This window comes from Streptomyces sp. NPDC006326, from assembly GCF_040612915.1.
Classification (GTDB): domain Bacteria; phylum Actinomycetota; class Actinomycetes; order Streptomycetales; family Streptomycetaceae; genus Streptomyces.
Map to the genome: position 1 here is coordinate 1 of NZ_JBEXRC010000019.1, position 57671 is coordinate 57671.

Consider the following 57671-nt stretch of genomic DNA (forward strand, 5'->3'; position numbering starts at 1 on the left):
AACCCTCCAGATCACCGCCACCGCCACCGACACCACCCCCACCACCGCCACCACCACCTTCCCCCTCACCCTCACCTGGTTCTGAGACGAGACCGGCCCGGAACGGACTTGTACCACCGCACTCGCAGGCCGCACTGTTGGCCGAGATTCCTCCATACGGTCAGGAGAGTTGGCTTGTCACCGGACACGGCACACACGAACCCGCACGTCATAGACCCCGCCGGCGGCTGCCCGCACGCGCTCAACGCCCGGCTGCGGGCCCAGGGCGCCGTCGCGGAGGTGGTGCTCCCCGGCGGGGTGCCGGGCGCGGTCGTCCTCGGACACGAGGCGCTCAAGGAGTTCCTGTCCCACCCCGACGTGGCCAAGGACGCCCGGCACTTCCCGGCCCTGCACGACGGCACCATCCCCATGGACTGGCCCCTGCGCGTCTTCGCGAACGCCCAGGGCATGCACACCGCCGACGGCGCCGACCACCGCAGGCTGCGCTCCCTCGTCGGCAACGCGTTCACCGCCCGGCAGGTCGAACGGCTGCGCCCGCGCATCGAGGAACTGACCGCCGATCTCCTCGACGACCTCGGCCGGGCGGCGGCCGGGGCCCCGGACGGCGTCGCCGACCTGCGCACGCACTTCGCGCTCCCGCTCCCGATGAGCGTGATCTGCGAGCTGCTCGGAGTGGACCCCGAGCACCGGGAACGGCTGCACCACCTGTCCCACACCGTGATCATCGCCACCGACACCACCCCCGCCGAGGCGATGGCCGCCGTACGCGAGCTCGTCGAGCTGATGGGCACCATCGCCGCACGCCGCCGGGAGCAGCCCGGCGACGACCTGACCAGCGCGCTGATCGCAGCCCGGGAGGGCGACGGCGACCGGCTCAGTGAGGCCGAACTCATCGGCACCATGCGGCTGATGCTGGTCGCGGGCCACGAGACCACCCTCAACCTGATCAGCAACGCCGTCCGCGCCCTGTGCACCCACCGCGACCAGCTCGCCCTGGTCATGGAGGGCAAGGCCGGCTGGTCGGACGTGGTGGACGAGACCCTGCGCTGGGACGGCCCGGTCAGCTGGTTCCCGTTCCGCTACCCCACCCGCGACCTCACCGTCGACGGGACGGTGATCCGCCGGGGCACCCCCGTCCTCGCCGGATACACCGCGGCGGGCCGCGACGAGGCCTTCCACGGACCGGACGCGGACCGCTTCGACCTCACCCGGCCCACGGCCGCCCGCGCCCTCTCCTTCGGCCACGGCGCGCACTACTGCGTGGGCGCCCCGCTCGCCCGGCTGGAGGCCACCATCGCCCTGGAGCGGCTCTTCACCCGCTTCCCGGACCTCGACCTCGCGGTCCCCGAGCCCGGACTCCCGCACCAGCGCAGCTTCATCGGCAACAGCGTGCAGGCGCTGCCGGTCCGGCTGACCGCCCGCCCGGCGTAACCGCGGTGCTCACCCTGAGCCGGCGGAAGGCGGCGACAGCTCGGTGCTGAGCCAGCCCAGGGCGTTCGGATACATCGCGGTCCAGGTCTGGAAGTTGTGGCCGCCGGACGGGCGGACGAGGGTCTTGACCCGGACCCCGCCGCCCGCCGCGGCCGCGGCCCGGCTGAAGGCCTCCAACTGTCCCGGCGGGCTGTCCTTGTCCTGCGCGGAGGTGGCCAGGAACAGCCCCACGTCGGCCTTCCTGCGCTGTCCGACCAGCCACATGGGGCTGTTGCGCTCGCGCAGGACCGGATCGGCCAGTACGCCCGGGTCCCCGGTCAGCGGGTCCGGGTCCAGCGCGGCGCCCGCCCGGAACACCCCGGGGTACTGCAGCGGCAGCTTGGCCGCGCAGAACGCCCCGGTCGACACGCCCATGACGCCCCAGCCCTCGGGCCGGCGCAGGGTGCGGAAGTTCCGGGAGACCAGGTCCGGCACGTCCTGCGCGAGCCAGTCGGCCACCTTGCGGGTGGGCGTGTTGCTGCAGTCGGTGTTGACCCCGCCCGGGTAGATCTCCGGGACCACCAGGATGAACGGGTGCGCCGCGCCGAGCCGGACGAGGTCCTCCAGCGCGCCGGGCATGTTCCCCAGGTCCATCCACGTGCGCGGCGATCCCGGGTACCCGTGCAGCAGCACCAGCACCGGAAACCGGGTTTTCCCCGCGCCCGGCGCCCCGTACTCGGGCGGAGTCCACACGATCACCTGGCCGGCGAGCTTCGAGTGCGCGCCACGGAAGTAGGTGCTCTGCGTGCCGTCGCTGCCCCGGGTGAACCGCGCCCGGCCCAGTGGCGGCCCGGTCATCGTGGAGGCGCCCTGCGCGTCCCCGGTGCCCAGCAGGTCGTCCCAGGAGGCGTACAGGCCGTAGCTGCCGTTGATCCAGGCAGCGGTCACGGCGATCGCGGTGAGCTGGCACAGCGCCAGCATGCTCACCCGCACGGGCCACCGCAGCCACCCCGTCCCGGGGATCCGGTTCCACAGGAGCAGCGCGACGAGCATGGCGAGCGCGGTCGCGGCGATCAGGGTGCAGAGGAACGACGTACCGGTCAGCTCCATACGGTCAATCTACGGGCAGCCCGGCCGCGAACCCGGCAGGCGATCACCTCGGGTCCGCGGACGGCCGGGGCCGTACCCGGACCTCCACCGCGTGCCACCCCGTCGCGCCGTCGGGCACCGTCGCGCGGCGGACCCCCGTCTGGACGGCCCCCGTGCGGTCCGTGGCGCGGACCTCCAGGGTGTGGCGGCCGGGCGTCGCCTCCCACGGCCACACCCACTGGCGCCAGGTGTCATCGCCGTCCGCGGCACCGAGCCGGGCCTCCTGCCACGGGCCGGCGTCCACCCGTACCTCCACCCGGGCGATGCCCCGATGCTGCGCCCAGGCCACCCCGGCCACCGCGACCCGTCCCGCGACGGGTTCGGCCCCACTGCGCGGGGTGTCGATGCGGGACTGCGTCTTGACCGGTGCCTGCTGCGCCCACGAGCGGCGCACCCAGTACGCGTCGTACGCCGAGAAGGTGGTCAGGTGCAGCTCGCGCAGCCACTTGCAAGCCGACACGTACCCGTACAGGCCCGGCACCACCATCCGGACCGGGAAGCCGTGTGCGAAGGGCAGCGGCTCCCCGTTCATCCCGACCGCCAGCAGGGCCTCCCGGCCGTCCATGACCGCCTCGACGGGCGTGCCGATCGTCATCCCGTCCACCGAACGCGCCACCAGCTGGTCGGCCGGACCGCCCTGCGAAGGCGGTCTGACCCCCGCCTCGCGCAGCAGGTCGGCCAGGCGGACGCCGAGCCAGCGGGCGTTGCCCGCGTACGGTCCGCCGACCTCGTTCGAAACGCAGGTGAGGGTGATGTCGTGCTCGACCAGGGGACGGGCCAGCAGCTCCCGCAGGTCGAGGACGAGCGGGGTGGAGACGCCCTCCCCGTGGATGCGCAGCCGCCAGGTGGCCGCGTCCACGCGGGGGACGACCAGGGCGGTGTCCACCCGGTAGAACGTGCGCGCCGGGGTGAGGAAGGGGGAGAGCCCGGGCAGCCGCAGGTCCGCCCCTGCCGGGACCGGCGGCGCGGGCACGTCCGGCTCCGGCAGGGCGAGATCCGCCCGGGAGGCCGTGGCTCCGGCGGAGCCGTAGGCACCCAGCCGCTGGCCGGCGTACCCGATCCCGGCCGAGGCGGCCAGCGCGGCGGCGACCAGCCGTCCGAAACCGCGCCGGTCCATCGTCCAGGCCCCGCCGGCCGGGGCGCCCGCCGGCCGGGGTCGGGTCAGCGCCCTCACCAGCAGGTACAGCACCCCGGAGGCGGCGAGCCCGCCGGCCAGCGACGGCAGCGCGTCCTGCCAGGCCGCCCCGGGACGGCTGAGCGCGGCCACCGCGCCGAGCAGGCCGAAGCAGGCGGCGACCGCGATCCCCGCCCGCCTGCGCCGCAGCGCGAGGACCCCGGCGGCGGCCGCGACCACGCCCAGGACGACCATGATGCCCAGGGCCAGCAGCAGCTTGTCGGAGGTGCCGAAGGCCCGGATGGCCCACTCCTTGACCCCCACCGGCGTCAGATCGACCACCGCCGCGCCGACCGCGGTGACCGGGGCGGCCTCCGGCCGTACGGCGGCCGCGACGAGCTCGGCCACGGCCAGCCCGGCGAAGGCGGCGACCAGCCCGGCCACGGCGGCGCCCGGCAGCGGGCGCCGCCGCCCCGGCTCCGTCGTCCCTCGGGTCATGCGCGCTCACCGTCACTGTCGCCGCCGTCAGCGTCCCCGCCCGCCGCATCCAGTGTGGCCCCCGGGGCGGGTCAGTGCACCGGTGCCGGGGGCACCCAGCGCCCGGTGCGCGGCGCCTTCACCCCGTACTCGCCCTTCAGCTCCGCCGGGATGGCGTGGTGCATGACCCGGCCCCGGGTGAGCGCGGACAGCTCGAAGCCGGAGAGCAGCGAGCCCGCCTTGTCCAGGGCCCACTCGGCGAAGGGGCTGCTGTCCTCGATGGTCTCCAGCAGCCCGAGGAACACCGGCACGGCCTTCGCCGCCGTGTCCCAGGGGCTGCGCGGGATCTCCAGCCAGTCGCCGATGGTGTCGCCGACGAGGTAGCGGACGGTGGCCGCGACCATCGGGTCGAACAGGGTGCCCGGCACCACGTCCTCGTACATCCGCAGCAGCTGGGCGTTGAGGCGGACCCCCTCGGGGGAGGGGCCGAGGTTGCGCAGCAGGTAGAGGTCGCAGTAGTCGCGGGCCTCGGCGAGGTTCTCCGGCACGGCCGACATGTCGCACCCGAGCATGGCGCCGACCACCCGCCACGCGTAGAAGTAGGCCTCCGCGCCGTCCTCGCTCATGTGGATGCCGAGCCGGTGCATCGCGTCGAGGACCAGCAGCGAGAAGCAGATCTGCCCGCCGATCATGTCCTCCTGGCAGATCGGCAGCCCGTCCTTCTCGACGTCCCAGTGGCCGCCGTGGCGCAGGTGGTGGCGTACCGCCGCGTGCAGCAGCCTGACCTTCTGGGCGGCGGGGATGAACTTGCTGCCCTCCGCGAAGGAGTTGGTCTGCATGAGGTATGTGACGAACTGGCCGGTGTTGGCCATCCGGCGCGAGGGGTACGCCATGGAGTGCGTGGAGGCGAGCAGCCGGGAGAGCCGGGGCACGGCGTAGGTGGTGGGCATCGCGGCGAAGGACAGACCGGTGTTGATGTGGGCGGCGTTGTCCATGAAGAACAGGCGGGCCTGCTCCATGAGGTCCCAGTCGACCCAGCTCGGCGGCATGGCGGTCGCCTCGAAGTAGGCCCGGGCGGAGGCGGGAAGCTGTTCGGGAAGCGTGTCCCCCGCGGTGGTGAAGAACCGCATCAGGGTGTTGAGATCGCCCACCTCCTTGCGGCGGAACATCTCGGCGACGGTCTCGTCGGCGAGCGGGTCCCCCTGGGTGCGCAGGGCGTCGAGGGCGGCGTCGTCGTAGCGCGGGCGCGGCGAGGCCGTCTTGTTGGTGTTCACTTGACTCGTCTTTCTCGTCAGTTCGTGACTACAGCGAACGCTCGGCCGCCGTATCGGCGAGCTCGCACAGCGCGGACCGCGCCTCCACCGGCATCGGTACGTACTCCAGCGCACCGCGGGCCCGGCTGATCCGCTCCCGGATCATGTCCTCGACCTGCCGGCGGGCTCCGCAGCGCTCCATCAACGCGCGGACGGACGAGGCCTCGTCCTGGCCGAGGTCGGGATTGCCGACCAGTTTGGCGAGCAGCCGCCGGTCGTCCTCGTCGGCGGCTGCCACGGTCAGGGCCAGCAGCGCGGTCGGTTTGCCGTCCCGCAGGTCGTCCAGGTTGGACTTGCCGGTGGTGGCCGGGTCGCCGAAGGTGCCCAGCAGGTCGTCGCGGAGCTGGAAGGCCTCGCCGAGCGGCAGCCCGTAGCCGGAGAAGGCCTCCAGCAGGGCGCGGGGGGCTCCGCCGAGGGTGGCGCCCAGGTGCAGGGGCCGCTCCACCGTGTACTTGGCCGTCTTGTAGCGGGCCACCTCCAGCGACTGCGCCAGCTGCGGCACCCGGTCGCCGGGGGCGTCGGTGCGCAGCACCTCCAGGAACTCGCCGGCCATCGTCTCGCGCAGCAGCATGGACCACAGCGGGACGGTCCGGGCGAGGTAGCCCCCGGGTAGTCCGCAGGTGGTGAAGAGGTGTCCGGCGTACCCCATCAGCAGATCGCCGAGGATCATCGCGAGGGCGGTGGAGCGTCGGCCGGCCGCGGCGAACGCGGCGTGCGCGGTGAGCTGCCCGTGGCGCATCCGGCTGTCGTCGATGATGTCGTCGTGGGTGCAGGCCGCCGCGTGCACGAGTTCCATCGCGGCGGCGGCCCGGATCACCCCCTCGCAGTCGGGCTGGCCCGCCGCACGCCACCCCCAGTAGAGGAACGCGGCCCGGATCCGCTTCCCGCGCGCCAGGGACCGGCGCAGCTGCTCGGTGAGCGGCGAGAGTTCGGCGTGGAGCTGCAGGAGCTCCTGCTCCTCCTCGTCGGCGAGCCGGACCAGCACCTCGTCGATCCGCTCCCGGAAGCCGGAGTGGTCATGCACGGGGGTGGCCCTCGGTGGCGACTCGTTCGGCTGCCCGCCGGGCCATGGATTCGAGGTAGTTCTCGGGGCCCGCACCCGCCCTGCTGGTGGCCAGTTCGCCGCGCTTGCGCAGTTCCACCACCCCGTCGGTGAGCAGCTCCCGCAGGTCCGCACGGCGCAGGACGTCCTGCGCACGGTCGGCGGACTGCCGTAACTGGTCGAGGGCCAGGTCGGCGACCCCGGCGGCCAGGAGCGTGAGCAGCTCCAGTGTCGCGGGGGCCTCCCGGCCCTCGGCGGATTCGGTCTGGGACATGCGCGGCGCACCCCTGCTCGTGTCGTGCCGTCTGGCGTCGGAAGGGGCGCCCGCCGAATCGTTCCGACGACCGCCCCTGATCGTTTCCGGGCCAGTGAACCGAGTGGCCGTCCCGCGCGGCGAACCAGCCGAGCCGATCTCCCTCGCACGAGGAGCGAGATTCCCACGGGAGGGTGACGATCGGCTTCTGCTCCGGCCGCCACCGCCGGGGTGGTGTAGGCGTCCGCCGCCGTCGGTTGCCCCGGTGTCAGCGGGCCGCCTTCAGCCTGGTCGCGATGGCGGTGGCCGGCAGATGGGGACCCCCGCTCGGTCCCTACGCCCCGCCCCGGTCCCGGGTGGTCTGCCGGGCCCACTCCAGGAGGGAGCGGGCGTCGTACTCGTACCGGTCCCGCTCCGCCCCCTCAGACGGGGAGGGACCAGGCCTGGTCGACGCGGTGGTCGCCGCAGGCGGTCAGGCGCAGCCGTTCCGCCGGGGCGTCGGGGGTCGCGGGCGCGGCGGGAGCCGTCAGGCACTGCCCGCTGACGTCCTCGACCAGGGACCCGTCCCGGCGGTGCGTCCAGCCCTGGCCCTGCTGCCCGGGCGCGCACCGGGCCAGTTCGACCGTGCCGGCCTCGCCCGCCGACAGGCACGCACCGGCCAGCCGCAGACTCGCGTCCTCGCCCAGGGTCCAGCGCTGGTCGGCGCCGGCCGTGCAGGGCGCCAGGACCACGGCGCCGGCCCCGGCGGTGTTGGCGCCGTCGGCGCACTTGGCGCCGTCACCGGTGATCTGGCCGGTGGGCACGGCATCGGCGCAGCCCTTGCGCGGGGCGAGCCGCCAGACCGCCGTGTCGTGTGCGGCCAGCCTGCCCGTGAGGGAGGTCGCCACCTCGGAGGTCCTGCCCGTCCACAGGTCCTTGGCGTCGACCGTGCAGGAGTACAGCCCGATGTCGGCGAGCGGGACGGAGATGTCCCGGGTGGTGCCGGACCGGTTGAGCACGGCGACCGCGCGGTCGCCGTTCGCCAGCGGCCGGGCCAGGACCTCGAACGTGGCGTTCGCCGAGAGCACCGCGCCCTGGCGGCCCATCGGGTCCTGGTCGAGGGCGATCAGGTCGGTGTTGCCGAGTGCGGCCAGCCCGCCGGGGGTGAGCGCCGAGACCTCGGAGGACAGGATGAAGGGGGCCGCCATCATCGCCCACAGCCCGACCTGGCTGCGGCTCTCCGCCTCGGTGAGGCCGGGCGAACCCGCGATCAGGAAGTCGGGGTCGTTCCAGTTGCCGGGGCCCGCGTACCGGCCCAGCCAGCGGTTGTAGCCGTAGTTGCCGAGGACGGAGGACCAGCGGGAGGCCGTCGGAGCGGCCGGCTGGTAGACCTTGATGTCCTTGCCCTCGCGCCACAACTGGCCGGTCTCACCGACCCAGTCGAGGACCTTGTGCCAGTCCGGGCCGCCCCACTCGCCCTGCTGGAAGTAGGCGGGCGCCGACGCCGAGAGCACCATGTCCCGGCCGCTCCCGCGCAGGGCCGCGGCGACGGCGTGGTACGCGTCCCGGTAGGCCTGCTCCTTCGTCTGCCCCGGCGGCACCCACAGGTTGCAGCCGTCCATCTTGACGTAGTCGACCTTCCAGGACGCGAACTGCCGGGCGTCCTCGGCGTAGTGGTCGGCGCCGCCGCCCTCGGGTGCCCCGCTGCCGGGGTAGCGCTCGCAGGTGAGGGAGCCCGCGTCCTGGTAGATGCCGAACTTCAGGCCCTTGGCGTGCAGGTACCTGCCGAGCCAGGCCATGCCGTGGGGGAACTTCTGCGGGTCGGTGACCAGACGGCCCTGCCCGTCCCGGCTCCTGGTCATCCAGCAGTCGTCGACGGTGACCGTGTCGTAGCCCTTGGCGGCCAGGCCCGTGGACACCAGAGCGTCGGCGTTCGCGAGCACCTTCGCCTCGTCGATGTCGCACATGTAGTGCGCCCAGTTGTTCCAGCCCATGGGCGGGGTCAGGGCGAGCGGGGTGTCCGAGGTCGCGGTGGGGTCGGCGGCCGCGGGGGAGGAGGGCAGGCAGAGCGCGAGCAGGGCGGCCGCGGTGAGACAGGGGAGCGACGCACGCAGGCGGAGCGGCACGGAGACTCCTTGACGTGGGGGCGGGGGCATCCGGCGGGCTGTGGTGCTGTGGTGCTGTGGTGCGCTCAGTGCAGCGGGGCGACTACGCACTGTCAACAGAAGTCGGTGGTTATGGCGGGATGACCAGCAATATGGCCGTAGTCGGCGTCACACGATCGGGGAAGCCCCGACGTGAGACGTTGGCTGATACGCTGTATCTCATGCCGAGGACCTCGCCCGCCCTGGAGCGGGCCACCCCCGGGGCGATTGCCGCCGCCGCCCTGCGCATCCTCGACGAGGACGGGCCGCAGGCCCTGAGCTTCCGGGCCCTCGCCGACCGGCTCGACGTCTCGCACGCCACCGTGCAGCGCCGCTGCACCGACCTCGCCGGCCTGCTGGACCTGTGCACCGAGCACCTCGCCGCCCGCCTGCCGGAGGTCCCCGCCGGGACCGGCTGGGCGGAGGCCGCCGAACTCCGCTTCGGAGCCCTCTACCGGCTCCTCGTCGCCCACCCCGGGCTGCTCGCGCTGCGCGGCGGCCGGCCCTGGCTCGGCCGGGAGCTGCTGGCCCGGCTGGTGGAGCCCGCGCTCGCCGACAGCGTGGCCGCCGGGATGACCCCCGCCGAGGCCATGACCGCGTACCGCCGCATGTACCTGCTCACCCTCGGCAGTGCGGCGTTCGTCGACCACCGGGACCCGGCCGGGGCCACCGCCGCCTCACGGGCGGCCCTGGCCGCGCTGGACCCGGAGCAGTTCCCGGTCCTCGCGGGCGCGGTGGCCGACGTACTGCCCGCCCTGACCGACCACGAGGTGTACTACGGCGCCCTGCGCCAGCTGATCGAGGCCGCCCGGCCTGCCGCCGTCTGAAGGGACCCCCGCGATGGAACAGCAGCTCGACCACGCCGCCGTGTGCGCCGCCGCCGACCGGATCGCGGGGGCGCTGCGGCCCGCCGCCGTCGTGCCGGCGTCCGAGGGCGTCTGGTACGCCCTGGAGTACCTCCAGCACACCGGCTCCTTCAAGGCCCGCGGGGCCCACAACTTCCTCGCCGCCCACCGGGACGCCGGGTCCCTCCCCGACGCCGGGGTCACCATCGCGTCCGGCGGCAACGCGGGCCTCGCCTGCGCCTGGGCGGCCCGCGCCCAGTCCGTGCCCGCGACCGTGTTCCTGCCCGTCAACGCGCCGCGGGTGAAGGTGGAGCGGCTGCGCGGCTACGGGGCCGACGTACGGCTTGTCGGCGAGCGGTACGCCGATGCGCTGGCCGCCTGCCGGGAGTTCGCGGCCGTCGGCGGCGCGCTGAGCAGCCACGCGTATGACCATCCGCTCATCGCAGCCGGCGCCGGAACCCTGCTGGAGGAGATCCGGGCCGCCCTGCCCGGTCTGGACACGGTGGTCGTGGCGGTCGGCGGCGGCGGGCTGTTCGCGGGCGTGGCCACCGCCGCGCGCGAACACGGCGTACGGGTGGTCGCGGCCGAGCCGGAACACTGCCGGGCCCTGAACGCCGCCTTGGAGGCGGGCCGGCCGGTGGACGTCACCGTGGACTCGGTGGCCGCGGACTCGCTGGGCGCGACGCGGGTCTCGGCGGACGCACTGGCCGCGGCCCAGCACAAGGACGTGCACTCGGTCCTGGTCCCGGACACGGCGATCACCGCTGCCCGGCGGGCGCTGTGGCAGGAGCACCGGATCGTGGTCGAGGCCGGCGCGGCCACGGCCCTGGCGGCCCTGCGCACCGCCCCGGAACCGCTGGGGGAGCGGGTCGCGGTCGTGCTGTGCGGGGCGAACACCGACCCGGCCGACCTGGCGGCGCCCGCGAGCTGACGACGAAGGTCGCGCGAGCCGAGACTTTGGAGGACAGCGCGCGGCCCGTTCCCCTTGCGAAGGTCTGACCGACGGACGAACACGCAAGGCATGGAGGAACGGCGTGGCACAGCGCAAGGGTTGTCTGATCGGCTGCGGAGTGGTGCTGGTGCTCGGCATCGGGGCCGTCGTGGCCCTCCTGTTCGGGATCGGCAAGGTGGTCGACGCGGCGGGCAAGACCATGCTCGACCCCGCGGTCTACCGGGCCGTGAGCGTCGGCGACCCGGAGGACGCGGTCCGCGCCAGGATGCCCTCGGGGGAGACCTTCATGAAGGACGCCCTGAAGTCGGGCGGCCCGGCCGTGCCCGAGGGCGGCGCGTGCTCCTGGTACGTGTCCTCGGAGGCGGCCCCCTCGGGTGGGGAGACGGTCTTCCGCTTCTGCTTCAAGGACGGAAAGCTCGCGGAGAAGACGGAGTACCCCCTGAAGTAGCGCCTTCGGCGGCCGCCCGCAGCCGCCCGAGCGCGGGTGCGAGCCGGGCCGCGGTGCGCGGGGGCAGCCGGGCGGTCTCCGCGTCGATCCAGGCCAGTACGGCCGCCTGCTCTCCCGCGTCGCACAGCGAGAGGTGGAACAGCAGCTGCCGCCAGGCGGTCGCGGCCCGCCGACCGGTGGCCGCCCGCCGGCGCGCGGCGGTGAAGGCGCCGCGCGCCAGGCCGTTCCAGCCGGGGCGGGGGCGGATCTCGGCGTGGCGGGGACGAGGGCGGCCATGGTGAAGGTGATGAGGACCCGGGCCTGATCGATGACGGCGGGGTGGGGCGGCGAGCGCCCAGACGCCCCGGGCGCCGGGCCGCGGCAGCCAGGCCCCCTCGAAGCCCGCCCGCGAGGCGCACAACTGCTCGAACCAGGCGGTGTCCCCGGTCTCCGCGAGGTCCCGCGCCGCCGTGTAGTCGATGCGGTGGTAGCGCTCGTACGGGCTGCCCCGGAGCAGCTCGGCGGCGACCCGCACCGCGGGGAGCACGCCCGGGTCGACCCTTCCGCCGTACGCGGCGGCGAACGGCTCGGGGGTGAGCGGCAGCGCGATCCCCGCCCGTTCGGCGAGCGAGGAGAGCGTGGGGACCAGCCGGTTGGGCACCCCGGCACCGGGGAAGGACTCGACGGCGAGTTCACCGAGCCGGCGGAGCGCGGCGCGGGCGGCCTTCCGGTCCCCGGCGCCGCGACGGTGTTCCAGGACCGGGCGGAGCCAGGGCAGTGAGCCCGGCGGGCGCAGCGGCGTCCCCGCGCGGCCCCGGTCGGTGTGCACCGCGGCCGAACTGCGGCGCGAGCTCGGCCAGACCTCCGCGGAGGGCACGGACCCGCGCGCGAGCAGCGTGTCCACCGGCGCGCTCAAGGCGGTGGCGACGATCACGCGGATCGGGGCAGGGACCACCGACCCCGCCGGCACGCCGCTCGTACGCGCCTCCTCCTCGGTCACCGGCGCCACCGGCGACGCCACGTCAGGGGTGCCCGGCGTGCGGGTCGAGTCCGGAGAGCCGACTGCGTACCACCGCGGCCAGGGCGGCGTACGAGGGCTGCGCGGCCTGCCGGGCCTGCTGCGCGCGCAGCCGCGTGGGCTCGGCGGAACCGGGCAGTCCGCGCTTGGCGGCCATCGACGCGAGGGCGTGCCGCAACCGCCCGCCGGTCCGCGCCGGGAGCGGAAGGCCCGTGACCGCTTCCTCCAGCGCATGCCTGAGGACGGCGGCGTTCGACTTGGGGTCGAGGTGCCCCCGGCAGCGGGCGTGCGCGGCGGCGAGCGCCGAGTACCGCTCCAGCAGCACCTGCCCGTCGGCCACCCACTGCGCGCCGCCGGCGTCGGTGCGCAGCCAGTGGGAGAGCAGGGCGTCCTCGAACGGACGCCACACGGTGAGGGCTTCGGCCTGCGCCTCGACGGCGGGGCGGGCCCTGCGGCGGGCGAGCATGCCGGCGACCTCGCCCAGCGTACGGCGGTGCACGGCGTCCGTCTCCGGGGACGGACGGACCGGGGGCTGCGGGGTCGAACACGGTCCGCACAAGGACGGGCTCCGGTGCGGGCGGGCGCCGCGGAAGCGCCGTGCGAAGGACGGGGTGGTTCCGGGGCCGCCCACAAAGGAGTCAAAGTTCGGCGGCGGAACGCCTGCGCGCCGGGACCGGCGCCGCCCTTGACCGGTCCGGCAGGCCCGCGCATCGGTCCAGGTGGCCGGGTGCGGTCCCGGCCGCAGCCGGAGAGTCGGCGTCCTGCGGTCCCCGGGCGGCCACCCGCGGGTGCTCGGCCAACGCCGTTCCGGCCGCATTGACGCCGCCGCCGCGCTCGGGACAGCGTGGGCGGCGCGCTCCGGCAGCGAGGCCGGACTCCCCCGAAGGCGGAGACGATGACCCGATCGCACGTGACCCGCACCGCCCTCGCCGCCCTGGTGGCCGGCAGTTTCCTCACGGTCTCCGCCTGCGGCCTGAGCGGCGGCGCCGGGGACGTGAAGGAGGCGCGCAGGACCGGCAGGGTGGCGGGGGAGATCACCTTCCGCACGCTCCAGTTGAAGCCCAGGTTCACGGGGTACGTCCAGGGCGTCATCGACGCGTTCGAGAAGGAGTACCCGGAGGTCCGGATCGCGTGGGAGGACGTCCCGGGGGAGGGCTACAACGAGAAGCTCGTCGCCGACGCGCAGGCGGGCGCCCTCCCGGACGTGGTCAACCTCTCCACGGACTCCTTCCAGCTCCTGGGCGACCGCGGCATGCTCGCCGATGTCGCCGCGCTCGATCCCGGGGTCGCCGAGGAGTACGTGCCCGGCGCGTGGGAGCAGTTCGAACTGCCAGGGAAGGGCGACGGCGTGTACGCGTACCCCTGGTACGTGACCCCGGAGATCCTCACCTACAACACCGTGCTGTTCGAGAAGGCGGGCCTGGACCCGGCGAAGCCCCCGACGAGCGTCGAGCAGTTCTTCGACTACGCGGAGCGGATCGCCGCCGTCTCCGCGGGCCGGTACGCCGCGTTCATGGCGGATCCCAAGGGCCGGCTGCCCGGCGACTGGCAGAAGATGGGCGTACCCCTCCTGAACGAGAAGAAGGATCGTTTCGTCTTCGACACCGACAAGGCGGTCGAGTGGGTCGAGCGGATGAAGGGCCTGTACGCCAAGGGTGCGATGCCGAAGGAGTCGCTCCTGAAGTCCGATGACATCAACCAGCTCTACGGCGGCGGCAAACTCGTCTTCGGCCCCGGCTCACCGGGCTTCGTCAGGGACATCAAGCAGAACGCCCCGCAGGTCTATGCCGACACCCGGGTCGCGGGCGCGGTCACGGGCAGGCTCGGGCACATCGGCATCTACGCCCAGTCGCTCGGCATCAGGAAGGACACCGGGCACCTGGACGCCGCCGCCGCGTTCGCCCGGTGGGTCACCAACGGCCCCAACCAGGTCGAGTTCTCCAAGAACGCCACCATCTACCCCTCCCACGCGCAGGGCCTCGCGGACCCGCGCTTCGCGGACCGCGGTGACGGCAAGGACGCGGAGACCGTGGCCCGCGCGGTCGGCGCCGAGCAGCTGAAGACCGCCGCACTCGACGCCAACACCCCCGTGCAGTGGACCAGCCAGGTCGGTGACGCGGTCGTACGGGAGATGCAGAAGGCCATCCTGGGGGAGCAGGATCCGAGGACTGCCGTACGGAAGGCGCAGGAGGAGGCGAACAAGCTGCTCGCCATCGCGGCGAAGCGATGACGGCCGCCCCCGTCCCCTCGGCCGCAGCCCGGTCGGCCGGCACCACCTCGGCCGCCGCCCCCTCGGTCACCGCCCCCTCGGCCGGCACTGCGCCGCGCCGCGGGCCCGGCCCCCGTCACGGCTCACGGTGGACGCCGTACCTCTTCCTCGCCCCCGGGCTGGTGATGGTGGCGCTGTTCAGCCTGTGGCCGTTCGTCAACACCGTCGTCCTCTCCTTCACCGACGCCCGGATCCTGCGCGGCGGCAGGTTCGTCGGCTTCGACAACTACACCCGCGCCGTGGCCGACCCCGACTTCTGGACCGCCACCGGCAACAGCGTGCTCTACCTCGCCGTCGTCGTCCCCTGCCTGGTCCTCCTGCCGCTGGCCCTGGCCGTCCTCGTACAGGCCCGGATCCCCGGCATCGGCTTCTTCCGCTCCGCCTTCTACACCCCCGTCATCGCCTCGGCCGTGGTCGTCGGCCTGATCTGGCAGTGGGTGCTGCGCAGCGACGGACTGGTCAACACCGTCTTCCGGAAGCTGAGCCACGTCTCCGAGCCGGTCCCCTTCCTCACCGACAGCACGCTGCTCCTGGCGTCCGCGATGCTCGTGACCGTGTGGAAGGGCCTCGGCTACTACATGGTCTTCTACCTGGCGGCCCTCGGTAACGTCCCGGCCGTCCTCCACGAGGCGGCCGCCCTCGACGGCGCCGGCCCCGTCCGCCGCTTCTTCAGCATCACCGTCCCGCAGGTGAAGCCGATGATGCTGCTGGTCGGCACGCTCTCGGCCATCTCCGCGCTGCGCGTCTTCACCGAGATCTACATCCTCGGGGGTGAGAGCGGCGGTCCCGGAGGCGGCGCGCGCACCCTGCCCTTCCTGATCCGGCAGGTCGGGCTCGGCTTCTCCGGCGAGACCGGTTATGCCTCCGCGCTGTCCGTCCTGCTGTTCCTCCTCACCCTGGTCTTCAGCCTGCTGGGCCGGCGCCTGTCGAAGGGGGATGACGAGGAATGAGCGCCCCGCTGCGGCCCCGCGGCGACCGGAGGCACCGCCGGCTCGCCCTCGCCGCCCGCTACACGACGCTGCTGCTGGTCCTCGCCGTGATGCTCGGGCCGATCGTCTGGCAGTTCCTGACCTCGCTGCGCGGCCGTACCGAGAACGTGTACGACGGGGTCCTGCCCGCGCAGCCCACCCTCGACAACTACGTCCGGGTCGCAAGGTCGTTCCCGCTGCTCCCGTACGTCGGCAACACCCTCGTCGTCGCCGCCCTCGCCGTCGCCTCGAACGTGCTCTGCTGCTCGATGGGCGGGTACGCGCTGTCCCGGGCCCCCTGGAAGGGCCGGACCGCCGTCTTCACGGTGCTCGTGGCGACCCTGATGTTCCCCTTCGAATCCGTGATGATCTCGATGTTCCTGACGGTGCGCGCGATGGGCCTGGTCGACACCCTGGTCGGGGTCTGGCTCCCCGGCGCCGTGTCCGTCCTCAACATCATGGTCATGAGGGCGGCCTTCCTCGCCGTGCCCCGGGAGATCGAGGAGGCCGCCGTCCTGGACGGGGCGGGGGAGTGGACGCGCTTTCGCCGGGTCTTCCTGCCGGCCGCCAAGGGCGCCCTGGCCGTCGTCTGCATCACCAGCTTCATGGGCGCCTGGGACGATTTCCTGTGGCCCCTGCTGGTCCTCACCCACAGCGACCACTACACCCTGCAACTCGGCCTCAAGAGCCTGGCCGGCACGACCACCACCAATGACCAGCGGATCATCGCCGCCGGAGCCATGGCGGCCCTCCTGCCGATGATGCTCCTCTTCTTCGCCCTCCAGCGTTACTTCTTCAAGGGCGTCGGCGAGGGAGCGCTCAAGACCTGAGACCCGCGCCGCGCACCGCACCCGACCTACCCTCCCTGGAGGAGCCGTCATGCATGACGACCGCAGCATCACCGAACAACGCCTCCGCCGGGTCCTGGCGGAGCGGATCAGGCCCGCCGTCCACGCGCGGGCGGTCCCGCTGGCCGTCGAGCGGTGGCAGGCGCCGGACGAGCCCGTGCCGGTCGCCGAGGGACTGGCGGCCCCGTACGGGCCCTGCACGACCGGCGAGCCCTGGGGGCCGGCCTGGGGCACGACCTGGTTCAAGGTCACCGGCACGGTCCCCGCCGACTGGGCGGGGCGTACCGTCGAGGCCGTCCTCGACCTCGGCTTCGACCGGATGATGCCGGGCTTCCAGTGTGAGGGCCTGGTCCACCGGGCCGACGGGAGCGAGATCAAGGCCCTCAATCCGTACAACGACCGGGTCCGGGTGGCCGACCGCGCCGTCGGGGGCGAGCGGGTCGAATGGTACGTGGAGGCCGCCTCGAACCCGGTCCTGGTCGAGCACCGGCCCAGCCGGGAAGGGGACAAGCGCACCAGCGGCGACCGGCCCCTGTACCGGCTCGCCCGGATGGACCTGGCCGTCTTCGAGACCGAGGTCTGGGAACTCGTCCAGGACCTGGAGGTGCTGCACGACCTGATGCAGCAGCTCGGCGAGGCGGACGCCCGGCGGTACGGGATCCTGCACGCCCTCGGCGCGGCCCTGGACGCGGTGGACCTCGACGACGTCCCCGGCACGGCAACCGCCGCCCGGGCCCGGCTCACCGGAGTGCTCGCCGCCCCCGCGCACGCCTCCGCGCACCGGATCAGTGCCGTCGGCCACGCCCATATCGACTCGGCCTGGCTGTGGCCCCTGCGCGAGACCGTGCGGAAGGTGGCGCGGACCACCGCCAACATGGTCGACCTGATGGACGAGCACCCCGAGTTCGTCTTCGCGATGTCCCAGGCGCAGCAGCTCGACTGGATCAAGACGCATCGGCCCGGGCTCTTCGAACGGGTCAAGAAGAAGATCGCCGACGGGCAGTTCGTGCCCGTCGGCGGGATGTGGGTGGAGTCCGACACGAACATGGTCGGCGGCGAGGCCATGGCCCGGCAGTTCCTGTACGGCAAGAAGTTCTTCCTGGAGGAGTTCGGCATCGAGACCCGGGGCGTGTGGCTGCCCGACTCCTTCGGCTACACCGCCGCGCTGCCGCAGCTGGTCAGGCTGTCCGGAGCACAGTGGTTCCTGACCCAGAAGCTCTCCTGGTCCCAGGTCAACGCCTTCCCCCACCACACCTTCCGGTGGGAGGGCATCGACGGCACCCGCGTCTTCACCCACTTCCCGCCCGTCGACACCTACAACAGCGACCTCGGACCAGCCCAGCTGGCCCACGCCGCCCGCAACTACCGCGAGAAGGGCCGCGGTTCCCGCTCGCTGGTGCCCTTCGGCTGGGGCGACGGCGGAGGCGGCCCCACCCGCGAGCACCTGGCCCGGGCCCGGCGCCAGCGGGATCTGGAGGGCTCGCCGCGGGTGGAGATCGAGCGTCCGGACGCGTTCTTCGAGAAGGCCCGCGCCGAGTACGAGGACGCGCCCGTGTGGGCCGGTGAGCTGTACCTGGAGCTGCACCGCGGGACCTACACCTCCCAGGCCAAGACGAAGCAGGGCAATCGGCGCAGCGAATCCCTGCTGCGCGAGGCCGAGTTGTGGGCGGCCACCGCAGCGGTCAAGGCGGCGGGTTACGCCTATCCGTACGAGGAACTGGAGCGGATCTGGAAGACGGTGCTGCTGCACCAGTTCCACGACATCCTGCCCGGGTCGTCCATCGCCTGGGTGCACCGCGAGGCGCGGGCGACCTACACGAAGGTGGGCGAGGAGCTCGGCGCGCTCACCCGCGCGGCGCAGCGGGCGCTGGCCGGGGAAGGCACCGCGGAGCTCGTCTTCAACGGTGCCCCGTACGCCCGGCGCGGTGTCCCGGCCGGCGGGGCGGGCCCCGCCGTGGAGGCGGGGCAGCCGGTGACGGTGCGGGAGAGGCCCGGCGGCGGGCAGGTCCTCGCCAACGGGCGGCTGCGGGTGGAGATCGACGGGCGCGGGCTGATCGTGTCCGCGTACGACCTTCAGGCCCGCCGCGAGTCGGTGGCGCCGGGGCTCGCGGCGAACCTGCTGCAGCTCCACCCGGACTTCCCGAACATGTGGGACGCGTGGGACGTCGACGCCTTCTACCGCAACAACGTCACCGATCTGGTCGGCCTGGACGCGCTGGAGGTGACGCAGGCCGGACCGGCCTCGGCGACCGTCCGGGTCAGCCGCTCCTTCGGCTCCTCGCGGGCCTCGAAGGCGGTCCAGTCGATCACCCTGCGCACCGGGTCCAAGACGGTGGACATCGTCACCGAGGTGGACTGGCACGAGACGGAGAAGTTCCTCAAGGCCGCCTTCCCGCTGGACGTGAAGGCGGACCGGTCCGCGGCGGAGACCCAGTTCGGGCACGTCTTCCGGCCCACCCACACCAACACCTCCTGGGAGGCGGCGAAGTTCGAGATCTGCGCGCACCGGTGGATCCACGTGGAGGAGCCGGGGTGGGGCGCCGCCCTCCTCAACGACTCCACGTACGGCCACGACGTGACCCGGGACGTCCGGGCGGACGGCGGCCAGACCACCACTATCCGGCTCTCCCTGCTGCGCGCCCCGCGCTACCCCGACCCTGAGACCGACCAGGGCGTGCACACCCTGCGCTTCTCGCTCGCTCCCGGGGCGGAGATCGCCGACGCCGTCCGGGAGGGCCATGCGCTCAACCTGCCGGAGCGCGTGGTGCAGGGCGCGCACCCGGTGACGCCGCTGGTGGCCGTCCACCACGACGCGGTGGTGGTCGAGGCGGTCAAACTGGCCGAAGACCGCAGCGGCGACGTGGTCGTGCGCCTCTACGAATCGCGCGGGGGCCGCGCATCGGCCACCCTGACGGCGGACTTCCCCGTGGCCGCGGCGACCGAGACCGACCTCCTGGAGCGCGCCCTGACGCCTACGGCGGTCGCGGCCCCCGCCGGGCAGCGGGCGGTCCCCCTCACCCTGCGGCCCTTCCAGATCGTCACGGTCCGACTCCGGCGGGCCTGAGAGCCGCGGGTGCCCCCGGCCGCAGCCGGCCGGGGGCACCCGCCCGATCCCGCCGGGGCGGGGGTCAGGACGGATTCAGCTTGATGGCGAAGCCGTTGAAGATGGACCAGACGTCGACCCAGCCGAGCCCCGTGCTGCACTCCTTGGAGGCGTTGCACCCCCAGCCGTAGCTGACGATGCCGTTGAGCTGCCGCGAGTTCTGGTCGTTGATGAAGATCACCGGACCGCCGCTGTCACCGCCTCGGCCGACGATGCCACCGTAGTGGGGTACGCCGTAACTGCCCCAGACGTCGGTGCCGTTGACGTTCCACCTGGCGTTGCCCGCGTACACCGTGCGGATGTTGCAGACGACCTTGGAGTTGTAGCCGAGCTGGCAGGTGAAGTCGCCGACCGCCACGTTGCGTACCCCGTTGAGGTAGCGCGTGTAGCCGTTGGCGTCCAGGCCGTCCCAGGTGTAGCGGTACGTGGCCGCCTCGATGAACACCGAGTCGAGCTCGGGCCGCTTGAACTTGACCTGGCCGATGTAGTTGCCGCCGGCCGCCCAGACGTTGTCGCCGACGTTGTAGCAGTGGCCGGCCGTGACCAGCCACTGGCGGCCGTCCCACGTGCTGACGGCCGGAATCCCGCTGGTGCAGTACGACTGGCTGCCCGAGGCGGGCCCGAGCGCGGCCCCCGCGTAGAACGGCGCGGTGTCGTTCCAGCGGTTCAGCGGCTGCGCAGGAGCGGCCTGCGTGATGCGCACCGGCGTGGCGGAGGCGCCGCCGCGCTGCCCGGTGACGGCCGGAGAGGCGAACCAGGCCTGCGCCGCCGGGGGGTTGTCCACCGAGAGGTCGATGCTGCTGCCGTCGACGGCACTGGCGGCGAGGGAGACCTTGAAGGGCAGGTCGGAGCGCCCCGTGATCCCGGAGATCTCCTTCCTGAGGTCCTGGGCGGATTTCCTCGCCTTGACCACGTGGATCAGCCGGCCGTCGACCTTCGGGTCGGCCGCGCGGACCGCGGCGATGAACTTTCCGCTCTCGCGGACGTCCGTCAGGTACACGTTGACGGAGCGGTAGTCGGAGGCCATCTCGACCTGGGTGTAGATGTCGGCCCGTGCTTCCCGCCCCACCCGGGCGGCGGCGTCGGCCGCGGCCCTCAGCGGTTGAAGTACCTCTGCCTGTCGTTCCGGGGTCATCGCGGCGACCGCGTCGGCCGAGAGCGGCCCCGGGGTCTGTGCCTCGGCCGAGAAGGCCATCAGCGGCAGGATGGCCAGCGTTCCCGCGAGTGCGAGAGAACGCCGCAGCCCGATCTTCATGTGTTCCCCTCCACTACCTCACCGGCGTGAGGTCTCAGCGCCCCGTGACGCTAATGACCGGAGAAGGGGCCGCCTAGGGCGAAATATGGCCTTTTTGGCGATTCGAACGAGGTGGCGGCCATCGAGCGCGTGAGCTCGACCACAGGGGGCCGACCTGGTTATGCACCTAGTTGCAAAAGCCTCCCCGCCTCGCTACAACAGGTGCATCACCCCCCGCGCGAGGAGGCACGTCCCGATGAGTCCGCAGAGCTCCCAGAGCCAGTACCCGCACCTGCTGAGCCCCCTGGACCTCGGCTTCACCACCCTCCCGAACCGCGTGATCATGGGATCGATGCACACCGGCCTGGAGGAGCACGAGGGCGGCTTCGAGCGCCTCGCCGCCTTCTACGCCGAGCGCGCCCGCGGCGGCGCCGGCCTGATCGTCACCGGCGGTATCGCCCCCAACGACGCCGGGCGGCCCTTCGAGGGCGGCTCCCGCCTCACCACCGAGGACGAGGCCGCCGAGCACCGGGTGATCACCGAGGCCGTGCACGCCGAGGGCGGGAAGATCGCGATGCAGATCCTCCACTTCGGCCGGTACGCCTACCACAAGGACCTCGTCGCCCCCAGCGCCCTCCAGGCCCCCATCAGCCCCTTCGTCCCCAACGAGCTCACCGACATCGAGGTCGAGCGCACCGTCGAGGACTTCGTCCGCGCCGCCCGCCTCGCGAAGCTGGCCGGATATGACGGCGTCGAGATCATGGGCTCCGAGGGCTACCTGATCAACGAGTTCATCGCCGCCGCCACCAACAAGCGCACCGACCGCTGGGGAGGCGCGTACGAGAACCGCGTGCGCTTCCCGCTGGAGATCGTCCGCCGCACCCGCGAGGCCGTCGGCGAGGAGTTCATCCTCATCTACCGCCTCTCGATGCTGGACCTGATCCCCGGCGGCTCCACCCTCGACGAGGTCGTCCACCTCGCGAAGGAGATCGAGGCGGCCGGCGCCACCATCATCAACACCGGCATCGGCTGGCACGAGGCCCGCATCCCCACCATCGCCACCTCCGTCCCGCGCGGCGCCTACACCTGGGTCACCCGGCGGCTGATGGGCGCGGTCGGCATCCCGCTGGTCACCAGCAACCGCATCAACACCCCGGAGAAGGCCGAGGAGATCCTCGCCGAGGGCCGCGCCGACCTGGTCTCGCTCGCCCGCCCGTTCCTCGCCGACTCCGACTTCGTCGCCAAGGCCGCCGCCGGCCGCTCCGAGACCATCAACACCTGCATCGGGTGCAACCAGGCCTGCCTCGACCACACCTTCAGCGGCAAGATCACCAGCTGCCTGGTCAACCCCCGCGCCTGCCACGAGACCGAACTCGTGCTCTCGCCCACGCAGCTGAAGAAGCGCGTCGCGGTCGTCGGCGCCGGCCCGGCCGGGCTCGCCTGCGCCGTCTCCGCCGCCGAGCGGGGCCACGCCGTCACCCTCTTCGAGGCCTCCGGCCACATCGGCGGACAGCTCGACATCGCCCGCCGCATCCCCGGCAAGGAGGAGTTCGAGGAGACGATCCGCTACTTCGGCACCCAGCTGGAAGAGCGCGGTGTGGAGGTCCGGCTGAACACCCTCGCCGAGGTCGAAACCCTCCGCGGCTACGACGAGGTCGTCGTCGCCACCGGTGTCACCCCCCGCATCCCCGACATCGAGGGCGTCGACCACGCACACGTCGTCAGCTACCTCGACGTCCTGCGCGACGGCGCCCCCGTCGGTGAGCGGGTCGCCGTCGTCGGCGCCGGAGGCATCGGCTTCGACGTCGCCGAGTACCTCACGGACAGCGGTGAGGGCGCCTCCCAGGACCCCGCCGTCTACTTCCGCCACTGGGGTGTGGACACCGCGTACGCAGGCCCCGGCGGCCTGACCGCGCCCGAGCGCCCGGCGCCGCCGCGCCAGGTCCACCTGCTCCAGCGCAAGGCCACCAAGGTCGGCGCCGGCCTCGGCACCACCACCGGCTGGATCCACCGCGCGGAGCTCAAGCACCGCGGCGTCGTCTCCGTCGCGGGAGCCGCGTACGACCGGATCGACGACGAGGGCCTGCACATCACCGTCGACGGTGAGCAGCGCCTCGTACCGGCCGACACGGTGGTGCTCTGCACCGGCCAGGAGCCGCGCCGCGACCTGTACGAGGCGCTGCGCGCGTCCGGCATCGAGGCGCACCTGATCGGCGGCGCGGACGTCGCCGCTGAACTGGACGCCAAGCGGGCGATCCGCCAGGGCACGGAGCTGGCGGCCCGCCTCTGAGGAAAGGGTGTTGTGGCGGCCCGGGGCGGGCCGCCACAATCTGCGGATGACCATGACGCCCGCAGACGCAGACAAGATCCTCAGCGACAACTTCGCCCCCTGGGTGCTCGCTCTCGGGCTGAGCGTCCAGGAGACGGGCGAGCGGCACGCCGTGCTGCGGCTGCCCTGGTCCGACGAGCTGGCCCGGGACGGGGGCGGATTGTCCGGGCAGGCCCTGATGGCCGCCGCCGACACCGCCACCGTCGTCGCGATCTCCGCGGCGCGCGGTGCGTACGGCCCCATGACCACCGTGCAGCAGTCGACGAGCTTCCAGCGGCCGGTGGTCGGAGCGGACGTGCTGATCGAGGTGCGGGTCACCAAGCTCGGCAAGCGGATGGCCTTCGCCGACATCACCATGACCCCCGACGGTGCCCAGGAGCCGGCCGCCACCGCGTCGACCGTCTACGCCCTGCTGGGCTGAGCGGGGGTGGCCGCCCGTTCGGCGCTGTGGCGGAACCGGGACTTCAACGTCTTCTGGCTCGGCCAGACCCTGTCCGTGCTCGGCGGGTCCATCTCGCTGCTCGCGCTGCCCCTGCTCGTGCTCGACGCCACCGGGTCCATCGTCCAGATGGGCCTGATCACCGTCATCGCCGGAGTCACCGGCATCGGCACCGGGCTGTTCGCCGGTTACGTGGTGGACCGGACGGACCGCCGCCGTCTGATGATCGCCTGCGACCTCGTACGGGCCGTACTGCTGGGCGCGGTGCCGTTCCTGTGGTCCGCGGGTCCCCGGATGTGGGTGCTGTACGTCCTGACGGCGCTGGTCACCGCCCTGAACACGCTGTTCGACGTGGCGTACGTGACCGCGGTGCCGAACCTGGTACGGCCCGAGGACCTCACCGCCGCGAACGGGCGGCTGATGGGCACCTTCGCCGTCGGGACCCTCTTCGGGCCGGTGGCGGCCGGGTTCATCGCCGCGGGGGTGGGACCGGACTGGGCCCTCGGCGTGGACGGGGCGACCTTCCTGGTCTCCGCGGCCGGCCTGCGGTGGGTGACGTTCGGGCGGGCGGAACCGGCCGCCGGGCCCGGCGAGGAGAGCGGGAAGCTGCGGGAGGTGTTCCTCGTGGGCCTGCGCTTCCTGTGGACGCACGCGGTGCTGCGGCCGCTGACCGTCCTGCTCACCCTGCTCACCTTCCTCACCATGGGCGCCACCGACCTGCTGATCTACCGGGTCGGGGAAGACCTCCACCAGGACGCGGCCACCCTCGGTGCGGTGATGGCGGTCAGCGGGGTCGGGGTCGTCGCCGCGGCCCTCGCCGCCGGGGCGCTGCGCCGCACGTTCGGGTTCGGCGCCTGCTGGCTGGGCTCGGTCGCGATGATCGGTGCGGCGGTGGCCGGCACCGGGCTCAGCCGCAGCGTGGTGGTGATCGCGCTGCTGGCCGCCGTGTTCATGTTCGGCATGACCCTCGGCGGGGTCTGCTCCATGACCCTGCGCCAGGAGGTGACCCCCGACCACCTGCTCGGCCGGGTCACCTCGGCGTTCTGGACCGTCCACAACGCCTCGGGGCCCGTGGGCGCGGCGGTCCTCACCGTCTTGGCCGACCGGTACGGGGTACCCCCGGTCAGCGTGGCCGGCGGGGTGTTCTGCCTGCTCGTCGTCGGCGCCGGACTGCTGACCCCGCTGCGGGGAAGCCGTATCGCGGGCCCGGCGGCCAGGGGACCGGTGGCCGGCTCCCCGGCCCGGGACGGGATCGGCGAACATCCCCGGCCGTGAACTCCGGTGGGCCCGCCGCGTGCGGCACACGGGGACGCCCCGGACTGCGGCCGCCGTGACGAGGAGGCCGGGGCGGCGTCCTGGGGGGCGGGCGAGGTCCGGGGCGTCGGTGTCGGTTCGGTCAGAACCTTCCGTCCGTCAGCGCCGGGAAGCGCTGCGGGGAGGAGGGGACCAGCTCCGTGCGGCGCTCGGCGGCGGACGGCGCCGTCCGGCACGTCACGTCCTCGGCGGGCAGCCTGCCCGTGGCCAGGTACGCGTTGACCGTGGCGTTGGCGCAGGAGGCCGGGTCGAAGAGGTACACGCCGTGGCCCTCGCCGCCCATCGCCAGCACCATACGCGAGCCCTTGAGGGCGCGGTGCAGGCCCTGCCCGCTGACCAGCGGGGTCTGCGAGTCCCACTCGTTCTGCACGGTCAGCACGTCGGCCCTGGTCTTCATCGCCGTCGGGGGCTCGATCGGCCGGTGCCAGTAGGCGCACGGCTTGATGTTGGAGGCGAAGTCCCCGTACAGCGGGTACGCGGCCTTGTCCCGGGCGGCCTCCCGCGCGTACTGCTCGGGATAGCGCGGCCACTCCGTGTCCCCGCACACCACCGACCAGAACACGGCCGTGTCGTTGTCGGAGGCCGGTTCGGCGGTGGGCTTCAGGAGCTTCAGCCGGTCCGGGGAGAGCCGGACCGGCTTGCCGTCGGCGGCGTCCTTGAGGGCCTTGACGACCGGCGCCGCCTGCGCCGGGTAGAAGAACAGCGCCCGCGCGGTGCGGATGTCGTCACCCGTGAGCTTCTGGCCCTCGAACTCGATCGGTTCGCGGTCGGCCCGGGCCACCAGGTCCCAGAAGGTCCGCGACACGGCCTCCGGGGTGTCCCCCAGCCCGAACTCGCCCGCACGCCCGGCCGTCCACTGCGTCCACCGCTTGAACGCGGGCTCGGCCTCGGTCGCCCACACCTGGATCATCCCGCGCCAGGCCCGCGCCGGGTCCACCCCGCTGTCGAGGACGAACCGGTCGGTGCGGCCGGGGAACATCTGCGCGTACACCGCGCCCAGATAGGTGCCGTACGAGTAGCCGAGGTAGGAGAGTCTGCGCTCGCCCAGCGCCGAGCGGATCGCGTCCATGTCCCGCGCCGTGTTCCGCGTGGTGATGAACGGCAGTACGGAACCGGCCTTCTCACGGCACTTGTCCGCCACCGTCTGCGCCCATGCCACGTCCGCGGGGAAGGTCTCCTCCTTGTACGGGCGGTTGAAGTTCTGCTCAGCGGCGGTCAGTCCGCAGGTGATCGGGCTGGACCCGCCGACGCCGCGGGGATCGAAGCCGATCAGGTCGTACTGCTCGCGTACGTCCTTGGGCATCGCCTCGTTCATCAGCAGCGGCAGATCGAGCCCCGGACCTCCGGGGCCGCCCGGGTTGAGCAGCATGGCGCCGTGCCGCTTGGCCGGGTTGTCGCTCTTGAGCCGGGATATCGCGAGATCGATCGTGCGGCCCCGGGGGCGCCGGTAGTCGAGCGGCACCTTGAGGGTCGCGCATTCGAACGCGGCCGGCTGGTCGGGGCTGCAGCGGTGCCAGGCGGGCTTCTGCGGGGCGTACTCCGCCGGGGCGGCCGTCGCCTGGGTCGCGGACAGCACGGGCGCGGTGACCGCCAGGAGGCCTGCGGCGGCGAAGGTCGACGCGAGGCGTTTCATGTTCACGAAGAGCCGTTTCCTTTCCGTGGGTTCGATGGCGTCACCACCCTGTTGCACGGGGCGTCCGGGCGAATCATCCCGAAGGCCGGGCCGTATGCTCCTCACGAACGAGCTGATATCCGGACAACTGGCCGACACGCCGCAGCCGTTGTCATGCCAGATGTATCGGGCCGTCGTCCGGCGCAGGAGTCGGTGCAGGAGTCGGTGGGCGCGTCGGTGCGCGAGTCGGTGCGCGGACGGGCCGGCGGACCGCCCGGATCGAGCGGTCCGCCACGAGGCCCGGTGCCAAGGGTCCGGTCAGGAGTTCACGGAGGGGTTCGCCGGGGGCCGGCGGGCGGGATCAGGAGCGGTCGGCCACGCGCTCGATGGCCACCATCGCCGCATCGTCCCCCAGGCGGCCCCCCGGCGCGTGGGAGAGCAGGTCCGCGCACAGATGGCCCAGCAGCGCGGCCGGGCCGTCGCCGGAGCGGCCGGTGGCGCGCTCGGGCAGCGGGTAGAAGGAGCCGGCCCGGTCACGGGCCTCGATGACGCCGTCCGTGTAGAGGAGGACGACGTCGCCCGGCTCGAAGGAGAAGGACTGCACCGCGTACCCGGAATCCACGTACTGCGTCAGGCCGAGCGGCGGCGCCGGGTGGTCCACCTCCAGGGGGACCACCTGCCCGCCGCGCAGCAGCAGGGGCGGCGGGTGCCCACAGCTGACCAGGTGCACGGTCATCTCCTGATCGGGGACGTCGAGCACCGCCGCGGTGGTGAAGGCCTCACCGGAATCCACGGCCTCCCCGTCGGGTCCGTCCGGGTCCGCGGCCACCGCGGCCTCCAGGTGGGCGACCAGCCCCGGCAGGTCGTCCTCCTGGTGCGAGGCGGCCCGGAAGGCCCCGAGGACCAGGGCCGCCTCGCCGACGGCCTCCAGGCCCTTGCCCCGCACATCGCCGATGATCAGCCGGGTGCCGTGCGGCGTGCGCGCGGCGGCGTACAGATCTCCGCCGATCCGGGCCTCCGCCTCGGCCGCCAGGTAGACGGAGGCCAGCCGGAGCGGACCCATGCGCTCGCGCAGCGGCCTCAGCACCACCTGCTGTGCGGCCTCGGCCACCGAGCGCAGCTGCGTCACCTGCCTCTCGTGGACCTCGCGCAGGTGTGCCAACAGCGTGACGAGGATCGAGATCAGCACCAGGGCGATGATCTGGAGGGTGTGGTTCAGGTCCGTGAGGGTGGTCCGGGCCGCGGCGACCACCGACTGGGCCACGACCGCCGCCGCGCCCACCAGCCCGGTCGTCCTGGGCCCCGCGAAGGAGGCCGTGACGGCCGGTGCGGCGACCAGAAAGGGCCCGAGGTGGACCTCGGGCGGCGCCAGTACGTCGACCAGGGTGACCCCGGCGATCAGGGCGAACGGAACCGACAGCAGCGTGAGGCGGGCTCGTGTCGGCCGGGGGTCCATGCCTCCTGGATACACCGCGCGGAGGGTTCGCGCGCCCTGCCGGGCCGCCGCACCCGCCTGACGGCCGAACCGCACAGTGCTGCGGCTGCCGGTCCGGGGGAGTGGAGAGAGGATGGGAGCACCCGGGCAGCCCCGGGCATGGAACCGAGCGGGCCGACCGACCGCTCCCTTGGCCGTGGACGGGAAGGAGTGGCCGGCATGAGTACGTCGGACGCCTCCCCGGCCGGTCCCGAACCGGCACGCCCCGGCCCCTCGACCGGGCCGGGGCTCCTCGACGTGCTCGGCGTCGCGGCCGTGGTCCTCGACGAAAGCGGCCGGATCGCCCTGTGGAGCCCGCAGGCCGAGGCGCTCTTCGGCTACACCGCCTCGGAGGCCCTGGGCCGGTTCGCGGCCCAGCTGCTCGTCGACGAGCAGCATCTCGGGCTGGTCCTCTCCCTCTTCGAGAAGGTGATGGCCGGCGGCGGCCCATGGGCGGGCGTCTTCCCCGTCCTGCGCAAGGACGGCAGCACCCGACTGGCCGAGTTCCGCAACATGCGGCTGGAGGACCAGCAGGGCCGGCGCTACGCCCTCGGCATCGCCTCCGACCAGGCCACCCTGCGGCGCGTGGAACGCGACCTGGCCCTCTCGATGCGGCTGGTCGCCCAGTCCCCGATCGGCCTGGCCGTCCTGGACACCGACCTGCGCTACGTCCTGGTCAACCCGGCCCTCGAACGCATCAACGGGCTGCCCGCCTCCCGGCACATCGGCCGCCGGGTCACCGAGGCCCTGCCCTTCCTCGACGCCGAAGCCGTCGAGGCCGCCATGCGCGAGGTCCTCACCAGCGGCTCACCGCAGCTGAACCAGTTCACGACCGGCCGTACGCCCGTCGCTCCCGAGGAGGACCGCGCCTGGTCGGTCTCCGTCTACCGGCTGGAGGACCCGGCGGGCAAGCCCATAGGGGTCGCGGCCTCCGTCGTGGACGTCACCGAACAGCACAAGGCGTCGACCGCCATCGCCATCGCCCGCCAGCGGCTCGCACTGATCGCCGACGCGTCCGTACGCATCGGGACCACCCTCGACCTCTGGGTCACGGCCCGGGAACTGGGTGACGTCGCCGTGCCGCAGCTCGCCGACGTCGCCACCGTCGACATCCTCGACTCCGTCCTCGGCGACCACCCGCCCGGCGGCGAGACCGAGGGGACCGTGCAATTCCGTGCCCTGGCCGTCAAGGCGGCGCGGCCCACCCCCGCCACCCGCGCGGCCGACCCCGTCGGCACCATCGCGCGCTACGACTCCACCCGGCTGGTCACCCAGTGCGTCCACACCGGCCGCCCGATCCTGCGGGCCGACGTGAGCCCCGGGAGGCTGGCGGGCATCGCCCGCGACAGCGAGGCCGCCGCCCTCCTCGCGGAGGCCGGTCTCCACTCGTACCTCGCCGTGCCCCTGATCGCCCGCGGCGAGGTCATCGGGGTCATGGGCCTGCAACGCACCGACAATCCGCTGCCGTTCGACCACGACGACCTGCTGCTCGCGAGCGAGCTGGCGGCGCGGGCCGCCGTCTGCATCGACAACGCCCGCTGGTACCAGAGGCAGCGCCACGCCGCCCTCACCCTCCAGCGCCACCTGCTGCCCCACCACCCCACCCCCACCCCCGGCCTGGAGATCGCCTACCGCTACCAGCCCGCCGCCGCGGTCGGCGAGGTCGGCGGGGACTGGTTCGACGTCATCCCGCTGCCCGACGACAAGACCGCCCTCGTCGTCGGCGACGTCATGGGCAGCGGCATCAACGCCGCCGCCACCATGGGCCAACTGCGCACCGCCGCCCGTACGCTGGCCGAACTCGACCTCGACCCCGCGGCGGTCCTGACCCGGCTGGACCACACCACCACCGGCCTCGGCCACACGATGGCCACCTGCGTGATCGCCGTGTACGACCCCCACCACGGCCGGTGCCGCATCGCCACCGCCGGCCACCTGCCCCCCGTACGCACCCGGCCCGGGCACGAGCCCGAACTCCTCGACCTGCCCACCGGGGCACCCCTGGGCGTCGGCGGCGTGCCGTTCGAGGCCTCCACCCTCGATCTGGGCGTCGGCGACGAACTGGTCCTCTACACCGACGGCCTCGTCGAAACCCGCGACCAGGACATCGACATCCGGCTGCAGGCCCTCACCACACTGCTCGGCGATCCGGGCCGTCCGCTGGAGGACACCTGCGACCTGCTGCTGCGCACCCTGCGCCAGCCCGACGACCGCGACGACGTCGCCCTCCTCATCGCGCGCGGCAGGGCGCTGCCGGCGGCGGGACCGGAGCCGGGCCCGGGCCGCTGAACGGGTCGGCACGGTACCAGCCTTCCGAGGCCTTGCCCGGATGTTTGTCCATTCGTGATGGTCCTTCCGCGCGGACACCACACAGGGCACTAGCGTCCCTTGGCACCCGGTCCCCGGTCCCCGTACCCAGGAGGCACAGTGCTGTCATTCCGTCGGTCGGCCATCGGCAGCATGTCGGTCGCTTCGAGACATGTGATGGCCACGGGCGTCGTCATCGGCGCCCTCGCCTTCACCCTGATCGCGTTGCTGATCCCCGTGCAGAAGTTCGGCGGCTCGGCCGTCGCAGCCGCCCCGGCCGCCACCGGCGACGACGACGGCGCCGGCACCCTGAGCACGGCCTTCGGCCCCCTGACACCCCAGGACCGCGACTTCGTCCGCAAGGTACGGCTCGCCGGACTGTGGGAGCTGCCCGCCGGACGCCAGGCCCAGCAGCGCGGCAAGCGCCCGATGGTCCGCACCGCGGGGGAGCACCTCATCGAGGGCCACACCGAACTGGACCGGCGGGTCATGGAGGTGGGCCAGGCCCTGGGCATCGAACTGCCCAACCGGCCCTCCGCACAGCAGCAGGGCTGGCTCGACCAGCTCGACGCGGCCCAAGGTCCCCAGTACGAGCAGCTGTTCGCCCAGCTGCTGCGCCGGGCCCACGGCAAGGTGTTCGCGCTGGTCGCCCAAATACGCGCCCAAACCCGCAACTCCATGGTCCGGGCCCTGGCCACCGACGCCAACACCACCGTCCTGGACCACATCACGGTCCTCGAAGCCACCGGGCTCGTCGACTTCGACGGCCTCGCGGACGCCCCGCCGTCCCCTTCCGCCCCCCTTCCCCGACCGACGAAGTGAAGTGATCGCATGAGTCAAAAGGGCCACAAACGCCGTCTACGGCCTGCGCACAAGGCCCTCGCCGTGATGTCCGCCCTGGTCCTGGGCGGCGGCGGGGCCGTGGTCGTAGCCCAGGGCGCCTTCGCCGGGCAGGACGCCGCGGCACCGGTGACCGCCACCATCGACTGCCCCGACGTGGGCGACCGGCTGCGCACCGTGCCCGACCAGGCCCGGCCCGCGGTGGACGAGAAGCTCGCGCAGCTCGACACCCAGGTCGCCGACGCCTACCGGCAGCTCTCCTCCGGCCGGGCCCGCGGCGACGCCCTGCTCGGCGGCCTGAAGGACCAGCGGGGCAAGACGATCGCCTCGCTCTCCGACGCGATCGGGCAGGCGGGCGACGCCCGTCCCGAGGGCCTGGACGCGCTCAGCGCCTGCACCATGAAGCAGGCCCCGGCCCCCGATCCTGCGGACGAGCCCGGTGCCGGCGACGGGGAGGCGCAGGGCCTCGCGGCCCAGGGCGCCGCGGCGCAGCAGGACGGCGCCCGGCAGGCCAAGGGCGGCCCCGCCCGCAGCGACTTCGTCGCCATCGGCAACGTACGGCCGAACGTCCGCAAGCCGGGCAACCGCCAGGGCGCGTCCACCGGGTCCTTCTCGGTGCAGTGCGGCCGCAACGAGAACGGCCACTTCAACCCCGACAACGTCATCGTCGCGCCCGGCGTGAGCAACGGCGCCCACCACATGCACGACTACGTGGGCAACAAGACCACCGACGCCTTCTCCACCAACAACAGCCTCGCGGCCTCCGGCACCACCTGCACCAACGGCGACCAGTCCACCTACTACTGGCCCGTGCTGCGCCTGCGGGACGGCCGGGCGGAACGCGACGCCAAGGCGCCCGGCGGCGGCCAGGACGCGAACATCGGGACGATCCTGCGGCCCAAGCAGGTGACCATCGACTTCAAGGGCAGCCCCGTGGGCAAGGTGACGGCCATGCCCCGCTTCCTGCGCATCATCACGGGGGACGCCAAGGCCTTCACCAACGGGCCCGGCAACGCCAACGCCTCGTGGAGCTGCACCGGCTTCGAGAACCGCCAGCTGAAGGACAAGTACCCGGTCTGCCCCAAGGGCAGCGACGTCGTCCGGACCTTCACCTTCCAGAGCTGCTGGGACGGCAATAACATCGACAGCGCCAACCACCGCACCCACGTGGCCTTCGCGAACAAGGACGGCTCCTGCAAGGCGGGCTTCAAGGCCCTCCCGCAGCTGGTGCAGCGGATCACGTACAGCGTGCCGCCGGGCGCCCGCTTCGCCGTGGACAGCTTCCCCGAGCAGCTGCACAAGCCCGTGACCGACCACGGCGACTTCATCAACGTCATGTCGGACGGCCTGATGGCCAAGGCGGTGCGCTGCATCAACGACGGGCGCGCCTGCCGCTGAGACCCTCGGGGCGGCGCCTCCTCCTACCTCCCCGGCTCCGCCCCGAGAGCGGTGCCGGCCCGAAGCCGACTTCGGGCCGGCACCGCGTCCGTGTGCGCACCGCCGACCGGCCCCGGCAGACCGGCCCACTCGCCGGCCGGCCGACCCGCGGATCCGTCGACGACGGTGCGCGCGTCGCCCCGGAAGACCCGAGGAGCGCCATGGCCGAGCCCTGCGACCGGGAACTCATCCGGCAGCTGCGCGAGGCGTACGCGGCCGGTGTGCAGGCCCCCGCCGCCTGCGACACCCTGTACCGGCGGCACAGCGGCGCCGCCCTCGCCTTCGCGCGGGGCTGCTGCCGCAGAGCCCCGCACGAGGCCGAGGACCTCGTCTCCGAAGCCTTCATCCGGACCCTCCAGGCGGTCCGCTCCGGGGCCGGACCCCGCGAGCGCTGGCGCCCGTACCTGCTGGCGGTGGTCCGGCACACGGCCGTCGAATGGCGGGCGGGGGCCGGGCGGACCGTCCTGACCCCCGACGTCGAGGCGTGGTGCCGTCCCGCGCCGAGCGGAGAGGAACCGCAGCGCAGACTGCTGGACGACGAGGACCGCAGGCTCGTCACCCGGTCCTTCCACGCCCTGCCCGAGCGGTGGAAGGCCGTCCTGTGGCACACCCTCGTCGAGGACGACTGCCCGCATCCCGTCCCCCTTCTGCTGGGCATCACGCCGAGCGCCGTGACCTCCCTGGCCTTCCGCGCCCGCGAGGGACTGCGCGAGGCGTACCTGCGCGCCCACGTCGACACCGCGGCCGACCCCCGCTGCCGCCACTACGCCGGCGTACTGGGCGCGGCGGTCCGCCGCCGCGGTGCCCCGCGCGGCCGCGGCCTGGTCCGCCATCTGGCCCTCTGCCGCTCCTGCTCGCGTGCCCACGCCGAGCTGCTCGACCTCGACGCCGCGCTGCGCGCCGGGGCTTCGGCCGTACTCGCGGACCGGTGACGGCGTACACGTGCGGCGGCCCCGGCCCCCGTACCGCGTGGGTGCGGGACGGGGACCGGGGCCGGGTGCCGGTGGGCAGTCTGCGGTCAGAGGCCGTTGACGCGGGCCATGCGGCCCACGCCCAGCGGCCGGAATTCGTTGGCGGCGGCCCGCACCTTGCGGCCCGCCCGTGAGTGCTGGCGCCGCACCTGGGCCATCAGGCGGCGGCTGCGCAGGGCGAGCTCCAGTTCGAAGCGGGTACGGGGGTCGCGCAGCCCGGGACCGAAGAGCTTCTCCAGCTGGCGCATCCGGTAGCGGACCGTCTGGGGGTGCACGCTCAGCGCCTTCGCGGCCTCGGGGGCCCCGCCGCCCTCCAGCCAGGCGAGCAGGGTCACTTCGAGCCGTTCGCTCTGGCGCGGGGTGAGGTCGGCCAGGGGGCGCAGCCAGCGTGCGGCCAGCGCGTGCGCCAGGGGTTCGTCCTGGAGGAGGAGCAGGGTCGAGAGGTGGTCGTCGACGAAGAGGGCCCGCGCGTCCATGCCCGCGCGGTTGGGGGTCAGGGCCAGCAGGCGCAGGGCCCACCGCAGGGAGGAGGCGGTGTCCCGGGGGGCGACGGGGTGGCCGACGGCGGCGAACCGCCCGCGCAGCAGGGCTTCCAGGGCGGTGCGCGTGTCCGGATCGGGGCTCGGGACGAGCAGGCAGGGCTGGGCGCCGACCATGCCCGCCAGGCCGTCGTCCAGCACGGCGGCGAGCTGCTGCGTCTCGCCGGGCGTGGCCATCGCGATCGCGCGTATCTCGGAGGGGAGGGGCCAGCCGGCCGCGGCGGCCAGGTCGGCGAGGGCCGTTTCAGCCATGGGCATGTCACTCGTGAGAGCGGAGAAGAGCTCGCGCCGCGCCCGTTCGGGCGGACCGCCGAGCCCCTCGGCGGGCACCACCGTCAGCGGGGCCAGACTGCGCCGGCGGGCCGGTTCGCACACCGGCGGCTCACTGCGGCCGTGGTGTTCGGCGGGCGGCCCTTCGCCGCAGGGGCCTTCGGCGGGACCGTGCCCCTGGAAGGAACCGGTTCCCTGGAAGGAACCCGGCCCCTGGAAACCGGGGCGCTCACGGGCGCCGGCCTCCCCGGCTGCCGCGGGGCCCTCGCCTACGGCCTCGGTGCGGACCGGTGCCGGCGCCGGCGGGTGCGCCGTCGGCGGGTCCTGCTGCCGCGGCGCCGGTTCGCGATAGCCGAGGGTGGTGAGCAGGGCCGCCTCCACCCGCTGTCTGACCACCTCCTCGCCGAGTTCCTCGACGAGGCCGGAGAATCCGGGGATCTCCTCCCTCATCTCCTCCACCATCCCGGCGGCCAGCGCGGGCAGTTCCCTTCGCAGCACCCGGGTCCATTCGCCGCGGGGGCGGGCCCAGATGCGGTTCAGCAGTTCGCACATTGTTACCTCGTTCATGCCGGGGTACGGCCTGCCCCGTGGAAGGGTGGCAGGCCTGTCGAGCCGCCTCCCTCCCTGCTCGGCGCCAGTGCCGACCGGGAGTTGAGCACCTCGTACACCCTCCAGGAGAGTGCCGTTCGCTTGCGGTCCCGCGGCTTTGCCTCGTTTTTGCCGTGGGACGGGTGTGGCGGCGGACAAGGCGTCACCCCGGGCAGCCACCGCACCGTTGGAAGGGAATCTTCCGCGGACGTTCGGGATGACGATGCCACGCGCGCAAGAACTTGTCACGATTCGATAAATACTGTGGAGGCGTTGCGAAGCTCCACGATGCTTCTGCACTCCGGCCCCCGCTCCCGGTCGGCGAGGCACTCATCTCCCGCCCACCGCGGAGCAGTTCCGTCGACTACCCCGGGCGCCGAGTGCGGTGGAGTGCCTCGGGCCCGGGCGTATGGGAGAACTCGATGCCCCTGTCCCAGCCCCTTGCGCCCCGCTCTCACCGGGCCCGCCGCACCAGACGCCACGCCGGCGCCGCCGCGGCGGCGGCCGCAGGCCGACGGGCGCTGCGGCGGCCGCCCCTGCTGTCGGCCGCCGGGGGCCTGCACCCCGCCGCCCTGGCCGTCGCCGCCCTGGCAGCCCTCCTTGCGGTTGCGGTGGCCGCCCGGGCGGGCGCCCTCACGCACCTGTGGGACTTCCTCGACTTCGGGGCGGGCGTGCTCTCGCTCGTCTCGCTCACCTCCGCCGTCCTGTGGGGGCTGGCGGCCACCGACCGCACGCTGCTCAGCTCCGGGCACCGGCTCGTCGCCCAAGGCGCGCACCGCGGGCTCGCCGTCGCCGGACTCGGCTTCCTCGCCTTGCACGTCTGGGTGAAGGTCGCCGAGGCGCACACCGGACCCGCGTCCGTCCTCGTGCCGTTCGCCGACCGCGACCGCCCCTTCCTGATCGGGCTCGGCACCCTGGCCGGATACCTCTTCGTCTCCGTGGCGGTCTCGGGCGCGGTGCGCAGCGCCTTCGCCACCAAGGGCCGCTCCCTGTGGTGGCGGGCCCTGCACGTGGGCGCGTACCCCGCCTGGGGAGCCTCGCTGGTGCACGGCCTGAAGTCCGGGCGCGCCGCCAGCAGTTGGGTGACCGTGGCCTACGCTCTGTGCCTGGTCGGGGTGGCGGCCGTGCTCGCCGTACGCCTGCGGTCGAGGCTGCGCGCCGCCCCCGCCCGGCCCGTGGCCGCGCCGCCGTCCGCCGCCCCCGCCGCGCCGGTTCCGCCCCAGCGGCGGCCCCGGCCCCCGCAGCAGTTCGTCCGGCAGCCCGCGGAATGGGCCGCCGAGCGCCTGACCGCCCGCCTGGCGCGGCAGTCGGACCGCCGCTCCGTCGGCCAGGAACCGCTCCCCGCGCCGGTGCCCCCGCTGCCGGCCCCGGCGCTGGGCGCCGAACGGCCCGCCTACCAGGCGGTGTTCATATCCAGCAGCCTCGGCGCCGGCGCCGACCGGCCCGGTGAGCCGCTCGGCGGGGTACGGGGGCGGCAGTGACCGGAGTCGCGCACCCGGCCCTCGGCTGCGTGGGCCAGCCCCGGCTGCTCGCGGGGCTCGACGTCGCCGAACGGCTCGACCGGGCCGGGCACCTGGCGGTGCACGGTCCGTTGCCCTCGTACGACCCGGACGCACTGGTGGAGCTCGCGGAGGCGATCGACCTGCGGGGCCGCGGGGGAGCGGGCTTCCCGTTCGCCCGCAAGCTGCGGGCCGTCATGCGCTCGGCCCGCGGGCGCGACGGGCGCACCGCGGTCGTCGTCAACGGCAGTGAGGGCGAGCCCAGTTGCCTCAAGGACACCGCCATGCTGCTGCACGCCCCGCACCTGGTGCTCGACGGGGCGCTGCTGGCGGCCGCCGCGCTGGGAGCCGAGGACGTGGTCGTCGGCGTCACCCGGGAGGACGTGGAGGGATCACTGCGCGCCGCGGTGGCCGAACGCGGCCCGGCCGGCAGCCGGGTCCGCGTCGTCAGGCTCCCCGAGCGTTTCGTCACGGGGGAGGGGACGGCGCTGGTACGCGGCCTGGAAGGCGGCCCGGCGCTCCCGTCCGGGCAGAAGGTGCGGACCAGCGAGCGGGGCCTCGGCGGGGTGCCGACGCTGCTCTCCAACACCGAGACGTACGCCCAGCTCGCCGTCGCCGCACGGATGGGCGCCCCCGAATACCGGATGGCGGGCCTGCCGACCGAGCCGGGCACGATCCTGCTGACCGTCGGGGGGTCCACGGTCGTGGAGGTCCCCGCCGGGACCTCGCTCGCGTACGTCCTGGACCTGTGCGGGGCCGGCCCGGGCCAGGGGGTCCTGGTCGGCGGCTACCACGGCCGGTGGCTCGCCCCCGCGGCGGCCCGCACGGTGCTGCTGTCCCGGCAGTCATTGGCCTCGGCCGACGCCGTCCTGGGCGCGGGCGCCGTGCTGCCGCTGCCCGAGGACACCTGCCCGGCCGGCGAGATCGCCCGGGTGACCCGCTGGATGGCCGACGAGTCCGCGGGCCAGTGCGGCCCCTGCGTCAGAGGGCTTCCCTCGCTCGCCGGGGTCGTGGAGGACCTCGTGGGCGGCGGAGGGCGGGCGGCCCTGGAGGCGGTGGAGGCGCGGATGCGCTCCGTACGACGCCGCGGCGCGTGCAGCCACCCCGACGGCACCGCCTCCTTCGTGGCCTCCGCGCTGGCGGTCTTCCCCGAGGAGCTCCGCGACCACGCCCTCGGCAGCGGCTGCGGACGGCGGGTCCTGGGGGCCCTGCCCCTGCCCGCCGACGAGAACCCCGAGCGGCTCGTCGTGGACTGGACGCTCTGCAAGGGCCACGGGCTCTGCGTGGACCTGCTGCCCGACGTCGTCCGGCTGGACGGCGACGGCTACCCGGCCGAGGCCGTGATGCCGGTGCCGGGACGGCTTCGCCCGAAGGCGCTGCGCGCCGTGCGCCGCTGTCCGGCGCTCGCGCTGCGCATCCAGGAATGAGCTCGCGGTCAACGGACGCGGCCGGGCGGAGTTCACTCTTTGGCGCGATCTGACAAATTCCCGGGAATACGAATTCGGCGGGCTCTCCTGGCCTTATGAATAACTCGGAGGACGTAATCCCCGGGCTGAACCCGAAGGAGTGATCGTGAAGATGAAGTACCGTCGAGCGACAACGGCCGGATCAGTGGTGGCGGTTCTGCTGCTGGCGGCAGGATGCGGAAGCGGTTCGGACACCTCCAAGGCGGCGAATTCCGTCCAGCCGGCCGGAGCCGGGAAAAACCTCGGAAACGCCTACGACTCCGGTTACGGTTCGGGATCCGGTTCCGCCCTGGGTTCCGGATCGGGATACGGCTCCGCGGACGGGTCCGGCGACGCGGCCGCGGGCGGCGCGGGCGGTGCGAAGGCCGGCCAGCTGTCGGTGCGCGAGATCGCGGAGGTGGGCAGCGTGGTCACCGACAGCGCCGGAATGACCCTCTACCGCTTCGACAAGGACACCGCCCAGCCCCCCAAGTCCACCTGCGACGGGGACTGCGCCACGGCCTGGCCGCCGGTCCCCGCGGACGACGCCTCGGCCTCCGGCGGCATCGACGCCGGCCTCCTCGGCTCGGTGGCCCGCTCCGACGGCAGCAAGCAGCTGACCCTCGGGGGGTGGCCGGTGTACCGCTACGCCAAGGACACCAAGGCGGGCGAGGCGAAGGGCGAGGGCGTCGGGGGGACCTGGCACGCGCTGGCCTCCGACGGGAAGAAGGCCATTGCCCAGAAGGGCATGGGCGCGGGAATGGGCATGGGAATGGGCGGGGGCGGGGGTGCGGGCGGGTCCGAGAATTCCGGAACCGAACTTTCCGTCGCGGACAACGAGAAACTGGGAAAGATTCTCGTGGACGGCCAGTGGCGCACGCTCTACCGATTCGACAAGGACAGCGCGTGGCCGATGAAATTCGGTTGTGTCGGGGCCTGCCTGGACACCTGGAAACCGGCGGCACCCGTGAACAAGGAGAAGACGTCGGGAATACCCGCTGCACTGGTGGGATCGGTCAAGCGGCCGGACGGCACGGAGCAGTTGACGATCGACTGCTGGCCCGTCTATCTGTTCACCGGCGACACCGAGCCCGGACAGGCCAACGGACACAACAAGCAGGGCCTCTGGTTCGCGGTCACCGCCGCGGGCAAGAAGGTACCGGCGACGGCCGGCTGACCGGTGCGGCCCTCATCCCACCGTCCTGCCACGGCCACCGTGGCCACTGCGGCCGCCGTGCTGCTGGCGACACTGGTGTGCGGCGGCTGTGCCTCCTCCGGGCACGGCGACGGCCGCGGGCACGGCGGGCACGGCACGCCGGCATCGCAGGCCGCGGCCCCGGCCGCCCGGCCCGCCGGCCTCCAGGACCTCGCCGCGGCGCTCGGCTGCACGCCCGAGATCACGGTCGACGCGGAGGAACTCCGGGAAGGGGCGTGCGGAACGGGCCAGGAGGCCTTCCGTATGGCCACCTTCGCGGCCGACCAGGGCCAGCGCGCCTGGCTGGACGAAGCCATGATGTACGGCGGTACGTATCTGGTCGGCACCCGCTGGGTCGTCACGGGCCCGTCGGCCCAGGCCCTGAGCGCCGTCCAGGGCCGCCTCGGCGGGACCCTCGCGACGGGCTCCACGCACGGCGCTGAGCACGGTGCGGACCACGGCTCCCCGCCCGCTTCCCCAGCCGCTTCCCCGCCCGGCTCCGGCCCCGGCTCCGAGCCCGCCCACGGCCCCTCGCACGGCTCCGCCCCCATGGGGTGAGACGAGTGCGCGCGGCAGCCGCCCGCTGCGGCTGCCGCGCCGGAGGCCCTCAGGCGCTCCGTACGGCCAGAATGATTCGGACCTGCCCAGGGCCAAGCGGCTCTCGTTCCTGTCCGACATGGAACAGCTCGGAGAGGCGGTCGAGCGTGTGTCCCGCCGCATGGACCCGGCCTTCCGCCGGGTCAATCTGGAGATCCTGGGCAACACCGACGGCTTCCTGCACGCACACGTATGGCCCCGGTTCGACTGGGAGCCGCACGAGTTGGTGCGCATGCCGGTGTGGCTCCACCCCCGCGACCGATGGACCGACGGGCAGTTCGCCCTCGGCCCCCGGCACGATCTGCTGCGCGAGGCGCTCGGCGCCGAACTGGACGGCCTGCGCCCCGCTCGGTGACGGTCCCGTGGATCCTCAGGGCCGGGCCGCAGACGGCACCGCCCCGTCGGGCGGACGCGTTGCGGAGGGACGGGGGAGGGGGGAGGGTCGGGGGGACGGCGGTCGATTCTGGAGGCGATCATGTCCATTGCCACGGTGAACCCTGCGACGGGCGAAACCGTACGCACGTTCGACGAGCTGAGTCCCGAGGAGACGGAGCGGCGCATCGCGGATGCCGCACGGGCCTTCACCTCCTACCGCACCACCGGCTTCGCCGAACGCGCCGACCTCCTGACACGGGCCGCGGCGCTCCTGGAGGCCGAGACGGAGGACATCGCCCGCACCATGACCACGGAGATGGGCAAACCCCTCGCCGCGGCCCGTGCCGAGGCGGCCAAGTGCGTGAAGGCCATGCGCTGGTACGCCGCCCACGCCGAGTCCCTGCTGCGCGACGAGCTCCCGGCCGACGCCGACGTCCGCGACAGCGGGGCCTCGGCCGTCCGGACGCACTACCGGCCGCTGGGCGTGGTCCTCGCCGTCATGCCGTGGAACTTCCCCCTCTGGCAGGTCGTACGGTTCGCCGCGCCCGCGCTGATGGCCGGGAACACCGGCCTGCTCAAGCACGCCTCGAACGTCCCCCAGACGGCCCTTTACCTGGGCGAACTCTTCGAACGGGCCGGCTACCCGCACGGCTGCTTCCAGACCCTCCTGATCGGTTCCCGCGCCGTCGAGGCGGTCCTGCGCGATCCGCGCGTCGCCGCGGCGACGCTGACGGGCAGCGAGCCCGCCGGGCGCTCGGTGGCCTCGGTCGCGGGAGACGAGGTCAAGAAGACGGTCCTGGAGCTGGGCGGCAGCGACCCGTACGTCGTGATGCCCTCCGCCGACCTCGACCGCGCCGTCCGGACGGCCGTCACCGCACGGGTGCAGAACAACGGCCAGTCCTGCATCGCCGCGAAGCGGTTCATCGTCCACGCGGACGTGTACGACGCCTTCGCGGAACGCTTCACCGCCGGCATGAAGGCGCTCAGCGTCGGCGACCCGATGCGGGACTCCACCGACGTCGGTCCGCTCGCCACCGAGAAGGGCCGCGCCGACCTGGAGGAACTGGTCGAGGACGCCGTCAGCCGCGGCGCGACGGTCCTGTGCGGCGCCCGCCGGCCCCCGGAGCACCCGCAGGGCTGGTTCTACGAGCCGACCGTCCTCGCCGGCATCTCCCCGGACATGCGCATCGACCAGGAGGAGACCTTCGGCCCGGTCGCGACCCTGTACCGGGTGGAGGACCTCGACGAGGCCGTGCACCGCGCCAACCACACGCCCTTCGGTCTGAGCTCCAACGTGTGGACCCGCAGCGACGAGGACATCGCCCGCTTCGTCCGCGACCTTGAGGCGGGCGGCATCTACATCAACGGCATGACGGCCTCCCACCCCGCCCTCCCGTTCGGCGGTGTGAAGCGCTCCGGCTACGGCCGCGAACTCTCGGGCCACGGCATCCGCGAATTCTGCAACGTCACCACCGTCTGGCAGTCCGCCGACTGATCACCCCGTACGCCGGGGGCCGCGCGCGAAACCGGCCCCGCCCCCGCGCGCGAAACCGGCCCCGCCCTCCGCGCGCCCCTGGCGGGGGCGGCGGAGGGCAGAGCCGGTTCGCCGTGGTCCGTCACCCTGCTACGGGGCCACCTTCAGCAGCTTGTTCACCGTGCCCGTGGAGGGGTTGGTCACCGCTCCGCCGGTCGCCGCCGCAGCCAGGGCCGCGGAGGTCTGCGCCGGAGTGGCGGACGGGTGTCCGGCCAGGTAGACGGCCGCGGCGCCCGTCACGTGCGGGGTGGCCATCGAGGTGCCCGAGATGGTCTTGGTCCCGGTGTCGCTGTCGTTCCAGTCCGACGTGATGTCCGAGCCCGGCGCGTACAGGTCCACCACGGAACCGAAGTTGGAGAACGAGGACTGCGCGTCGTCGATGGTGCTCGACGCCACGGTGATCGCCTCCGGGACGCGGGCGGGGGAGCCCTTCCCGGCGTCGCTCGACTCGTTGCCCGCCGCGACGGCGAAGGTGACGCCCGAGGCGATGGCCCGGCGCACCGCCTCGTCCAGCGCTTCGTCGGCTCCGCCGCCCAGGCTCATGTTGGCCACCGAGGGGCCGGAGTGGTGCTGGGTGACCCAGTCGATCCCGGCGACGACCTGCTCGGTGGTGCCGGAGCCGTTGTCGTCCAGCACCCGGACCGCGACCAGCTTCGCCTTCTTGGCCACGCCGTGGCTGGTACCCGCGATGGTGCCGGCCACGTGCGTGCCGTGGCCGTTGCCGTCGTCGGCGCTGTCGTCGTTGTCCACCGCGTCGAAGCCGTGCGTGGCGCGGCCGCCGAAGTCCTTGTGGGTCACGCGGATGCCGGTGTCGATGACGTACGCCGTCACCCCTTCACCGGCGCCGTCGGGGTAGGTGTACTTCTTGTCCCCGCTCTTGGCGGTCTGGTCGATCCGGTCCAGGCCCCATGAGGGCGGGTTGTCCTGGGTGGCGTTGATGGTGAACTTCTTGTTCTGCACGACCTTGCCGACGGCCGGGTCCGCGGCGAGCCGCTTGGCCTCCGTCTCGCTCAGGCCCGAGGCCGAGAAGCCGTTGACCCCGGAGCTGTAGTTGCGTTGCAGTTCGCCACCGTACTTGCGGGCGAGCTGCCCCTTGTCCGCGGAGGCATCGAGTATGACGACGTAGCTGCCGCTGATCGCGCCGGGCGCGCCGAGTCCGTACACCGTGCCTTCGGCCGGTGTCGCCGCCCCCGCCAGGGGGGTGGCGAGCAGGGCGGCGGCAGCCGCGGTGGCGGCTCCCGTCGCCACTGCCGCATACCGAAATCCGCGCGTGCGCTTGTGAGTTGCCATGTAGAGGGTTCTCCTCGTGGTGACGTGTGGGGCGTCAAACCTTCTGGACAACCCTGTTCCGATTGACAGGCGCAAATCAAGGCGGCCTGGGCCCTTGGGGGTTATTCAACAAGGTTTCTCAAAAGGCCCCCCGCATTGCCTTCACCATGCACACATGTTCGCCCGAACTCCCGCACGAATGCATCACTTTCTTCGGTTGTCTCTCCAACTTCCTTGAAAATTCGCCTACTTCGTAGCGACGCGCGAGGCGGGACGAGGCCGAGCCGCTCGCACGGTCGCCCACCCGTCGGCCTGGCCACCCGCCCGGCTACGGCCCGGCCCCCTCCTCACGCGGCGTGACTCCCGTCACTTCCAGTGATGGATGGGGCATGTGTGCCCAGGGATGGGGCAAGCGCGCCGAATGCAACACCACCGCGGGTGAGCCGCGGTGTCGGAAGCGGAGGTACAGCGCGTCGTGTCGGAGCAGAACACCATCCACATAGCCGGGACCTGGCGGTCCGCGGTCTCAGGGGCCACCCGCGAGGTCCTGGACCCGGCCGACGCCACCGTCCTGGCCGTCGTCGCCGAGGGTGGCGCCGCGGACACCGATGCCGCCGTCAGCGCCGCCCGGACCGCCTTCGACGGCGGCGAGTGGCCCCAGACCCCGGTCGCGGAGCGCGCCGCGCTGCTGCGCCGCACCGCCGAGCTGCTCCAGCGTGACCGCGAACACATCGCACTGCTGGAGAGCCGGGACGCGGGCAAGACCCTCGAAGAGGGGCGCGTCGACGTGGACTGCGTCAGCGACGCCTTCCGCTACTTCGCCGACCTGGTCACCGGCGAGAGCGCGGGACGCGTGGTCGACGCCGGGTCCCCCGACGTGCACAGCGTCGTCGTCCACGAACCGGTCGGGGTCTGCGCCCTGATCACCCCGTGGAACTATCCGCTGCTCCAGGCCAGCTGGAAGATCGCCCCGGCCCTCGCCGCCGGCAACACCTTCGTCCTCAAGCCGAGCGAGATCACCCCGCTGTCCACGGTGGCGCTCGTCGCCCTGCTGGCGGAGGCCGGACTGCCGGCCGGCGTCGCCAACCTGGTGACCGGCGCGGGCGACCCCGTCGGCGCCCGGCTGTCCGGCCACCCCGACGTGGACCTCGTCTCCTTCACCGGCGGTCTGGCCAGCGGTACGAAGGTCATGCGTGCCGCGGCCGACTCCGTCAAGAAGGTCGCCCTCGAACTCGGCGGCAAGAACCCCAACGTCGTCTTCGCCGACGCCTGCGCCACCGCCGAGGACTTCGACACCGCCGTCGACCAGGCCCTCAACGCCGCCTTCATGCACAGCGGCCAGGTCTGCTCCGCCGGCTCCCGCCTCATCGTCGAGGACCGCGTCGCCGAGCGCTTCGTGGCCGAACTCGCCCGCCGGGCCGACCGGATCCGCCTCGGCCGCGGCACCGACCCGGGCGTCGAGTGCGGCCCCCTGGTCTCCGCCGCCCAGCTCGCGCGGACGCAGGAGTACGTGGACTCCGCGCTCGCCGAGGGCGCGGTGCTCCGGTCCGGCGGCACCCGGCCGGAGGGGCCCGGCTACTTCTACCGGCCGACCGTCCTGGACGGCTGCCACCGGGGGATGCGCGTCGTACGGGAGGAGGTCTTCGGGCCGGTTCTGACCGTCGAGACGTTCCGTACCGAGGACGAGGCCGTCGCGCTCGCCAACGACACCGAGTACGGCCTGGCCGGCGCGGTGTGGACCGCCGACCAGGGCCGAGCCCGCCGGGTGGCCGGCCGGCTGCGCCACGGCACCGTCTGGATCAACGACTTCCACCCCTACCTGCCGCAGGCGGAGTGGGGCGGCTTCGGCAAGTCCGGTATCGGACGGGAACTGGGCCCCTCGGGCCTGGCCGAGTACCGCGAGACCAAGCACGTGTACCAGAACCTCGCTCCGCGCCCCGTGCGCTGGTTCGCGGGCTGAAGGAGGAGGAGAACCATCACCACGCACACGTACACGAACACCCCCACGCCCGCGGACCCGGTGCCCGGCCCCGTCCAGGAGTACGACTACGTGGTCGTCGGCGGCGGAACCGCCGGCTCGGTCATCGCCTCCCGCCTCACCGAGGACCCCGGCACCACCGTCGCCGTGATCGAGGGCGGCCCCAGCGACGTCGACCGGCCCGACGTGCTCACCCTGCGCCGCTGGATGGGCCTGCTCGGCGGGGAACTCGACTACGACTACCCCACCACCGAGCAGCCCCGCGGCAACTCCCACATCCGCCACAGCCGCGCCCGCGTCCTGGGCGGCTGCTCCTCGCACAACACACTCATCGCCTTCAAGCCGCTGCCCTCCGACTGGGACGAGTGGTCGCAGGCCGGCGCCGAGGGCTGGCACGCCGCCGCCATGGACCCGTACTTCGACAAGCTGCTCAACAACATCGTTCCGGTGGCCGAGAAGGACCGCAACGTCATCGCCCGCGATTTCGTCGACGCCGCCCGCACGGCCCTGGACGTCCCGCTCGTCGAGGGCTTCAACCGCAAGCCGTTCCACGAGGGCGCCGGTTTCTTCGACCTCGCCTACCACCCGGAGGACAACAAGCGCTCCTCCGCGTCGGTGGCGTACCTCCACCCCGTGATGGACGAGCGCCCCAACCTCCGCATCTTCCTGGAGACCTGGGCGTACCGCCTCGAACTCGACGGCCACCGGGTGCGCGGCGTGCACGTACGGGACAAGGACGGTGCGGAATCGCTGATCACCGCACGCCGGGAGGTGCTCGTGTGCGCGGGCGCCGTCGACACCCCGCGCCTGCTGCTGCACTCCGGCATCGGTCCGCGCGCCGACCTGGAGGCCCTTGGCATCCCGCCGGTGCACGACCTGCCCGGCGTGGGCGAGAACCTGCTCGACCACCCCGAGTCGGTGATCGTCTGGGAGACCGACGGCCCGATCCCCGAGAACTCGGCCATGGACAGCGACGCCGGCCTGTTCGTGCGGCGCGACCCGGACTCCCCGGGCCCCGACCTGATGTTCCACTTCTACCAGGTCCCCTTCACCGACAACCCCGAGCGCATCGGCTACGAACGACCCGCGCACGGCGTGTCGATGACGCCCAACATCCCCAAGCCCCGCAGCCGCGGCCGCCTCTACCTGACCAGTGCGGACCCCGAGGTCAAACCCGCCCTCGACTTCCGCTACTTCACGGACGAGGAGGACTACGACGGCCGCACCCTCGTGGACGGCATCAAGCTCGCCCGCGAGATCGCCGCGACCGAGCCGCTGGCCGGATGGCTGAAGCGGGAGGTCTGCCCCGGGCCGGAGATCACCGACGACGAGGCGCTGAGCGCGTACGCCCGCTCGGTCGCCCACACCGTCTACCACCCGGCGGGCACCTGCAAGATGGGCGCCCCCGACGACCCCTCCGCCGTCGTCGGACCGGACCTCAAGGTGCGCGGCCTCGACGGCATCCGGATCGCGGACGCCTCGGTCTTCCCGACGATGCCCGCGGTCAACCCGATGATCGGAGTCCTCATGGTGGGCGAGAAGGCCGCCGAACTGCTGGCCGTGGAAAGGGGGACCCGGTGAACGCCACCCCCACCGCCCCCGGCACGCCGGCCGGCGCCCCCGTGTTCTCGGTGGAGGGCCTCTGGAAGGTCTTCGGCCCCAAGGGCGCGGCCGCCAAGGTCCCCGGCTCCCCGGACGCCGACCTGCCCGCCGCGGAACTGCGCGAGCGCACCGGCTGCACGGCGGCCGTCCGCGACGTCACCTTCGACGTCCGCAAGGGCGAGGTCTTCGTCGTGATGGGCCTGTCCGGCTCGGGCAAGTCCACCCTCGTGCGGTGCCTCACGCGGCTGATCGAGCCCACGGCCGGGACCCTCGCCCTCGACGGCGAGGACGTCCTCGCCATGGATCCCGCCCGCCTGCGCGACCTGCGCCGCCACCGCGCCGCCATGGTCTTCCAGCACTTCGGCCTGCTCCCGCACCGCAGCGTCCTGGACAACGTTGCCTACGGCCTGGAGATCCAGGGCGTCAGCCGCGCCGACCGCCGCGAGAAGGCGGCCGAGATGGTCGAGAAGGTCGGCCTCGGCGGGCTTGAGGACCGCCGCCCCGGCCAGCTCTCGGGCGGCCAGCAGCAGCGCGTCGGGCTCGCCCGGGCCCTCGCCGCCGACCCCGAAGTGCTCCTTTTCGACGAGCCGTTCAGCGCCCTCGATCCGCTCATCCGGCGCGAGATGCAGGACGAGGTCGCCCGGCTCCACCACGAGGAGGGCCGCACCATGGTCTTCATCACCCACGACCTCGCCGAGGCCCTGCGTCTGGGCGACCGCATCGCGCTGATGCGCGACGGCCGCATCGTGCAGCTCGGCACCCCCGAGGAGATCGTCGGCTCGCCCGCCGACGACTACGTACGGGACTTCGTCCGCGACGTGCCGCGCGAGCAGGTCCTCACCGTGCGCAGCGCGATGCGCCCCGCCACGGGAGACGGGGCCGAGCACGGTCCCGCGCTGCCCCCCGCCACCACGGTCGTCGACGCCATCGAGGCGGTCGTCCGCAGCGGCGGCCCGGCCCGGGTCGTCGACCGAGGCCGGTGCCTCGGCGTCGTCGACGAGGCCGGCCTGCTCGCCGTGGTGGCCGGGCTCCCGGTCGCGACCGGTCGGGAGGTGGCCGCATGACCGGCACCGCCCGTACGGCTGTCCCCGCCCCCGGCACCGGGAGGTGGTGCGGATGACCGCGGCCACAGCCCCCGCACGCGAACCCTCCCGGCCCGGCGCCCCGCACTCGTCCGGCAGGCCCGGGGGCCCGGCCCGTTCCGCGGCGGAGCGCCGCAGACCGGACCGGCCCACCGCAGGCCGCCGCGGTGCCGGCCTGCCCACCGCGGCGGCCCCCGCCGGCCCGCGGGCCGGAGCCCGGGGCCGTCCGCGCGGGGTGCTGTCCCTGCTCGGCCGCCCCGCCGTCCGCGGACTGCTCCTGCCGCTCTGCGTGGCCGCCGCCGTGCTGATCCCGCTCGCCGTGGCCTTCCCGGCCTCCGGCAGCTGGCCCGCGGCCCTGGCCGTGGACCTGTCGGAGCCGCTCGGCCGGGCGGGCGACTGGATCATCGACCACCGCGACAGCCACCCCCTCTTCCTCTACTTCTTCGGGCACGTCAGCAACGCCGTGGTGGTGTCGGTCCGGGCCGTGTACGTCGTCCTGCTCGCCGCGGGCTGGACCGGCGTCACCGCACTGGCCGCGCTGGTGGCCTGGCGCCTGGCCGGCCTCCGGCTCGCCCTGACCTGCGCCGCCGCCTTCGCCGCGTGCGGGCTGCTCGGCATGTGGGTGCCGACCATGCAGACGCTCGCGCTGATGGTCGTGGCCGTCGCCGCCTCGGTGGCCGTCGGCGGGCTGCTCGGCCTCGCCGCGGGGCTCTCCCGGCGCGCCGACCGCGCCCTGCGCCCGGTACTCGACACCATGCAGATCCTGCCGGCCTTCGCGTACCTGCTGCCGATGGTGCTGGTCTTCGGCATCGGCGTACCCGCCGCCGTGCTGGCCACCGTGGTCTACGCCGCCCCGCCGATGGCCCGCCTCACCGCCCTCGGCCTGCGCGAGGCCGACGCCGGGGTGCTGGAGGCCGCCGCCTCCCTCGGCGCCACGGGGCGCCAGCGGCTGCTGACCGCCCGGCTGCCGCTCGCCCGCCGCCACCTCCTGCTCGGAGTCAACCAGGCCGTCATGACGGGCCTGTCGATGGCCGTGATCGCCTCCGTGATCGGCGCGGGCGGCCTCGGCGACCGCGTCTACCAGGCCCTGGCCTCCGTGGACGTCGGCGCCGCCCTGGCCGCCGGCATCCCCATCGTGCTGCTCGCCGTGGTCCTCGACCGCACCGCCGACGCGGCCGGCCACCGGATCGGCGCCGCCGACGACCCCGCGCGCGAACGGCCTTTGCTGCTCAGGGTGTTCGACGGCTGGTACGGATGGCTGCTCACCGTCCTCACGGCCGTGGCCGTGAGCGTCGGCGGCCGCATCGCGGGCACGTCCCTGTGGCCCGCGTCCTGGACCCTGTCCATCGCGGAGCCCGTGAACGCGGCCGTCGCCTGGATGACCGCCCACCTCTACTCCGGGGTCCCCGTCGTCGGCGGCAGTGCCGACTGGGCCGCAGGATTCACCGGCTGGGTCCTCGACCCCCTGCGCAGCGGTCTCCAGGCCGCGCCCTGGTGGCTGCTCCTGCTGCTGGCCGCAGCCCTCGCCCTGCTCGTCGGCACCTGGCGCACCGCCCTCACGGCCGTGCTCGCCCTGGCCGCCGTCGGCGTACTCGGCGTGTGGGACGCCTCCCTCGACACGCTCTCCCAGGTCCTCGCAGCCGTCGCCGTCACCCTCGCGGTCGGCTTCGCCATCGCGGTGGGCGCCGCCCGCAGCGCCCGGGCGCAGCGGCTGCTGCGCCCCGTGCTCGACATCTGCCAGACGCTGCCGCAGTTCGTCTACCTCATCCCCGTCGTCGCGCTGTTCGGTGTCGGCCGCGCACCGGCCGCGGCCGCCGCGGTCGTGTACGCGCTGCCCGCCGTCGTCCGGATCGCCACGCAGGGCCTGCGCGAGGTGGACCCGGCTGCACTGGAGTCAGCCCGTTCGCTGGGCGCGACCCGCTCGCAGCAGCTCTGGCAGGTCCAACTGCCGCTGGCACGCTCCGCGTTGCTCCTCGCCGTCAACCAGGCCGTGGTCCTGGTCCTCGCCGTCGTCATCATCGGCGGCCTGGTCGGCGGCGGCGCGCTCGGCTACGACGTCGTCCTCGGCCTCGCCCAGGGCGACCTGGCCACCGGCCTCGTGGCCGGCGCCGCGATCGTGTGCCTCGGCCTGCTGCTCGACCGCGTCACCCAGCCCGCGAAGGAGGCCTGAGATGCGCAACCGACCCTTCCACCGCAGACGCGGCCGCCGCGGCGCCGCCCTGCTCACCGCCGCGGCGGCCCTGGCAGCGCTCACCGGCTGCGGAGCGGCCGACATGACCCGTCAGACCTCCCCGTACGCCGCCGCGCAGAACGCGAAGACCGTCACCCTCTCCGTCCAGTCCTGGGTCGGCGCCCAGGCGAACACCGCCGTCGCCGGCTACCTCCTCGAACACGAGCTCGGCTACCGCGTGGACACCGTCCAGGTCGACGAGGTCCCCGCCTGGGACGCCCTCAGCCAGGGCCGCGTCGACGCGATCCTGGAGGACTGGGGCCACCCCGAGCAGGAGAAGCGGTACGTCGAGGGCAAGAAGACGATCACCCGCGGCGGCGACCTCGGCGTGACGGGCCACATCGGCTGGTTCGTCCCCACCTACTTCGCCGAGGCCCACCCCGACGTCACCGACTGGAAGAACCTCGACAAGTACGCCGACCAGCTGCACACCGCCGAGAGCCGCGGGAAGGGGCAGCTGATGGACGGCTCCCCGTCCTACGTCACGAACGACAAGGCGCTCGTGAAGAACCTGGGCCTGGACTTCGAGGTCGTCTTCGCGGGCTCCGAGGCGGCCCAGATCACCCAGATCAAGCAGTTCGCCAAGGAGGGCAAGCCCTTCCTGACGTACTGGTACAAGCCGCAGTGGCTCTTCGAGCGGGTCCCGATGACCGAGGTGAAGCTCCCCGAGTACACCGAGGGCTGTGCGGACGACCCGGAGAAGGTGGCCTGCGCCTACCCGCACACGCCGCTGCAGAAGTACCTGAACACGCGCTTCGCCGATACGGGGGGCAAGGCGGCCGCCTTCCTGAAGAAGTTCCGCTGGACCACGGCGGAGCAGAACGAGGTGGCGCTGATGATCGCGGAGGAGAAGCTCTCGCCCCAGCAGGCGGCGAGGAAGTGGGTCGAGCGCAACGAGAGCGTCTGGCGGCCCTGGCTGAGCTGACCTCCCGCACGGCCCTCCGCACGCGCCCTTCACATGGCCCCCGCACGCTTGGGCGGGGGCCTTCGGGGCACACGTCAGGAACGATCTTGACGAGGTGGGGGGAGCACCAGATGACCGTTCCGGTCCGACGGGTACGTCCGGGCAGACGCCGCCACCGGTTCAGCACGCGCGTCACCGCATGGTGGTTCGCCCTCGTCGCACTGACGGTCTGCACGGCGGGGTTCACCGTACGGGTGCTCGCCGGGGCGGCCGCCGAACATCCCGCGGGCGCGGTGATCGCCGTCCTGGCCTGCGGGGCCGCAGGCGCCGCCGCCCCGACCAGGCGGCGCCTGCGGATACGCCGGGCGGCCCGCAACGCGGCCAGGACCCTCCAGGCCGCGGCGGAGGCGGCGGCGGACACCACCGAGGCGGCGGCCCGGCCGTCGGTCCCCGACGCCGGACGGCCCGAGGCGGGCGGCGACCCCGGGGGCGGCACGGTCGACCACGACACGCTGCACGCCGCCGCGCCCGACCACGCCGCGCCCGACTACGACGCGCTCGACGCCGACGCATTCGAGCGCGCGGTCGCCGCGCTGTGCGAGCGGGACGGCTGCCGGGACGTACGCGTCGTGGGCGGCGCGGGGGACCTCGGCGCCGACGTACTCGCCACCGCCCCCGACGGCAGGCTCCTGGTCATCCAGTGCAAGCGGTACTGCCCCACGCACAAGGTCGGCTCGCAGGACGTGCAGCGCTTCGGCGGAACCTGTTTCGCGGTGCACGGGGCGGAGCTCGCCGTCGTGGTCACCACCAGCGACTTCACCCAGCCCGCGGCCGAGTACGCCGCCCGCTGCGCCATCCTCTGCTTCGGCCGCGAGGCGCTGCTCGACTGGTCCGCCGGGACGGGACCGGCGCCCTGGGAGCGGCAGGACGCGTGAGGCCGGCAGCGCGGGAAGGGCCGGCGGCGGATCCCTCCGCCGCCGGCCCTTCCTGCCCGGCGCCCCACGCGCGCGTCACCCGCTCAACTGCTCCTGCGGCCCGCGACCAGTCGGTAGACCAACAGGACGATGACCGAGCCGACGACTGCGGCGATCCACGTGGAGAGGTGGAAGAAGCCCTTGATCGAGTCGACGCCGAAGATCACCTTGCCGAGCCAGCCTCCCAGCAGGCCGCCGACGATGCCGATCACGATGGTGAGCAGGCACCCTCCCGGGTCCCGGCCCGGTGTGAGCGCCTTGGCGATGGCCCCGGCCAGCAGGCCGATCAGAATCCAGGCGACGATACCCATGTGCACCCTCCGGTCAGCGGCTCCGTATCCGTCACGCAATGACGTCTTGAGCCGTCTCACCCGAGCCCGCAGGGTTAAACACTCACAATCGGAATATTACGGGCGGCGGGGAGGCGGAGTTTGCCGGCTTTCGAGCGCGGGACGGCTCCACGGCCGCGAGCGGGCACTGGTGTGGATCACTGCTTAGACTTTCAGGTAGGGAAGGCGGCCTGCCATCGAGGACGGGGTCGGCATGGGCACGGCATCGAGCCCGAGCCCGTACACGGGCCGGGCCTCCGGCCTGATAGGCCGGCAGATCGCGGGGTACCGGATCGAGAGCATGCTCGGACGCGGCGGGATGGCCGTCGTCTACTGTGCGAAGGACCTGCGGCTGGACCGTACGGTGGCGCTCAAGCTGATCGCCCCGGAGCGCGCCCGCGACGAGACCTTCCGGCGCCGCTTCACCCACGAATCACGCGTGGCCGCGCAGATCGACCACCCGCACATCGTGCCGATCTTCGAAGCCGGTGAGACCGACGGCGTGCTGTACATCGCCATGCGGTACGTCTCCGGGCCGGACCTGGCCGCCCTGCTGGCCCGGGAAGGTCCGCTCCCCGTCGCGACCGCCCTGCGCATCGTCACCCAGGTGGCGTCGGCGCTCGACGCGGCCCATGAGCACGACCTGGTGCACCGGGACGTCAAGCCCGGCAACATCCTGGTCGCCGCCGGCACGGACAGCGACCACCCCGAGTACGTCTACCTCACGGACTTCGGACTGACGAAGAGGTCGCTGTCGCTCACCGGGTTCACCACCGCGGGCGAGTTCGTCGGCACCCTCGACTACATGGCGCCGGAACAGATCTCCGGCCGGCCGGTGGACGGCAGGTGCGATCTCTACAGCCTCGCCTGCGTGGTGTTCGAATGCCTCACCGGCGAGCCGCCCTTCCGCAGCGACCAGGACGTGACCCGGCTGCTGTGGGCGCACCAGTACGATCCGCCTCCTGCGCTGAGCGAGAGGCGGCCGGGCATCGCGCCGGCCGCCGACGAGGTCCTGGCCAAGGCCCTGGCGAAGGTCCCCGAGGACCGCTACGGGTCCTGCCTGGAATTCGTTGCGGCCCTGCGCGCCGCCACCAGCGGCGGACACGGCAAGGCGGAGGATCCGCCGGTTGCGGCGGATCCTCTGCCTGCAGGGATGCCGGGGGACCTGGCACCGCCGTCGGGGCCGCCGCCGGAGCCTCCGGCCTGGGCCCGGCCGGTCTTCAGCGGCCCGTCCGACGGGCCGTAGCCGGACCCCGGGGCCGGATCGCCCCCGGGGTCGTCGGTCCTGTCGGTCCCGTGGCGGTGGTCCGGTGTCAGAGTCCCATGGAGATGGCGAGGCGGGTCAGTTCGGCCGTGTTGTTGATGCCCAGCTTGGCGCGGATGCGGCGGAGGTAGGCGTCGACGGTGTGCTTGGAGAGTCCCATGTGGCGGGCCGTCTGGAGGTAGGTGCGTCCGGCGGCGATGTGTCCCAGTGCTTCCTGCTCGCGCGGTGCCAGGGAGAGGGCGGCGGTTTCGGCGGGCTGGTGGGTGAGGGTGAGGCTCATGGGATTTCCTCCGACGCATCGGTCAGGTCATCTCTGCTCGCATCCTCGGAAGCAGGGGGACATTCACCGAAATGTCTGGTTTGTCCCTGCTAAAAAGCGTGGCCCCGGGAGTTCATGGCGGCGTCCGTGGACTGTCACGGGCGTGTCACAGGGCACGTTTCAGAAGCCGACGAGGGACTGCTCGGCCCAGATGGTCTTGCCGACGGAGCCGTGCCGGGTTCCCCAGCGCTGCGCCAGCTGGGCGACCAGCAGCAGGCCGCGCCCGCCCTCGTCGAAGATCCGGGCGCGCCGCATGTGCGGGGCGGTACTGCTCGCGTCGGAGACCTCGCAGATCAGGGTGCTGTCCTCGTGGATCAGCCGCAGCTGGACGGGCGGCTCGCCGTAACGGATGGCGTTGGTGACCAGCTCGCTGACCAGGAGCTCGGTGACGAACGAGGCCTCTTCGAGCCCCCAGGCCGTCAGCTGCTCGGTGGTGTACCGGCGGGCGTCCCCGACGACGGACGGGTCGGAGGACAGGTCCCAGACGACGACCCGGTCGGCGTGGAGGGCCTGGGTCCGGGCGACGAGGAGGGCGACGTCGTCCTCGGGAGGGTGGGTCAGCATTGCGGTCAGCACGCGGTCGCAGACGGTGTCCAGCGTCGTGGCGGGACGACTGAGGGCCGCGAACATGCTGTCCAGGGCGTCGTCGATGTCGTGGTCGCGGACTTGGAGCAGCCCATCGGTGTACAGGGCGAGGATGCTGCCCTCGGGAAGCTCCACCTCGACGGTCTCGAAGGGCAGCCCGCCCAGGCCCAGCGGCGGACCGGCCGGGACGTCGAGGAGGTACACGGAGCCCTCCGGCGAGACCACGGCGGGCGGCGGATGGCCGGCCCGGCCGACCGTGCAGCGGCGGGTGACCGGGTCGTAGACCACGTACAGGCAGGTCGTGCCGATGCCCCCGGCCGCGTCCCGGTCCGCCTCGTCCGCGGCCAGGTGGATGATGAGGTCGTCGAGGTGGGTCAGCAGTTCGTCGGGCGGCAGGTCGACGTCGGCGAGGGTACGGACCGCGGTGCGCAGCCGCCCCATGGTGGCGGCGGCGCGGATGCCGTGCCCGACGACGTCGCCCACGACCAGGGCCACCCGCGCGCCGGACAGCGGGATCACGTCGAACCAGTCCCCGCCCACCCCTGCCTCGGTGCCCGCGGGCAGGTAGCGGGAGGCGATCTCAAGCGCCGTCTGATGGGGCAGCGTCTGCGGGAGCAGGCTCCGCTGCAAGGTCATGGTGGTGGTGTGCTCGCGGGTGAACCGGCGCGCGTTGAGGATGCTGACGGCCGCTCTGGTCGTGAGCTCCTCGGCCAGCCACAGGTCCTCCGGGTGGAAGGACTCCCGGCGCTGGTGGCGGCCGTAGACGGCCAGGCCGAGCGTGACGTCGCCGGTGCGCAGCGGAACCATCATCAGCGAGTGGGTGCCGCTCTCGCTGACCCAGGTGGCCCCGGGGTCGTCGATCACCCATCGGGCGACGGCCGGGTCGGCCGTCCCGTACGCGACGCCCCGGCCCGCGGCCAGGCACTCGACGGGAGGCGACAGCGGCGGATAGACGGCCGTGTCCCCGACCGCGACCCGCGACTCCGCGCTTCCCTCCAGGACCGACCGCACCGCGGTACGGCGTACGGTGACCGGCCCCGCCACCGGGCCCGAGGACGTCTCCTCGCGCGGGGGAGGGTCCAGCAGGTCGATGCACGCGAAGTCGGCGAGCCGGGGAACGGCCGCGTCGGCCAACTCCTGGGCGGTGCGGGCGATGTCCATGGTGGTGCCGATGCGGGCGCCGGTCACGTTCGGCACGAACAGCTGCTGCCGCTCGACCTCGATGCCGGTCCTGTCGTGCGCGGCCAGGCACACCGCGCGCACACGCCCGTCCGCGTCGCGCAGCGGGGCCAGCGAGGTCGACCAGCCGTGCTCCGTGCCCCCGCCGGCCGGGCGGATGAAGGCGTCCAGGTGCTGCGGCTCACCGGTCTCCAGCACCACGCGCATCCGGCGCTCGGTCTCGTCGCTCACCGGATCCGGCGCGATCTCCGGCAGACGCAGCCCGCGCACCTCGGCCTCCGTGAGGGACAGCGTCCGCTCCATGCCGGCGTTCGCCCGCACCAGCCGCAGGTCCTCGTCGAAGACCGCCAGGAAGCAGGGCGACTGGGCGAACGCCCATTCGTTCAGCGGCTCCTCCCAGGGCGCCGGGTGCCCACCCGCCACGGCCGACACCACGAACCACTTGGCGCTCCCGCCGGTGGACGTCCAGCGGTGCGCGAGCAGGCCCACTTCCAGCCGGCGGCCGTCGCGGTGCTTCAGCGCCACGGTGCCGCTCCACCGCTCCTGCCCGGGCGCGATCCGCCGCGCCGCGTCCGCGGCGCCCTCGGCGAGCAGGTGGGCGGCGGACAGCCCCACGACCTCGGAGGGCATGTAGCCGAGCAGCCGACGGGCGTCCTCACTCCACTCGGTCACGATGCCCTGCTCGCTGATGGTGGCCGTGGCCGTGTACGCCGACTCCTGGGAGCCGTTCGGTTCCCCGGGCCGCTCACCAGGAGAGGTGGGAAGTTGCTCCATCGCCGCTCATCTCGCCCTCGCTAGTTGGGCCAGGGGTTCCTCTGACCAGGATGATCCAGCGACCGAAGGAGCACCAACGCAGTGCTGCCAGGGGAGTGGGGCGAGGACGAGGGCGAGGACCGCCCCTCCCGCCTGCCACACCATGGCCCGGCGTCGACCGCTCAGTACGGGCGGTTGGAGGCCGAGGATCCCGATGCAGCGCGGCGCGGCTCCGAAGATGCCGCTCCGGTCGGCCTTCACCGCGGCCTCCTTCAGGGCCCAGGCCCCGGCCAGTGCATCGGGCCGGTCCGTCCCGATGAGGGAGAGCTCCCCGGGGGACAGGGCGTGGTCGGCGACGCGGCGCACCGCGGGGGCCGAGGCGGTCTCGCACAGGTCCACTCCGACCGGCTCCGGGGCGAGGGCTGCGGCGACGTGGCCGGCGGTGTGGCTGATGGAGACGTTCAGGGCCGGGGGCACCGGGCTGCCGCCGACGACCACGTACGGGCTGCCGTCGTCCCGCGGCAGGATCTCCACGTCCTCCGCCCGCGCGGCGAGGACTTCGCCGACCAGGCGCTTGGCGAGGAGACGGCCGGCCGCCCACTCGGCCTGCCGCCAGGCTGGCAGTGCCTGGACCACGCGCTGCTCGGCCGGGGAGAGCGGCGGTGTCTGCCGGAGGTCCGGGCGCCGGGCCACGGTGAGGACGGCTCCGCCCCAACGGTGGATGCGGCCCGGCGCGATCGGCTCGAAGGTGGTGTGCTGGGCGGCGGGGATCATGCGGCGGCCGCCAGGGTCAGGTGCCGCAGTTCCTGCTCCAGCACGGTCACGGTACGGCGGATCTGGTCGGGCGTGTGGTCACCCGTGATGAAGAAGCGCAGCCGGGCCAGTTCCTCGGGTACGGCCGGATACAGGATGGGGTTGATGCTGATGCCCTGCTGGAACAGCGCCTGCGCCAGCTGCAGGGTCTTCATCGAGTCCCCGACGATGCACGGGACGATCGGCGTGTCGTGGCTGTCCCCCGTGTCGATGCCCGCTTCGCGCGCGAGGCGGGCGAACAGCGCGGCGTTCTCCGAGAGCCGCGCCACCCGCTGCGGCTCTGCGCGCAGCAGCCGCAGGGCGGCCAGGGACGCGGCCGTGTCGGCCGGGGTCATCCCGGCGCTGTAGACGAAGCCCGGAACGGTGTAGTGCAGGTAGTCGACGACCGAGCGGCTTCCGGCGACGTAGCCGCCGCAGCTCGCCAGTGCCTTGGACAGCGTGCCCGACCACAGTTCGACCTCTGACCGGTCGATGCCGAAGTACTCGCCGATGCCGCGGCCCGTCGCACCGATCGTTCCGATGCTGTGCGCCTCGTCGATCATCAGCAGTGCGCCGTGCCGGCGCTTGACCTCGACGAGGGCGGGCAGGTCGGCGATGTCGCCGTCCATGCTGTACACGCCCTCGATGACGACGAGCACCCGCCGGTACTGGTGGCGGATCTCCCCGAGGACGGCGTCCAGCGCGGCCGCGTCGTTGTGGGGGAACGGCCGCCGGGTCGCACCGGAGAGCCTGCACCCCTGCAGGATGCTGTCGTGGGCGAGGGAGTCGTGGATGACGAGGTCCCCCGGTCCGACCAGGTGCCCGATCACCGTGACGTTGGTGGCGTGCCCGTTGGCCAGGGTGATCGCGTCCTCGCATCCGAGCAGGCCGGCGAGTTCCGCCTCCAGTTCCAGGTGGAGCGGGCGGCTGCCGGACAGCAGCCGGCTGGCGGACACCGAGGTGCCGAAGCGGTCGACCGCCTCCTTGGCCGCCGCGTTCACCGTGGGGTGCGTCGCCATGCCCAGGTAGTTGTAGCCGGAGAACGAGAGGAGTTCCCGGCCCCCGATGACGGTCGTGTCCGTCATCCCGCCTTCGTGGACG

At 73.3% G+C, this 57671-nt stretch carries 46 protein-coding genes (1 of these 46 running past the window's edge); 28 read left to right on the forward strand and 18 right to left on the reverse strand.

Annotated features, from left to right (window positions below; genetic code table 11):
* Positions 1-174: 174 nt before the first annotated feature.
* Entirely contained in the window at positions 175-1431 is a 1257-nt protein-coding gene (locus tag ABZ128_RS16775; RefSeq protein WP_356849077.1) for a cytochrome P450, read from the forward strand.
* A gap of 9 nt (positions 1432-1440) precedes the next feature.
* Here ABZ128_RS16775 and ABZ128_RS16780 read toward each other — a convergent pair whose 3' ends face one another.
* The 6 genes from ABZ128_RS16780 to ABZ128_RS16805 all read right to left on the reverse strand — a co-directional run bounded on the left by ABZ128_RS16780 (position 1441) and on the right by ABZ128_RS16805 (position 8863).
* Complete coding sequence (locus ABZ128_RS16780; protein WP_356849078.1) at positions 1441-2520, reverse strand: alpha/beta hydrolase-fold protein; 1080 nt, start codon at positions 2518-2520, stop codon at positions 1441-1443.
* 43 nt (positions 2521-2563) lie between these two features.
* Positions 2564-4171 (reverse strand): molybdopterin-dependent oxidoreductase, encoded by a 1608-nt coding sequence (locus ABZ128_RS16785; RefSeq protein ID WP_356849080.1) that lies wholly within the window; start codon positions 4169-4171, stop codon positions 2564-2566.
* Positions 4172-4242: 71 nt separating this feature from the next.
* Positions 4243-5424 carry an oxygenase MpaB family protein gene (locus ABZ128_RS16790; RefSeq protein WP_356849081.1) on the reverse strand — a complete coding sequence of 394 codons (1182 nt, stop codon included), beginning with the start codon at positions 5422-5424 and terminating at the stop codon, positions 4243-4245.
* 28 nt (positions 5425-5452) lie between these two features.
* Entirely contained in the window at positions 5453-6487 is a 1035-nt protein-coding gene (locus tag ABZ128_RS16795) for a polyprenyl synthetase family protein (RefSeq protein ID WP_356849083.1), read from the reverse strand.
* The gene (locus ABZ128_RS16800; RefSeq protein ID WP_356849085.1) at positions 6480-6779 is read right to left on the reverse strand and encodes a hypothetical protein; all 300 of its coding nucleotides are present in this window, start codon (positions 6777-6779) and stop codon (positions 6480-6482) included. Before ABZ128_RS16800 ends, ABZ128_RS16795 begins: the two co-directional genes overlap by 8 nt.
* A 401-nt stretch (positions 6780-7180) precedes the next feature.
* Positions 7181-8863, reverse strand: coding sequence for a ricin-type beta-trefoil lectin domain protein (locus ABZ128_RS16805; RefSeq protein ID WP_356849086.1), 1683 nt, complete (start codon positions 8861-8863; stop codon positions 7181-7183).
* A 200-nt stretch (positions 8864-9063) separates the two neighbouring features.
* On the opposite strand from ABZ128_RS16805, the gene ABZ128_RS16810 reads away from it, so the two are divergent.
* From ABZ128_RS16810 to ABZ128_RS16820, 3 genes are all read left to right on the forward strand, one after another.
* Positions 9064-9708, forward strand: coding sequence for a TetR/AcrR family transcriptional regulator C-terminal domain-containing protein (locus ABZ128_RS16810; RefSeq protein WP_356849087.1), 645 nt, complete (start codon positions 9064-9066; stop codon positions 9706-9708).
* A 13-nt stretch (positions 9709-9721) separates the two neighbouring features.
* Positions 9722-10657, forward strand: a complete 936-nt coding sequence (locus ABZ128_RS16815) for a serine/threonine dehydratase (RefSeq protein WP_356849089.1) — start codon at positions 9722-9724, stop codon at positions 10655-10657.
* A 103-nt stretch (positions 10658-10760) separates the two neighbouring features.
* The gene (locus ABZ128_RS16820) at positions 10761-11126 is read left to right on the forward strand and encodes a hypothetical protein (RefSeq protein WP_356849090.1); all 366 of its coding nucleotides are present in this window, start codon (positions 10761-10763) and stop codon (positions 11124-11126) included.
* On the opposite strand, the gene ABZ128_RS16825 is transcribed toward ABZ128_RS16820, so the two are convergent.
* The gene (locus tag ABZ128_RS16825) at positions 11080-12105 is read right to left on the reverse strand and encodes a hypothetical protein (protein WP_356849091.1); all 1026 of its coding nucleotides are present in this window, start codon (positions 12103-12105) and stop codon (positions 11080-11082) included. The two genes, ABZ128_RS16820 and ABZ128_RS16825, sit on opposite strands and share 47 nt — an antisense overlap.
* A gap of 22 nt (positions 12106-12127) precedes the next feature.
* Entirely contained in the window at positions 12128-12622 is a 495-nt protein-coding gene (locus ABZ128_RS16830) for a hypothetical protein (protein WP_356849092.1), read from the reverse strand.
* Between the two features lie 396 nt (positions 12623-13018).
* Here ABZ128_RS16830 and ABZ128_RS16835 point away from each other — a divergent pair, with 396 nt between their 5' ends.
* From ABZ128_RS16835 to ABZ128_RS16850, 4 genes are all read left to right on the forward strand, one after another.
* The gene (locus ABZ128_RS16835) at positions 13019-14353 is read left to right on the forward strand and encodes a sugar ABC transporter substrate-binding protein (RefSeq protein ID WP_356849093.1); all 1335 of its coding nucleotides are present in this window, start codon (positions 13019-13021) and stop codon (positions 14351-14353) included.
* Positions 14354-14517: 164 nt separating this feature from the next.
* Complete coding sequence (locus tag ABZ128_RS16840; protein ID WP_356849204.1) at positions 14518-15342, forward strand: sugar ABC transporter permease; 825 nt, start codon at positions 14518-14520, stop codon at positions 15340-15342.
* A complete protein-coding gene (locus tag ABZ128_RS16845) occupies positions 15339-16190 on the forward strand; it encodes a carbohydrate ABC transporter permease (RefSeq protein ID WP_356849095.1) in 852 nt (283 codons plus the stop codon). Before ABZ128_RS16840 ends, ABZ128_RS16845 begins: the two co-directional genes overlap by 4 nt.
* 49 nt (positions 16191-16239) lie before the next feature.
* Positions 16240-19272 (forward strand): glycoside hydrolase family 38 C-terminal domain-containing protein, encoded by a 3033-nt coding sequence (locus ABZ128_RS16850; RefSeq protein WP_356849096.1) that lies wholly within the window; start codon positions 16240-16242, stop codon positions 19270-19272.
* A 64-nt stretch (positions 19273-19336) separates the two neighbouring features.
* On the opposite strand, the gene ABZ128_RS16855 is transcribed toward ABZ128_RS16850, so the two are convergent.
* On the reverse strand, positions 19337-20566 hold the full coding sequence (locus tag ABZ128_RS16855) for a hypothetical protein (RefSeq protein ID WP_356849098.1): 1230 nt from the start codon (positions 20564-20566) through the stop codon (positions 19337-19339).
* Between the two features lie 235 nt (positions 20567-20801).
* Here ABZ128_RS16855 and ABZ128_RS16860 point away from each other — a divergent pair, with 235 nt between their 5' ends.
* From ABZ128_RS16860 to ABZ128_RS16870, 3 genes are read left to right on the forward strand one after another with little or no spacing between them, the layout of a single operon-like run.
* Positions 20802-22835 carry an NADPH-dependent 2,4-dienoyl-CoA reductase gene (locus tag ABZ128_RS16860; protein WP_356849099.1) on the forward strand — a complete coding sequence of 678 codons (2034 nt, stop codon included), beginning with the start codon at positions 20802-20804 and terminating at the stop codon, positions 22833-22835.
* Between the two features lie 46 nt (positions 22836-22881).
* On the forward strand, positions 22882-23295 hold the full coding sequence (locus tag ABZ128_RS16865) for a PaaI family thioesterase (protein ID WP_356849101.1): 414 nt from the start codon (positions 22882-22884) through the stop codon (positions 23293-23295).
* A gap of 6 nt (positions 23296-23301) precedes the next feature.
* Positions 23302-24588 carry an MFS transporter gene (locus tag ABZ128_RS16870; RefSeq protein WP_356849102.1) on the forward strand — a complete coding sequence of 429 codons (1287 nt, stop codon included), beginning with the start codon at positions 23302-23304 and terminating at the stop codon, positions 24586-24588.
* 121 nt (positions 24589-24709) lie between these two features.
* On the opposite strand, the gene ABZ128_RS16875 is transcribed toward ABZ128_RS16870, so the two are convergent.
* Both ABZ128_RS16875 and ABZ128_RS16880 read right to left on the reverse strand, forming a co-directional pair.
* Positions 24710-26260, reverse strand: a complete 1551-nt coding sequence (locus ABZ128_RS16875; protein WP_356849205.1) for an alpha/beta hydrolase — start codon at positions 26258-26260, stop codon at positions 24710-24712.
* Between the two features lie 340 nt (positions 26261-26600).
* On the reverse strand, positions 26601-27695 hold the full coding sequence (locus ABZ128_RS16880; protein ID WP_356849103.1) for a PP2C family protein-serine/threonine phosphatase: 1095 nt from the start codon (positions 27693-27695) through the stop codon (positions 26601-26603).
* Positions 27696-27893: 198 nt separating this feature from the next.
* Here ABZ128_RS16880 and ABZ128_RS16885 point away from each other — a divergent pair, with 198 nt between their 5' ends.
* The 4 genes from ABZ128_RS16885 to ABZ128_RS16900 all read left to right on the forward strand — a co-directional run bounded on the left by ABZ128_RS16885 (position 27894) and on the right by ABZ128_RS16900 (position 33229).
* Positions 27894-30002, forward strand: coding sequence for a SpoIIE family protein phosphatase (locus ABZ128_RS16885; RefSeq protein ID WP_356849105.1), 2109 nt, complete (start codon positions 27894-27896; stop codon positions 30000-30002).
* 171 nt (positions 30003-30173) lie between these two features.
* Positions 30174-30842: a DUF4142 domain-containing protein gene (locus tag ABZ128_RS16890; RefSeq protein WP_356849107.1), complete on the forward strand. Its 669-nt coding sequence runs from the start codon at positions 30174-30176 to the stop codon at positions 30840-30842.
* Positions 30843-30851: 9 nt separating this feature from the next.
* Positions 30852-32258, forward strand: coding sequence for a DUF1996 domain-containing protein (locus ABZ128_RS16895; protein ID WP_356849108.1), 1407 nt, complete (start codon positions 30852-30854; stop codon positions 32256-32258).
* 200 nt (positions 32259-32458) lie between these two features.
* Positions 32459-33229, forward strand: coding sequence for a sigma-70 family RNA polymerase sigma factor (locus ABZ128_RS16900; protein WP_356849109.1), 771 nt, complete (start codon positions 32459-32461; stop codon positions 33227-33229).
* Positions 33230-33315: 86 nt separating this feature from the next.
* On the opposite strand, the gene ABZ128_RS16905 is transcribed toward ABZ128_RS16900, so the two are convergent.
* Positions 33316-34644, reverse strand: coding sequence for a helix-turn-helix domain-containing protein (locus ABZ128_RS16905; protein ID WP_356849110.1), 1329 nt, complete (start codon positions 34642-34644; stop codon positions 33316-33318).
* Between the two features lie 443 nt (positions 34645-35087).
* Between ABZ128_RS16905 and ABZ128_RS16910 the strand changes: the two genes are divergently transcribed.
* From ABZ128_RS16910 to ABZ128_RS16935, 6 genes are all read left to right on the forward strand, one after another.
* Entirely contained in the window at positions 35088-36146 is a 1059-nt protein-coding gene (locus ABZ128_RS16910) for a hypothetical protein (RefSeq protein WP_356849111.1), read from the forward strand.
* Positions 36143-37591, forward strand: a complete 1449-nt coding sequence (locus tag ABZ128_RS16915; protein ID WP_356849113.1) for an NADH-ubiquinone oxidoreductase-F iron-sulfur binding region domain-containing protein — start codon at positions 36143-36145, stop codon at positions 37589-37591. Before ABZ128_RS16910 ends, ABZ128_RS16915 begins: the two co-directional genes overlap by 4 nt.
* A 151-nt stretch (positions 37592-37742) precedes the next feature.
* Positions 37743-38786, forward strand: coding sequence for an SCO0930 family lipoprotein (locus tag ABZ128_RS16920; RefSeq protein ID WP_356849114.1), 1044 nt, complete (start codon positions 37743-37745; stop codon positions 38784-38786).
* Between the two features lie 39 nt (positions 38787-38825).
* Positions 38826-39362 carry a hypothetical protein gene (locus ABZ128_RS16925; protein ID WP_356849115.1) on the forward strand — a complete coding sequence of 179 codons (537 nt, stop codon included), beginning with the start codon at positions 38826-38828 and terminating at the stop codon, positions 39360-39362.
* 25 nt (positions 39363-39387) lie between these two features.
* Complete coding sequence (locus tag ABZ128_RS16930; protein WP_356849207.1) at positions 39388-39756, forward strand: diadenosine tetraphosphate hydrolase; 369 nt, start codon at positions 39388-39390, stop codon at positions 39754-39756.
* A gap of 120 nt (positions 39757-39876) precedes the next feature.
* Positions 39877-41271 carry an NADP-dependent succinic semialdehyde dehydrogenase gene (locus tag ABZ128_RS16935; RefSeq protein ID WP_356849116.1) on the forward strand — a complete coding sequence of 465 codons (1395 nt, stop codon included), beginning with the start codon at positions 39877-39879 and terminating at the stop codon, positions 41269-41271.
* Positions 41272-41400: 129 nt separating this feature from the next.
* On the opposite strand, the gene ABZ128_RS16940 is transcribed toward ABZ128_RS16935, so the two are convergent.
* Positions 41401-42600, reverse strand: coding sequence for a S8 family serine peptidase (locus ABZ128_RS16940; RefSeq protein ID WP_356849117.1), 1200 nt, complete (start codon positions 42598-42600; stop codon positions 41401-41403).
* 454 nt (positions 42601-43054) lie between these two features.
* Between ABZ128_RS16940 and ABZ128_RS16945 the strand changes: the two genes are divergently transcribed.
* The 6 genes from ABZ128_RS16945 to ABZ128_RS16970 all read left to right on the forward strand — a co-directional run bounded on the left by ABZ128_RS16945 (position 43055) and on the right by ABZ128_RS16970 (position 51310).
* Positions 43055-44539, forward strand: a complete 1485-nt coding sequence (locus tag ABZ128_RS16945; protein ID WP_356849118.1) for an aldehyde dehydrogenase family protein — start codon at positions 43055-43057, stop codon at positions 44537-44539.
* 60 nt (positions 44540-44599) lie between these two features.
* Positions 44600-46138, forward strand: a complete 1539-nt coding sequence (locus ABZ128_RS16950; protein ID WP_356849119.1) for a GMC oxidoreductase — start codon at positions 44600-44602, stop codon at positions 46136-46138.
* Complete coding sequence (locus ABZ128_RS16955; RefSeq protein ID WP_356849121.1) at positions 46135-47223, forward strand: glycine betaine/L-proline ABC transporter ATP-binding protein; 1089 nt, start codon at positions 46135-46137, stop codon at positions 47221-47223. The genes ABZ128_RS16950 and ABZ128_RS16955 overlap by 4 nt, the downstream gene beginning before the upstream one ends.
* 52 nt (positions 47224-47275) lie before the next feature.
* Positions 47276-49411: an ABC transporter permease subunit gene (locus ABZ128_RS16960; RefSeq protein ID WP_356849123.1), complete on the forward strand. Its 2136-nt coding sequence runs from the start codon at positions 47276-47278 to the stop codon at positions 49409-49411.
* A gap of 1 nt (position 49412) precedes the next feature.
* A complete protein-coding gene (locus ABZ128_RS16965; protein WP_356849125.1) occupies positions 49413-50396 on the forward strand; it encodes an ABC transporter substrate-binding protein in 984 nt (327 codons plus the stop codon).
* 110 nt (positions 50397-50506) lie between these two features.
* A complete protein-coding gene (locus tag ABZ128_RS16970; protein WP_356849127.1) occupies positions 50507-51310 on the forward strand; it encodes a restriction endonuclease in 804 nt (267 codons plus the stop codon).
* Between the two features lie 83 nt (positions 51311-51393).
* Here ABZ128_RS16970 and ABZ128_RS16975 read toward each other — a convergent pair whose 3' ends face one another.
* On the reverse strand, positions 51394-51660 hold the full coding sequence (locus ABZ128_RS16975; protein ID WP_356849128.1) for a GlsB/YeaQ/YmgE family stress response membrane protein: 267 nt from the start codon (positions 51658-51660) through the stop codon (positions 51394-51396).
* A gap of 232 nt (positions 51661-51892) precedes the next feature.
* On the opposite strand from ABZ128_RS16975, the gene ABZ128_RS16980 reads away from it, so the two are divergent.
* Complete coding sequence (locus tag ABZ128_RS16980; RefSeq protein WP_356849129.1) at positions 51893-52924, forward strand: serine/threonine-protein kinase; 1032 nt, start codon at positions 51893-51895, stop codon at positions 52922-52924.
* A 67-nt stretch (positions 52925-52991) separates the two neighbouring features.
* Here ABZ128_RS16980 and ABZ128_RS16985 read toward each other — a convergent pair whose 3' ends face one another.
* The 4 genes from ABZ128_RS16985 to ABZ128_RS17000 form a co-directional block, all read right to left on the reverse strand.
* Positions 52992-53222 (reverse strand): helix-turn-helix transcriptional regulator, encoded by a 231-nt coding sequence (locus tag ABZ128_RS16985; protein WP_356847935.1) that lies wholly within the window; start codon positions 53220-53222, stop codon positions 52992-52994.
* 159 nt (positions 53223-53381) lie between these two features.
* Positions 53382-55799, reverse strand: a complete 2418-nt coding sequence (locus ABZ128_RS16990; protein ID WP_356849130.1) for a SpoIIE family protein phosphatase — start codon at positions 55797-55799, stop codon at positions 53382-53384.
* Positions 55800-55805: 6 nt separating this feature from the next.
* Positions 55806-56552, reverse strand: coding sequence for a 4'-phosphopantetheinyl transferase superfamily protein (locus ABZ128_RS16995; RefSeq protein ID WP_356849132.1), 747 nt, complete (start codon positions 56550-56552; stop codon positions 55806-55808).
* Positions 56549-57671, reverse strand: the 3' end of a protein-coding gene (locus ABZ128_RS17000; protein WP_356849133.1) for an aminotransferase class I/II-fold pyridoxal phosphate-dependent enzyme. The gene runs 3647 nt beyond the window's last position; 1123 of the gene's 4770 nt are visible here — the last part of the coding sequence; its start codon lies off the right edge, out of view — the gene reads right to left on this strand; it ends in the stop codon at positions 56549-56551. Before ABZ128_RS17000 ends, ABZ128_RS16995 begins: the two co-directional genes overlap by 4 nt.

Bases quoted from the DNA above. Each gene is read 5' to 3' on its own strand.
- ABZ128_RS16800 (WP_356849085.1), bottom strand. From the start codon at position 6,779: ATGTCCCAGACCGAATCCGCCGAGGGCCGGGAGGCCCCCGCGACACTG.
- ABZ128_RS16965 (WP_356849125.1), top strand. From the start codon at position 49,413: ATGCGCAACCGACCCTTCCACCGCAGACGCGGCCGCCGCGGCGCCGCC.
- ABZ128_RS16975 (WP_356849128.1), bottom strand. From the start codon at position 51,660: ATGGGTATCGTCGCCTGGATTCTGATCGGCCTGCTGGCCGGGGCCATC.
- ABZ128_RS16835 (WP_356849093.1), top strand. From the start codon at position 13,019: ATGACCCGATCGCACGTGACCCGCACCGCCCTCGCCGCCCTGGTGGCC.
- ABZ128_RS16815 (WP_356849089.1), top strand. From the start codon at position 9,722: ATGGAACAGCAGCTCGACCACGCCGCCGTGTGCGCCGCCGCCGACCGG.
- ABZ128_RS16850 (WP_356849096.1), top strand. From the start codon at position 16,240: ATGCATGACGACCGCAGCATCACCGAACAACGCCTCCGCCGGGTCCTG.
- ABZ128_RS16780 (WP_356849078.1), bottom strand. From the start codon at position 2,520: ATGGAGCTGACCGGTACGTCGTTCCTCTGCACCCTGATCGCCGCGACC.
- ABZ128_RS16785 (WP_356849080.1), bottom strand. From the start codon at position 4,171: ATGACCCGAGGGACGACGGAGCCGGGGCGGCGGCGCCCGCTGCCGGGC.
- ABZ128_RS16990 (WP_356849130.1), bottom strand. From the start codon at position 55,799: ATGGAGCAACTTCCCACCTCTCCTGGTGAGCGGCCCGGGGAACCGAAC.
- ABZ128_RS16905 (WP_356849110.1), bottom strand. From the start codon at position 34,644: ATGAACGAGGTAACAATGTGCGAACTGCTGAACCGCATCTGGGCCCGC.
- ABZ128_RS16875 (WP_356849205.1), bottom strand. From the start codon at position 26,260: ATGAAACGCCTCGCGTCGACCTTCGCCGCCGCAGGCCTCCTGGCGGTC.
- ABZ128_RS16885 (WP_356849105.1), top strand. From the start codon at position 27,894: ATGAGTACGTCGGACGCCTCCCCGGCCGGTCCCGAACCGGCACGCCCC.
- ABZ128_RS16970 (WP_356849127.1), top strand. From the start codon at position 50,507: ATGACCGTTCCGGTCCGACGGGTACGTCCGGGCAGACGCCGCCACCGG.
- ABZ128_RS16935 (WP_356849116.1), top strand. From the start codon at position 39,877: ATGTCCATTGCCACGGTGAACCCTGCGACGGGCGAAACCGTACGCACG.
- ABZ128_RS16890 (WP_356849107.1), top strand. From the start codon at position 30,174: ATGTCGGTCGCTTCGAGACATGTGATGGCCACGGGCGTCGTCATCGGC.
- ABZ128_RS16980 (WP_356849129.1), top strand. From the start codon at position 51,893: ATGGGCACGGCATCGAGCCCGAGCCCGTACACGGGCCGGGCCTCCGGC.
- ABZ128_RS16855 (WP_356849098.1), bottom strand. From the start codon at position 20,566: ATGAAGATCGGGCTGCGGCGTTCTCTCGCACTCGCGGGAACGCTGGCC.
- ABZ128_RS16860 (WP_356849099.1), top strand. From the start codon at position 20,802: ATGAGTCCGCAGAGCTCCCAGAGCCAGTACCCGCACCTGCTGAGCCCC.
- ABZ128_RS16995 (WP_356849132.1), bottom strand. From the start codon at position 56,552: ATGATCCCCGCCGCCCAGCACACCACCTTCGAGCCGATCGCGCCGGGC.
- ABZ128_RS16985 (WP_356847935.1), bottom strand. From the start codon at position 53,222: ATGAGCCTCACCCTCACCCACCAGCCCGCCGAAACCGCCGCCCTCTCC.
- ABZ128_RS16840 (WP_356849204.1), top strand. From the start codon at position 14,518: ATGGTGGCGCTGTTCAGCCTGTGGCCGTTCGTCAACACCGTCGTCCTC.
- ABZ128_RS16865 (WP_356849101.1), top strand. From the start codon at position 22,882: ATGACCATGACGCCCGCAGACGCAGACAAGATCCTCAGCGACAACTTC.
- ABZ128_RS16940 (WP_356849117.1), bottom strand. From the start codon at position 42,600: ATGGCAACTCACAAGCGCACGCGCGGATTTCGGTATGCGGCAGTGGCG.
- ABZ128_RS16810 (WP_356849087.1), top strand. From the start codon at position 9,064: ATGCCGAGGACCTCGCCCGCCCTGGAGCGGGCCACCCCCGGGGCGATT.
- ABZ128_RS16845 (WP_356849095.1), top strand. From the start codon at position 15,339: ATGAGCGCCCCGCTGCGGCCCCGCGGCGACCGGAGGCACCGCCGGCTC.
- ABZ128_RS16910 (WP_356849111.1), top strand. From the start codon at position 35,088: ATGCCCCTGTCCCAGCCCCTTGCGCCCCGCTCTCACCGGGCCCGCCGC.
- ABZ128_RS16900 (WP_356849109.1), top strand. From the start codon at position 32,459: ATGGCCGAGCCCTGCGACCGGGAACTCATCCGGCAGCTGCGCGAGGCG.
- ABZ128_RS16880 (WP_356849103.1), bottom strand. From the start codon at position 27,695: ATGGACCCCCGGCCGACACGAGCCCGCCTCACGCTGCTGTCGGTTCCG.
- ABZ128_RS16960 (WP_356849123.1), top strand. From the start codon at position 47,276: ATGACCGCGGCCACAGCCCCCGCACGCGAACCCTCCCGGCCCGGCGCC.
- ABZ128_RS16895 (WP_356849108.1), top strand. From the start codon at position 30,852: ATGAGTCAAAAGGGCCACAAACGCCGTCTACGGCCTGCGCACAAGGCC.
- ABZ128_RS16920 (WP_356849114.1), top strand. From the start codon at position 37,743: ATGAAGTACCGTCGAGCGACAACGGCCGGATCAGTGGTGGCGGTTCTG.